54 protein-coding genes and 3 tRNA genes (2 of these 57 only partly in view) are annotated in these 56218 nt (G+C 70.1%); 24 read left to right on the forward strand and 33 right to left on the reverse strand.

Features of this window, described 5'->3' with window-relative positions; translation table 11 throughout:
• Both OH802_RS25180 and rpmB read left to right on the forward strand, forming a co-directional pair.
• On the forward strand, positions 1-835 hold the 3' portion of the coding sequence (locus OH802_RS25180; RefSeq protein WP_406023155.1) for a class I SAM-dependent methyltransferase. 194 nt of this gene lie to the left of the window's left edge; only the last 835 of its 1029 coding nucleotides appear in the window; the start codon falls outside the window, past its left edge; the stop codon is at positions 833-835.
• Positions 836-960: 125 nt separating this feature from the next.
• Positions 961-1146 (forward strand): 50S ribosomal protein L28, encoded by a 186-nt coding sequence (rpmB, locus tag OH802_RS25185; RefSeq protein ID WP_141803692.1) that lies wholly within the window; start codon positions 961-963, stop codon positions 1144-1146.
• A 58-nt stretch (positions 1147-1204) separates the two neighbouring features.
• Here the strand turns inward: rpmB and OH802_RS25190 are convergent, their stop codons facing one another.
• Entirely contained in the window at positions 1205-2161 is a 957-nt protein-coding gene (locus tag OH802_RS25190; protein ID WP_406023156.1) for a thiamine-phosphate kinase, read from the reverse strand.
• Between the two features lie 155 nt (positions 2162-2316).
• On the opposite strand from OH802_RS25190, the gene OH802_RS25195 reads away from it, so the two are divergent.
• Complete coding sequence (locus OH802_RS25195) at positions 2317-2553, forward strand: Lrp/AsnC family transcriptional regulator (RefSeq protein WP_091049571.1); 237 nt, start codon at positions 2317-2319, stop codon at positions 2551-2553.
• A 37-nt stretch (positions 2554-2590) separates the two neighbouring features.
• Entirely contained in the window at positions 2591-3547 is a 957-nt protein-coding gene (locus OH802_RS25200; protein WP_406023157.1) for a D-alanine--D-alanine ligase, read from the forward strand.
• A 104-nt stretch (positions 3548-3651) separates the two neighbouring features.
• On the opposite strand, the gene OH802_RS25205 is transcribed toward OH802_RS25200, so the two are convergent.
• The 3 genes from OH802_RS25205 to OH802_RS25215 are packed head-to-tail and all read right to left on the reverse strand — an operon-like array spanning position 3652 to position 7039.
• The gene (locus tag OH802_RS25205; RefSeq protein ID WP_406023158.1) at positions 3652-4767 is read right to left on the reverse strand and encodes a hypothetical protein; all 1116 of its coding nucleotides are present in this window, start codon (positions 4765-4767) and stop codon (positions 3652-3654) included.
• 20 nt (positions 4768-4787) lie between these two features.
• Positions 4788-6278, reverse strand: a complete 1491-nt coding sequence (locus OH802_RS25210) for a Mur ligase family protein (RefSeq protein ID WP_406023159.1) — start codon at positions 6276-6278, stop codon at positions 4788-4790.
• Positions 6279-6301: 23 nt separating this feature from the next.
• Positions 6302-7039: an alpha/beta fold hydrolase gene (locus OH802_RS25215; protein ID WP_406023160.1), complete on the reverse strand. Its 738-nt coding sequence runs from the start codon at positions 7037-7039 to the stop codon at positions 6302-6304.
• An 87-nt stretch (positions 7040-7126) separates the two neighbouring features.
• On the opposite strand from OH802_RS25215, the gene OH802_RS25220 reads away from it, so the two are divergent.
• On the forward strand, positions 7127-8194 hold the full coding sequence (locus OH802_RS25220; RefSeq protein WP_406023161.1) for a trans-sulfuration enzyme family protein: 1068 nt from the start codon (positions 7127-7129) through the stop codon (positions 8192-8194).
• On the opposite strand, the gene ggt is transcribed toward OH802_RS25220, so the two are convergent.
• Complete coding sequence (ggt, locus tag OH802_RS25225; RefSeq protein ID WP_406023162.1) at positions 8191-10017, reverse strand: gamma-glutamyltransferase; 1827 nt, start codon at positions 10015-10017, stop codon at positions 8191-8193. The genes OH802_RS25220 and ggt overlap by 4 nt on opposite strands.
• 175 nt (positions 10018-10192) lie before the next feature.
• On the opposite strand from ggt, the gene OH802_RS25230 reads away from it, so the two are divergent.
• Positions 10193-11845: a glycosyl hydrolase family 18 protein gene (locus tag OH802_RS25230; RefSeq protein WP_406023163.1), complete on the forward strand. Its 1653-nt coding sequence runs from the start codon at positions 10193-10195 to the stop codon at positions 11843-11845.
• Between the two features lie 133 nt (positions 11846-11978).
• On the opposite strand, the gene OH802_RS25235 is transcribed toward OH802_RS25230, so the two are convergent.
• Together OH802_RS25235 and OH802_RS25240 are read right to left on the reverse strand one after the other, a co-directional pair.
• Positions 11979-12983, reverse strand: coding sequence for an NAD(P)H-dependent glycerol-3-phosphate dehydrogenase (locus OH802_RS25235; RefSeq protein WP_406023164.1), 1005 nt, complete (start codon positions 12981-12983; stop codon positions 11979-11981).
• A complete protein-coding gene (locus OH802_RS25240; protein ID WP_406023165.1) occupies positions 12980-13744 on the reverse strand; it encodes a lysophospholipid acyltransferase family protein in 765 nt (254 codons plus the stop codon). The genes OH802_RS25235 and OH802_RS25240 overlap by 4 nt, the downstream gene beginning before the upstream one ends.
• Positions 13745-13805: 61 nt before the next feature.
• On the opposite strand from OH802_RS25240, the gene cofC reads away from it, so the two are divergent.
• Positions 13806-14447, forward strand: coding sequence for a 2-phospho-L-lactate guanylyltransferase (cofC, locus tag OH802_RS25245; RefSeq protein ID WP_406023166.1), 642 nt, complete (start codon positions 13806-13808; stop codon positions 14445-14447).
• Here the strand turns inward: cofC and OH802_RS25250 are convergent.
• Entirely contained in the window at positions 14444-15082 is a 639-nt protein-coding gene (locus OH802_RS25250; protein WP_406023167.1) for a hypothetical protein, read from the reverse strand. The two genes, cofC and OH802_RS25250, sit on opposite strands and share 4 nt — an antisense overlap.
• Before the next feature lie 250 nt (positions 15083-15332).
• On the opposite strand from OH802_RS25250, the gene OH802_RS25255 reads away from it, so the two are divergent.
• On the forward strand, positions 15333-16523 hold the full coding sequence (locus OH802_RS25255; RefSeq protein ID WP_406023168.1) for a hypothetical protein: 1191 nt from the start codon (positions 15333-15335) through the stop codon (positions 16521-16523).
• A 98-nt stretch (positions 16524-16621) separates the two neighbouring features.
• Here the strand turns inward: OH802_RS25255 and leuD are convergent, their stop codons facing one another.
• Positions 16622-17242, reverse strand: coding sequence for a 3-isopropylmalate dehydratase small subunit (leuD, locus tag OH802_RS25260; protein WP_406023169.1), 621 nt, complete (start codon positions 17240-17242; stop codon positions 16622-16624).
• Position 17243: 1 nt separating this feature from the next.
• Positions 17244-18656 carry a 3-isopropylmalate dehydratase large subunit gene (gene leuC, locus OH802_RS25265; protein WP_406023170.1) on the reverse strand — a complete coding sequence of 471 codons (1413 nt, stop codon included), beginning with the start codon at positions 18654-18656 and terminating at the stop codon, positions 17244-17246.
• A gap of 143 nt (positions 18657-18799) precedes the next feature.
• Between leuC and OH802_RS25270 the strand changes: the two genes are divergently transcribed.
• The gene (locus tag OH802_RS25270; RefSeq protein ID WP_008358359.1) at positions 18800-19522 is read left to right on the forward strand and encodes an IclR family transcriptional regulator; all 723 of its coding nucleotides are present in this window, start codon (positions 18800-18802) and stop codon (positions 19520-19522) included.
• Positions 19523-19621: 99 nt separating this feature from the next.
• Here OH802_RS25270 and OH802_RS25275 read toward each other — a convergent pair whose 3' ends face one another.
• Genes OH802_RS25275 through OH802_RS25285 form a run of 3 tightly spaced genes read right to left on the reverse strand, consistent with a single transcriptional unit; the run spans position 19622 to position 22028 of the window.
• Complete coding sequence (locus tag OH802_RS25275) at positions 19622-20062, reverse strand: hypothetical protein (RefSeq protein WP_406023171.1); 441 nt, start codon at positions 20060-20062, stop codon at positions 19622-19624.
• Positions 20062-20541 (reverse strand): methylated-DNA--[protein]-cysteine S-methyltransferase, encoded by a 480-nt coding sequence (locus OH802_RS25280; RefSeq protein WP_357360639.1) that lies wholly within the window; start codon positions 20539-20541, stop codon positions 20062-20064. Before OH802_RS25280 ends, OH802_RS25275 begins: the two co-directional genes overlap by 1 nt.
• Complete coding sequence (locus OH802_RS25285) at positions 20541-22028, reverse strand: Ada metal-binding domain-containing protein (RefSeq protein WP_355022085.1); 1488 nt, start codon at positions 22026-22028, stop codon at positions 20541-20543. The genes OH802_RS25280 and OH802_RS25285 overlap by 1 nt, the downstream gene beginning before the upstream one ends.
• A 175-nt stretch (positions 22029-22203) precedes the next feature.
• On the opposite strand from OH802_RS25285, the gene OH802_RS25290 reads away from it, so the two are divergent.
• The 6 genes from OH802_RS25290 to hutI all read left to right on the forward strand — a co-directional run bounded on the left by OH802_RS25290 (position 22204) and on the right by hutI (position 30375).
• Positions 22204-23358 (forward strand): LCP family protein, encoded by a 1155-nt coding sequence (locus tag OH802_RS25290; RefSeq protein WP_406023172.1) that lies wholly within the window; start codon positions 22204-22206, stop codon positions 23356-23358.
• Between the two features lie 17 nt (positions 23359-23375).
• Positions 23376-24923 (forward strand): histidine ammonia-lyase, encoded by a 1548-nt coding sequence (hutH, locus tag OH802_RS25295; RefSeq protein ID WP_406029407.1) that lies wholly within the window; start codon positions 23376-23378, stop codon positions 24921-24923.
• Positions 24924-24931: 8 nt separating this feature from the next.
• Positions 24932-26587, forward strand: coding sequence for a urocanate hydratase (gene hutU, locus OH802_RS25300; RefSeq protein ID WP_406023173.1), 1656 nt, complete (start codon positions 24932-24934; stop codon positions 26585-26587).
• Between the two features lie 130 nt (positions 26588-26717).
• On the forward strand, positions 26718-27941 hold the full coding sequence (locus OH802_RS25305) for an allantoate amidohydrolase (protein WP_406023174.1): 1224 nt from the start codon (positions 26718-26720) through the stop codon (positions 27939-27941).
• Positions 27938-29233: a formimidoylglutamate deiminase gene (locus OH802_RS25310; protein WP_406023175.1), complete on the forward strand. Its 1296-nt coding sequence runs from the start codon at positions 27938-27940 to the stop codon at positions 29231-29233. The genes OH802_RS25305 and OH802_RS25310 overlap by 4 nt, the downstream gene beginning before the upstream one ends.
• A complete protein-coding gene (hutI, locus tag OH802_RS25315) occupies positions 29230-30375 on the forward strand; it encodes an imidazolonepropionase (RefSeq protein ID WP_406023176.1) in 1146 nt (381 codons plus the stop codon). The genes OH802_RS25310 and hutI overlap by 4 nt, the downstream gene beginning before the upstream one ends.
• Position 30376: 1 nt before the next feature.
• Here hutI and OH802_RS25320 read toward each other — a convergent pair whose 3' ends face one another.
• Positions 30377-30949 (reverse strand): helix-turn-helix domain-containing protein, encoded by a 573-nt coding sequence (locus tag OH802_RS25320; protein ID WP_406023177.1) that lies wholly within the window; start codon positions 30947-30949, stop codon positions 30377-30379.
• Between the two features lie 18 nt (positions 30950-30967).
• Here OH802_RS25320 and OH802_RS25325 point away from each other — a divergent pair, with 18 nt between their 5' ends.
• Positions 30968-31507, forward strand: a complete 540-nt coding sequence (locus tag OH802_RS25325) for an arsinothricin resistance N-acetyltransferase ArsN1 family B (RefSeq protein WP_406023178.1) — start codon at positions 30968-30970, stop codon at positions 31505-31507.
• A 21-nt stretch (positions 31508-31528) separates the two neighbouring features.
• Here OH802_RS25325 and OH802_RS25330 read toward each other — a convergent pair.
• From OH802_RS25330 to OH802_RS25355, 6 genes are all read right to left on the reverse strand, one after another.
• Positions 31529-31601 (reverse strand) — tRNA-Glu (locus tag OH802_RS25330).
• A gap of 165 nt (positions 31602-31766) precedes the next feature.
• Positions 31767-31839 (reverse strand) — tRNA-Glu (locus OH802_RS25335).
• Between the two features lie 63 nt (positions 31840-31902).
• A tRNA-Gln gene (locus tag OH802_RS25340) sits at positions 31903-31974 on the reverse strand.
• A gap of 103 nt (positions 31975-32077) precedes the next feature.
• A complete protein-coding gene (locus OH802_RS25345) occupies positions 32078-33046 on the reverse strand; it encodes a CPBP family intramembrane glutamic endopeptidase (protein WP_406023179.1) in 969 nt (322 codons plus the stop codon).
• Between the two features lie 19 nt (positions 33047-33065).
• Positions 33066-34556, reverse strand: a complete 1491-nt coding sequence (gene gltX / locus OH802_RS25350) for a glutamate--tRNA ligase (protein ID WP_406029409.1) — start codon at positions 34554-34556, stop codon at positions 33066-33068.
• 50 nt (positions 34557-34606) lie between these two features.
• A complete protein-coding gene (locus OH802_RS25355; RefSeq protein ID WP_378837259.1) occupies positions 34607-35419 on the reverse strand; it encodes a fumarylacetoacetate hydrolase family protein in 813 nt (270 codons plus the stop codon).
• 61 nt (positions 35420-35480) lie between these two features.
• Here OH802_RS25355 and OH802_RS25360 point away from each other — a divergent pair, with 61 nt between their 5' ends.
• The 4 genes from OH802_RS25360 (at position 35481) to OH802_RS25375 (ending at position 39203) form a co-directional block, all read left to right on the forward strand.
• Complete coding sequence (locus OH802_RS25360; protein ID WP_406023180.1) at positions 35481-36335, forward strand: 3-methyladenine DNA glycosylase; 855 nt, start codon at positions 35481-35483, stop codon at positions 36333-36335.
• Positions 36336-36403: 68 nt separating this feature from the next.
• The gene (locus OH802_RS25365; RefSeq protein ID WP_406023181.1) at positions 36404-37492 is read left to right on the forward strand and encodes an alpha/beta fold hydrolase; all 1089 of its coding nucleotides are present in this window, start codon (positions 36404-36406) and stop codon (positions 37490-37492) included.
• A 44-nt stretch (positions 37493-37536) separates the two neighbouring features.
• Entirely contained in the window at positions 37537-38145 is a 609-nt protein-coding gene (locus OH802_RS25370; protein WP_406023182.1) for a pentapeptide repeat-containing protein, read from the forward strand.
• A 20-nt stretch (positions 38146-38165) separates the two neighbouring features.
• Positions 38166-39203, forward strand: coding sequence for a DUF2330 domain-containing protein (locus OH802_RS25375; protein WP_406023183.1), 1038 nt, complete (start codon positions 38166-38168; stop codon positions 39201-39203).
• On the opposite strand, the gene OH802_RS25380 is transcribed toward OH802_RS25375, so the two are convergent.
• The gene (locus tag OH802_RS25380) at positions 39189-39758 is read right to left on the reverse strand and encodes a TetR/AcrR family transcriptional regulator C-terminal domain-containing protein (protein WP_355232483.1); all 570 of its coding nucleotides are present in this window, start codon (positions 39756-39758) and stop codon (positions 39189-39191) included. The two genes, OH802_RS25375 and OH802_RS25380, sit on opposite strands and share 15 nt — an antisense overlap.
• Positions 39759-39869: 111 nt before the next feature.
• Here OH802_RS25380 and OH802_RS25385 point away from each other — a divergent pair, with 111 nt between their 5' ends.
• The 3 genes from OH802_RS25385 to OH802_RS25395 all read left to right on the forward strand — a co-directional run bounded on the left by OH802_RS25385 (position 39870) and on the right by OH802_RS25395 (position 41849).
• Positions 39870-40481: a biotin transporter BioY gene (locus OH802_RS25385; RefSeq protein ID WP_406023184.1), complete on the forward strand. Its 612-nt coding sequence runs from the start codon at positions 39870-39872 to the stop codon at positions 40479-40481.
• Positions 40478-41167 carry an energy-coupling factor ABC transporter ATP-binding protein gene (locus OH802_RS25390; RefSeq protein ID WP_406023185.1) on the forward strand — a complete coding sequence of 230 codons (690 nt, stop codon included), beginning with the start codon at positions 40478-40480 and terminating at the stop codon, positions 41165-41167. The genes OH802_RS25385 and OH802_RS25390 overlap by 4 nt, the downstream gene beginning before the upstream one ends.
• Before the next feature lie 79 nt (positions 41168-41246).
• Complete coding sequence (locus OH802_RS25395) at positions 41247-41849, forward strand: energy-coupling factor transporter transmembrane component T family protein (RefSeq protein ID WP_406023186.1); 603 nt, start codon at positions 41247-41249, stop codon at positions 41847-41849.
• Between the two features lie 121 nt (positions 41850-41970).
• Here OH802_RS25395 and OH802_RS25400 read toward each other — a convergent pair whose 3' ends face one another.
• The 8 genes from OH802_RS25400 to OH802_RS25435 form a co-directional block, all read right to left on the reverse strand.
• The gene (locus tag OH802_RS25400; RefSeq protein ID WP_406023187.1) at positions 41971-43377 is read right to left on the reverse strand and encodes an amidase; all 1407 of its coding nucleotides are present in this window, start codon (positions 43375-43377) and stop codon (positions 41971-41973) included.
• Positions 43378-43386: 9 nt separating this feature from the next.
• Entirely contained in the window at positions 43387-44346 is a 960-nt protein-coding gene (locus OH802_RS25405) for a GNAT family N-acetyltransferase (protein WP_406023188.1), read from the reverse strand.
• A gap of 99 nt (positions 44347-44445) precedes the next feature.
• Positions 44446-44985 (reverse strand): NADPH-dependent FMN reductase, encoded by a 540-nt coding sequence (locus OH802_RS25410; RefSeq protein WP_406023189.1) that lies wholly within the window; start codon positions 44983-44985, stop codon positions 44446-44448.
• Between the two features lie 64 nt (positions 44986-45049).
• Positions 45050-46660, reverse strand: coding sequence for a citramalate synthase (cimA, locus tag OH802_RS25415; RefSeq protein ID WP_406023190.1), 1611 nt, complete (start codon positions 46658-46660; stop codon positions 45050-45052).
• Between the two features lie 180 nt (positions 46661-46840).
• Positions 46841-48346 (reverse strand): protein kinase domain-containing protein, encoded by a 1506-nt coding sequence (locus OH802_RS25420; protein WP_406023191.1) that lies wholly within the window; start codon positions 48344-48346, stop codon positions 46841-46843.
• A gap of 167 nt (positions 48347-48513) precedes the next feature.
• Positions 48514-49593 carry a branched-chain amino acid aminotransferase gene (locus tag OH802_RS25425; protein WP_406023192.1) on the reverse strand — a complete coding sequence of 360 codons (1080 nt, stop codon included), beginning with the start codon at positions 49591-49593 and terminating at the stop codon, positions 48514-48516.
• A 119-nt stretch (positions 49594-49712) separates the two neighbouring features.
• The gene (locus tag OH802_RS25430; protein ID WP_406023193.1) at positions 49713-50798 is read right to left on the reverse strand and encodes a 3-isopropylmalate dehydrogenase; all 1086 of its coding nucleotides are present in this window, start codon (positions 50796-50798) and stop codon (positions 49713-49715) included.
• A gap of 9 nt (positions 50799-50807) precedes the next feature.
• Positions 50808-50978 (reverse strand): hypothetical protein, encoded by a 171-nt coding sequence (locus OH802_RS25435; RefSeq protein WP_355230687.1) that lies wholly within the window; start codon positions 50976-50978, stop codon positions 50808-50810.
• Positions 50979-51243: 265 nt separating this feature from the next.
• Between OH802_RS25435 and OH802_RS25440 the strand changes: the two genes are divergently transcribed.
• Positions 51244-51813 (forward strand): class I SAM-dependent methyltransferase, encoded by a 570-nt coding sequence (locus OH802_RS25440; RefSeq protein ID WP_355230689.1) that lies wholly within the window; start codon positions 51244-51246, stop codon positions 51811-51813.
• 107 nt (positions 51814-51920) lie between these two features.
• Here OH802_RS25440 and efeB read toward each other — a convergent pair whose 3' ends face one another.
• The 4 genes from efeB to OH802_RS25460 all read right to left on the reverse strand — a co-directional run.
• Positions 51921-53171, reverse strand: coding sequence for an iron uptake transporter deferrochelatase/peroxidase subunit (efeB, locus tag OH802_RS25445; protein ID WP_406023194.1), 1251 nt, complete (start codon positions 53169-53171; stop codon positions 51921-51923).
• Positions 53171-54376, reverse strand: coding sequence for an iron uptake system protein EfeO (efeO, locus tag OH802_RS25450; protein WP_406023195.1), 1206 nt, complete (start codon positions 54374-54376; stop codon positions 53171-53173). Before efeO ends, efeB begins: the two co-directional genes overlap by 1 nt.
• On the reverse strand, positions 54366-55910 hold the full coding sequence (gene efeU / locus OH802_RS25455; protein ID WP_406023196.1) for an iron uptake transporter permease EfeU: 1545 nt from the start codon (positions 55908-55910) through the stop codon (positions 54366-54368). Before efeU ends, efeO begins: the two co-directional genes overlap by 11 nt.
• A gap of 83 nt (positions 55911-55993) precedes the next feature.
• Positions 55994-56218, reverse strand: partial view of a DsbA family oxidoreductase gene (locus OH802_RS25460; RefSeq protein WP_406023197.1) — the 3' portion only. Its footprint extends 471 nt past the window's final position; 225 of the gene's 696 nt are visible here — the last part of the coding sequence; the start codon falls outside the window, past its right edge; it ends in the stop codon at positions 55994-55996.

Below are 56218 nucleotides of genomic sequence, written 5' to 3' on the forward strand. Positions count from 1 at the left end.
CGACACCATCCCCGAGATCGACTATCCGATGTGGGACGGCACCCGGATGCGTACGCTCGAGGAGGCCGCCAAGGAGGGCGCCCCGTTCGACTGGGCGCTGGCCAGCCACGTCGTCGAGCACGTCCCCGACCTGGTCGGATGGCTGGCGCAGGTCGAGGCCGTCGTCGCTCCCGACGGGGCCCTCGTCCTGGTCGTCCCCGACCGGCGCTACACCTTCGATGCCCATCGCCCGCCAACGACGATGGGTCAGATCCTGCAGGCGTACGAGGGCGGCGACACCACCCCGTCCGTACGCGCCGTCTTCGACCACCACCGGTCCGCGGTCAACCACGACCCCAAGCGGCTCCACCACCGCGGCCCCAGCGAGGCCGAGACCTGTATCCACGACCTCGGCTACACCAGGGCCCAGGTCGAGCGCGCCCGCCGGGGCGAGTACGTCGACTGCCATGTCTGGACCTACACCGACCGCTCGTTCCCCGAGATCATCGCCGAGCTGCGCCGCCTGGGGCTGACCGGCTGGTCGGTCGAGTCCATCCTGCCCGTGCCCGAGAACGACATCGAGTTCTACGTCGTCCTGCGTCGCGGCCTCTCCCCCGAGCTCCCTGCGGTGCCCGCCATCCCGGACTGGGTCGAGCACGGCCTCGAGCTGCGCGACGAGGTCGCCAAGCTCCGTGAGGTCGTCGCGGACCAGCGGCGGCGGCTCGAGTCGCAGCGCAAGCAGGTTGCCGGCCAGCGCGCCGAGATCGACGATCTGCGCGGGTCGAAGCGGTGGAAGCTGGCCACCGCACTGGCCGCGCCGCTGGACAGGTGGCGCGATCGCCGCTCGGACGACTGACGATTTCGCCGGGCACAGCCGGACGGGCTACGCTTGTTCGGTTGTCTCGGCAGGGCAGCCGTTCATCGCGCCCGCCGACACTATCCAATCGACCTCGATCATCTATTCAACCTCAGGAGTTCACGGTGGCTGCCGTCTGCGACATCTGCGACAAGAAGCCGGGCTTCGGCAACAACCGGCCGTGGTCCAAGAAGGCGACCAGGCGCCGCTTCGACCCCAACATCCAGCGCGTTCGCGCCGTCATCAACGGCACCCCGAAGCGCATGAATGTCTGCACGACCTGCATCAAGGCCGGCAAGGTCGCTCGCTGACCCGGGTTCTTCCTCGCACGAAGGCCGCTGCCCACTCGGGCAGCGGCCTTCGTCGTTCTCAGAAGTGCGTCCAGCCCGTCGAACCCTCGTAGACCTTCCCGTCGACCGTGACCGGCTCCCCACCGGGCTCGCCGATGGTGCCGATCACAGTCCACCCCTGCGGCAGCTCGACCTCAGGCGGGAACGCGGCGAGCAGGGAGTGGTCCTCTCCCCCGCCCAGCACGAACGCGAGCGCGTCGGCGCCGGTCGCCGAGGCGACCGCGTTGAGTTCGTCGGGGATGGTCAGCGCGGCGGTGTGCACGTCGATGGAGACCTCCGAGGCATCGGCGATGTGCCTGGCCTCGGACAGCAGCCCGTCGGAGACGTCGATCAGCGCCGAGGCGCCGGCCGCCGCGGCGGCGGGGCCGGCTGCGTACGGCGGTTGCGGGCGGCGGTAGGCGTCGACCAGCACCCGTGGTGACCGGAACCCCCGCTTGAGGATCGCCAGGCCGGCCGCGGCCCACCCCTGGCGGCCGCACAACGCGAGTACGTCACCGGGCTCCGCGCCCGAGCGCAGCACCGGCGCCTGGGCGACCGCGCCGATGGCGGTCACGGAGATGACGATCTGGTCGGCGCCGGTGACATCACCGCCGATGACCGAGGCCCCGACCAGCGCGCACTCCGCGGCGAACCCCTCCGCGAAGTCGACTGCCCACTCGGCGGGAAGGTCCGAGGGAAGGGCTAGCCCGAGGGTCATCGAATGCGCGACGCCACCCATCGCGGCGATGTCGGCGAGGTTCTGGCCCGCCGCCCGGTGGCCGATGTGGGACGCCTCGGCCCAGTCCCGCCGGAAGTGGCGGCCCTCGACGAGCAGGTCGGTCGAGACCACCACATGACCCTGCTTGACCCGCACCAGCGCGGCGTCGTCGCCGGGACCGACCAGCACCTGCTCCCCCTGGGCGAAGTGCTTGGTCATCTCGGTGATCAGCCCGAACTCACCGATGTCGGCGAGCGTCGTGTCCCTCGGAAAAGCCATGGCTCCATCCAACCCTCCTCGCGATGCGCGGAGATACCGGGACACGCATCACCCTGTCTTATCCCCAGGGTCGGTGTAGGTCGATCGATAGATAACGCGATAGGTTACTTGCCTGACGTTGTGCCAAGGAAGGCACGGAGAACAGGAGCAGCACCATGGTCGTACAGGCGTACATCCTCATCCAGACCGACGTCGGCAAGGCCGCAGAGGTCGCCACCGAGATCGGCAAGATCCAGGGCGTGACCCTGGCTGAGGACGTCACCGGTCCGTACGACGTGATCGTCCGCGCCGAGGCCCGCAACGTCGACGAGCTCGGCAAGCTGGTCGTGGCCCGCGTCCAGAGCCTCGAAGGCATCACCCGCACCCTGACCTGCCCGGTCGTCCACATCTGATTCACGGCTGCACCCGGCCGTCTGTTACAACGAACCCATGAGCACACCTCCTCTTTCCGGACCTGTCGCCGTCATCGCCGGCGGGCTGAGCCACGAGCGCGACGTGTCGCTGGCCTCTGGCCGCAACCTCGTGCGCGAGCTGTCGGCGCTGGGTGTGGAGGTGGCTGCGTACGACTTCGACCGGGCGCTGCTGCACAACCTCGAACGCGACAAGGCGGTCGTGGCGCTGCCGGCTCTGCACGGCCAGTTCGGTGAGGACGGCGAGATCCAGACGCTCCTGGAGCTGATCGGGATCCCGTACGTCGGCACCCTCTCCACCTCCTGCCGCGTCGCGTTCGACAAGACGGCTGCCCGCGAGCTCCTGCGCCGCGGGGGCATCCCCGTGCCGGACTCGGTCTCGCTGTCGTCCACGACGTTCCGCGACGTCGGGGCGCCGGTGCTGATGGAGCACGTCATCTCGCGGTTGGGTGAGCGGGTCGTGGTCAAGCCCTCGCGTGGCGGCTCCGCGCTCGGCGTCACCGGTGTCGACGGCCTCTCCGCCCTCCCCGCGGCCCTGGTCAAGACCTACGCCTACTGCGACGAGGCGCTCATCGAGCGCTTCTACGCCGGCATCGACGTCTCCGTGGTCGTCCACGAGACCGACGAGGGCGTCAAGCCGCTGACCCCGATCGCCATCGACTTCAGCAAGGGCCACGAGTTCGACTTCGCGGCGCGCTACACCGCGGAGTTCGTCGGCTTCGGCCGCCCCGACCTCCCCGGCGCGCTGCTCGCCGAGCTCGGCGAGACCGCCGTACGCGCCCACGAACTGCTCGGCATGCGTGACATCTCCCGCACCGACTTCATGGTCACCCCCGACGGCAGCTTCGTCGTCCTCGAGGTCGCCATCACCCCCGGCGCCACCGAGACCAGCGTCTTCCCCTTCGCCGCCAAGCACGACGGCACCTCGATGGGCGAGGTCACCCTCGCCCTTCTGAAGCGCGCCCTCTCCCGCTGACCCGCACGCCGAGTCGGCTCGTCCTGACGCAAAACCACGCCGAGTCGGCGCGTTAAGACGCGCCGACTCGGCGTGGTTCTCGGTCAGCTTGCGCCGACTCGGGCTCAGCTCAGGCCGGTGAGCTTGCCGGCGATGCCGCCGGCGGCCTTGAGAGCGACGCCCTCCTCGAAGTTCCGGGTGACCTGGGGGATGTGCTTCTCGGCCTCGGCGATGGCGCTGGTGAGGACCTCGGAGGCGGGGGTATCGGGCCACAGGTAGAGCGAGAGGGCGCCGGGGATGGAGTTGACCTCGTTGATGTAGACCTCGCCCTTGCCGTCGGAGAGGAAGTCGATGCGGAGGATGCCGGTCAGGCCGGTGAGCTCCACGACGCGTACGGCCAGGTCCTTGATCTGCTTGGTGACCGACTCCTCGACCTGCGCCGGGAACTCGCGCGGGGAGGAGGAGAGGCCGTCGGTGTGGACGTACTTGGCGGAGTAGTCGTACATCTTCGCCTCACCCGAGCGCAGCGGACGCTCGACGTCGCTCACCGCGACCTCGGGCGCGGTGCGCACCGAGGCGTTGAGGTCGAAGAGGTCGGGGCGGTACGGCTCGACGACCGCGCCCGCACGCAGGTGCGGGGAGGTGTTGAGGAGCGCCAGGCCGGTCTCGTAGTCGTCGACGACCTCGATGCCGATCGAGGAGCCGCCGAAGCGCGGCTTGACGATGTAGGGGCCCTCGAAGGACGGGGCGGCGTAGCGCGAGAGCAGCTCGCGCTGCAGCGACGGGAGGCCGGCGTTGAGCATGACCGCGCCGAAGGCGAGCTTGTCCATGCCGAGCGCGGCCGCGGCCGGGGTCGCGCCGGTCGCCTTGAGGCCGGCGAGCTCGAAGAGCCACTGGATGCCGCCGGCCTCGCCCGCGCCGCCGTGGAAGGCGGAGAGGATCGGGCCGGTCTCGAGGCGCTTGCCGCCGCCGAAGCCGCCGACGGTGTAGAACCCGTCGCCCTTCTCGGAACCGAGGCGGAACTCGACGGCCTTCGAGCCCTTCGGCTCGCCGCCGAGGAAGTCACGCGCCTCCTGCTTGGCCGGCACCAGGAACCACTTGTCGGAACGCGCCCAGTAGAGGCACGTCACCTCGACGCCGGCACCGGAGAGGACCCGCTCGGCCTGCAGGCCGGTGAGGATGCTGATGTCGTGCTCGGCGCTGGGACCGCCGAAGACGATGGTGGCCTTGGTTACGCTCATGGTGAAAGCTCCTGGGGGTCCTACGCGTAGTGGTCGGGGAGGTCGTTCTCGTACAGCACCACGTCGCCCTCCTTGGCCGCGGTCAGAGCATGATCCGCTGCCGCCTTACGGCTCTCGAACGCAGTGGTTCGCGCTGGCTCCCCCGAACGCAGCGCTTTTCGGTTGGTGCGACCGACGATGCACAGCCGCATCTTGTCGGAGGCCGTCGCAGCCTGCGCGAACTCGATGTTGCGCGCGGCCTGCTCGGTGCCCAGCTCGACCATACCGGGCGTGATGGTCCACACCGTGCCCGACTCCCCTGCCAGCCGCTTGGCCTTCGCGAGCGCCGCGGCGGCGCCGGTGGGGTTGGAGTTGAAGGTGTCGTCGACGACCCAGACGCCGCCGGGCGTCCTGTTGGCCTCGGCGCGGTGGGGCGTGCCGGGGATCGACGCCAGCCGCTGGGTGATCGTCTCGATCGGGACCTCGACCGCGAGGGCGAGGCCGACGGCGATCGCCACGTTGATCGGGTGCCCGACCTCGTCGGGCAGCTGGACGGCGTACATCTCGCCGTTGATCTGGAGACCGCCGTCGGCCACCACGACCTCGGCGGTGGTGCCCGGCACGGCGGAGCAGGCGATGACGCGCTTGCTGGCGCGGAGGTTCTCGGCGATGAGCGCGAGCTCGGGTACGTCGATGTTGAGCACCACGGTCGAGGCCTTCGGGAGGATCTCCGACTTGGCCTTCACGATCGTCTCGCGCGACTTCATCCGCTCCAGGTGGGCCTCGCCGATCGTGGTGATGGCGGCGACCTCGGGCGGGAAGATCTCGGTCAGCTCGGCGATCTCGCCGGGGCCGTAGGTGCCCATCTCGGCGACGAAGATGTCGGTGCCGGGCTGGAGGCGGTCGTTGACCGCGCGGGAGAGGCCCATCGCGTTGTTGAAGCTCGCCGGCGAGGCCAGCGTCGACCAGCGGCCCTGCATGAGGTGGGTCGCGTAGTTCTTCGTCGAGGTCTTGCCGTAGGAGCCGGTGATCGCGACGATCCGCGGGTTGACCTTCTTGATCGTGGCGGCCGCCTGGACCTGCCACTTCTTCGCCATCGCCTTCTCGATCGGCCACATGATCGCCAGCGCCGCCTCGGCCAGCGGGACCGCGAGGATCGGGAGCAGGCCGGCAGCGGCCGGGACGACGAGCGCGATCACGACGGTGACGATCGCGTGCAGCACGAAGAGCACACCGGCCAGGCGCTTGACGCGGTCGGTCCACACCAGCCGCTTGGCGCCGGTGAAGCTCATCCCCACCGGCCAGCCGATGAACAGCAGCGCGCCGACGAGCGCGCCGTAGGGCAGCACGAACGAGGCCAGGCAGACCACGACGACCGCACCGAGCAGGATCGCCTCGACCGGGCGTGCCTTGATCCAGATCCACTCGATGGCGAACAGCCGCGTCGGCTCGTAGTGCTCACGCTGAGCGACCCGCAGCCAGCGGTAGTACGAGACCAGGGTCAGCGCGGAGGTGACCAGGACGATCCACATGCTTCTTCTTCAGCCCCTCAGATTCAGTTCGTACGAAGTTCGTCGATGGCGCCTCGAAGGCTCTTGACCAGCCCCGCGTCGAGCAGGTGCGCGGAACCGGGGACGATCTCCAGGGTCGCGTTGTCCCCCAGGATCTCCATGGCCTCACCGGGCATCCAGACCGGTGCGGCGGTGTCGTTCTCACCCCAGATCAGGCGGACCGGAAGGTCCTTCGGGATGGCTGCCAGCTGGTCGCCGTAAGACTCGTTGACGACCTTGACGAAGATGTCGCGGATGATGCCCTTGGCGTTGCGGTAGTCGGTCGAACCGTACTTCTCCCGCAGCGCCTCCATCCTGGCCTCGGGAATCAGCCCCTTGGAGTGGAGCCAGCGGCCGATCCGGTAGGCGAGCTTGGGCTTGCCGCCGGTCTTCGGGCGGAACAGCGGTACGCCGGTGAGGACGATGCCGCGGACGAGCTCCGGGCGGGCCGCGGCGAGCTGGACGGCCACCCGGCCGCCGAAGCTGTGGCCGACGAGCACCGGGCGGTCGAGGCCCTCGAGGATCTGGGCCAGCCACTCGGCGTACTCCTTGCTTCCCCAGGCCTCCTCGGGGGCCGGGGTCGCGCCGAAGCCCGGCTGGTCGAGCGCGAGCGCATCCAGGCCCTCGAGCGTCGAGCCCCAGTCGCTGCGGTTGCGGGCCCAGCCGTGCAGGGCCACGACGGTGGCAGCATCCTTGCCGTGCTTCTCACCGAAGGCACGTCCATCCAGCAGGGTCGTCAACACGGCCGCAACCTTATCCGGGACCATGCGCTGACCCGTAACCGCGCGGCGCGTGAGCCCGGTTGTCGAGCGGGCAATAGGGTCGAAGTCATGGATCACAAGCCCGCCACGATCGCCGTCCACGCCGGGCGGCCGGCCCACGAGCCCGACCAGCCGCTCAACGTACCGATCACGATGGCCTCGACCTATGTGGCCGGCGGCGACAAGGAGTACGGGCGCTACACCAATGACGCGTGGGTGGCATTCGAGGAGGCGCTCGGGCAGCTCGAGGGCGGGCGGGCGCTGTCGTTCGCCTCCGGGCTCGCGGCGATCGCGACGCTGCTCGACCTGGTCAACGACTCGGTGGTCGTGGCGACCGAGCAGAGCTATCTGGGGACCATCGGCCAGCTGGCCGACCTCGAGGGGCGCGGCCGGCTGACCGCACGCCTCGCGGACTTCTCCGACACCGCCGCGGTCGTGAAGCTGCTCGAGAAGCTCGACGGCGAGGTCGCGCTGGTCTGGGTCGAGACGCCGACCAACCCGGGGATGCAGCTCGCCGACCTGCCGGCCGTCATCGCCGCCGCGCACAAGGCCGGAGCGCGGGTCGTGGTCGACAACACCTTCGCCACTCCCCTGCTCCAGCAGCCGCTCGCGCTCGGCGCGGACATCGTCATCCACTCGGCCACCAAGTTCATCGCCGGCCACTCCGACGTCGTCATGGGCGCGGTCGTCGTCTCCGACGACACGTTGTGGGACGTACTCAAGGCCCGTCGCGACCTCCTCGGCGCGATCCCCGGCCCGTTCGAAGCGTGGCTGGCGCTTCGCGGCATCCGTACGCTGCACCTGCGCGTCGAGCGCTCCTCCGCCAACGCGGCGACCCTCGCCGAGCGCCTGGCAGCGCACCCGGCGGTCGCTGAGGTCCGCTACCCCGGGTTCGGCGGCATGCTCGCGGCCGTCCTCCCCACCGCGGAGCAGGCCGACCTTCTCACCCACTCCACCTCGTTGTGGGTCCATGCGACCTCCCTCGGCGGCGTGGAGTCCACCTTCGAGCGCCGTCGCCGCTGGAAGACCGAGTCGGCGACGGTGCCCGACGGGCTGGTACGGATGTCGGTCGGGGTCGAGGACGTCGACGACCTCTGGGCCGACCTCCTCCAGGCGCTGGACCGTATCGGGAGCTAGTGGGTCGGCGACTCCGGGCTCACGACCAGCGCGGACCCGCCACCGCGTCGCCACGGCTCGGCGGTCGAGGTCAGCAGCCCGTCAGGGCCGATCTCGATCGCGGTGGCCGCGCCGAGCTCAGCGGTCGGGGCGAAGGTGTGGCCCAGCGATGTCAGCGGCCCTCCGTACGCCTCGATGAAGGCTGGCTCGGCGCCCGTGTTCGCCCCGTTGCGCTGGGAGACCCGCGGCGCCGCCATGGCCTCGGGCAGGGTCCGGTCGCGCGCGTACCGCTCGATGAGGATCTGGAGCACCGTGGTGATGATCGTCGAGCCGCCGGGCGAACCGACCGCGAGCACGGGCCGGCCGTCGGAGAGGACGATCGTGGGTGACATCGAGCTGCGCGGGCGCTTGTTGGGCTCGATCCGGTTGGGGTCGTCGGCCCGGTAGGTCGTCGAGAAGTCGGTCAGCTCGTTGTTGAGGATGAAGCCGCGGCCGGGCACGGTGATGCCGGATCCACCGGTCTGCTCGATGGTCAGCGTGTACTCGACGACGTTGCCCCAGCGGTCGACCACGGTCAGGTTGGTGGTCTCGAGGTTCTCGGTGTCCTTCGCGGTCTCGCCGGCTCCTTCCGCGCCGTCGCAGACCCCGTCGAAGTCGTACGCATCACCGGCCGCCACGGGCTTGGGCTGGGCCGCCGCGGGGTCGATCCCGCAGGCCCGCTCAGCGGCGAAGGTGTCGTCGAGGAGCTCCTCGACGGGTACGTCGACGTGGTCGGAGTCGCCGAGGTAGGCGCCCCTGTCGGCGAACGCGATCGCACTCGCCTCGAGCAGATGGTGGTAGGCCTCGGTGTTGGTCATCCCGGCCAGCTCGTAGCGCTCCAGGATGTTGAGCGCCTCACCCACCGAGGTGCCGCCCGAGGACGGCGGGGCCATCCCGTAGACGTCCAGGTCGCGGTAGGTCGAGCGGGTCGGCTCGCGGTCGGGGGCGGTGTAGGCAGCGAGATCATCGGTGGTCACCCAGCCGGCCGGAACCGGCAGGTCGGTGTCGTCGGTCTTGGGCGGCTCGGCCACCGTGGCGGCGATCTCAGCCGCCAGCGGGCCACGGTAGAAGGCCTTCACGCCCTTGCGTCCGAGCAGGTCGTAGGTCGCGGCGATGTCGGGGTTGCGGAACCGGCTGCCGACCTCGGGCGCGGATCCTCCGGGGAGAAATAGTTCGGCAGTGGAATCGATCGCTGCGAAACGTTCCGCGTTGTCGACGGTCTGCTGGCGGAAGGTCTGGTCGACGACGAAGCCCCGGCGAGCCAGCCGCGCGGCCGGCTCGAGCGACTGGCCGAGCGAGCGCGTTCCCCACTTCCTCAGCGCCTTGTCCCAGGTCAGCGGGGTGCCGGGCACTCCGACCGAGGCGCCGCTGGTGACCATGTCAGGAAAGAACGGATACTCCTTCCCGGTCTCGGGGTCGATGAACGCGTCGTGCGGCATCGCGGCCGGCGCCTTCTCCCGACCGTCGATCGTCTCGACCTCGCCGGTGCGCGCGGAGTAGTGCACGAAGAAGCCGCCCCCGCCGATCCCGGCCGAATAGGGCTCGGTCACGCCGAGCGCCGCAGCCGTCGCGACCGCGGCGTCGGCCGCGTTGCCGCCCTTGCGCAGCACCTCGAGCCCGACCCGGCTCGCGTCGGCATCGACGCTCGCCACCGCGCCTCCATAGCCGACAGCGGTGGGCACCTTCGGTGGTGGCGCCAGCCTCTCCTCCGGGGCGGCGGTCGCCCCGGCGTACGGGACCAGGGTGGCCAGCGCGAGCGCGCCTCCGGTCAGTGTGGCGACAACTGCAGAGCGGCGTCCGAGCATGGCGATCTCCCAGAGATTGGCGGCTCATCGAACGTACTACTTCGGCGCCGACCTCGAATTACGTTCTGAAATTCCTTAATTAGTAAGGGTTGCTTACAAACAAACCGACTGCCACCATCGAATGGCGATTCGGGCGCCTGGTGCCCGAGCCAGCCATCACCTCGGAGGTGTCACCATGCATGTCGCCTTGCCCTCACGAAGATCACGCCGGACAGCCGGCTTTCTCATCGGCGCACTCGCCGGAGCGCTCGCCCTCACCGGCACGCTCGTCCTCACCAGCACCCCGTCCAGCGCATCGCTGAAGACGGCCGCCGCGGAGCCGACAGCGATCAACGGCTACCGCAACGTCGGCTACTTCGTGCAGTGGGGCGTCTACGGCCGGGCCTTCAAGCTCAAGCAGCTGGAGACGTCCGGGGTCGCCGACGACCTCACCCACCTCAACTACGCCTTCGGCAACATCCACCACCAGACACTGACCTGCTTCGAGGCCAACAAGGCCCAGGGCGAGGGGCCCAACGGCTCCGACGGCGCCGGTGACGCCTACGCCGACTACGGGATGTCGTACGCAGCCGACGCCTCCGTCTCCGGCACGGCCGACACGTGGGACCAGCCCCTGGCCGGCTCCTTCAACCAGCTCAAGCAGCTCAAGGCGAAGCACCCCGACCTGAAGGTCCTGCTCTCGCTGGGCGGCTGGACCTGGTCGAAGAACTTCTCCCTCGCGGCGGCCACGCCGGAGTCGCGACGCAAGTTCGTCTCCTCCTGCATCGACCTCTACATCAAGGGCAACCTGCCGGTCATCGACGGCCGCGGTGGCGCCGGAGCGGCCGCCGGCGTCTTCGACGGTTTCGACATCGACTGGGAGTGGCCGGGCTCGCCCAACGGCAACACCGGCAACCACGTCGACCCGGTCAACGACCGCGCCAACTTCAAGGCGCTGCTGGCCGAGTTCCGCTCCCAGCTTGACGCGCTGGGATCGACCACGGGCAAGGACTACCAGCTCTCCGCGTTCCTCCCGGCCAACCCGCAGGACATCGAGGCGGGCGGCTGGAACGACCCGGCGATCTTCAACTCCCTCGACTTCGGCAACATCCAGGGCTACGACCTGTGGGGCGCCTGGGACCCGACGCTGACCGGCCACCAGGGCAACCTCTACGCCGATCCCGCCGACCCGCGCCCCGACGGCAAGCGGTTCAGCGTGGACGAGTCGGTCCGGGCCTACCTCGACGCCGGCATCTCACCGGCCCAGCTCGGGCTCGGCATGGCGGCGTACGGCCGTGGCTGGCAGGGTGCGACCTCCTCCGCCCCCTGGGGCCCGGCGACCGCCGCAGCACCGGGGACGTACGAGGCCGGCAACGAGGACTACGACAAGCTCAAGTCCCGCGGCACCGACCACTACGACGCCGCGACCGGCGCCGGGTGGCGCTACGACGGCAACCAGTGGTGGAGCTACGACAACAAGCGCACGATCGCCCAGAAGGCGGCGTACGCCATCTCGAAGGGCCTCGGCGGAGGCATGTGGTGGGAGCTCTCCGGTGACCGTCAGGGCGAGCTGATCGGCACGTTCGCCGACGCCATGCGCAACGGCACCGGTGGCCCGGTCGAGGAGCCGGACCCGACCGACCCGCCCACCGAGGAGCCCACGGACCCGCCGACCGAGGAACCGACCGACCCGCCCGCCGGGGCGGCCGCATGGTCGGCGACCACGGTGTACGTCGCCGGTGACCGTGTCACCTACGGCGGTCACCTGTGGGAGGCCAAGTGGTGGACCCAGGGCAACACCCCGGGCACCGAGGAGTGGGGTCCGTGGAAGGACCTCGGCACCGCCTGACCCGCTGACCGCTCCGCTGGTCGAGCCCGGCGAGCGCTAGCGAGCCGGTGTCGAGACCAACACGGTTGCTTACCGTGTTGGTCTCGACACGCCTCCGCCTAGCGGCTCCGGCGGCTCGACCAGCGGGCGCGTCCTACTCGGTCTCGGCCTTCGTCGGCCGCTCGAGCATCTCGTCCATGATCTCGCTGACGGTCTTGGCACCGGAGACGACGTCGTCGACGTACTGCGCCAGCGGCACGTCCACCCCGACCTTCGCCGCCAGCTCGCGCAGCGAGTGTGACGACTTGGCGCCCTCGGCGACCTGGTGGCTGGAGGCGAGGATGTCGGCGGTGGTCATGCCCTTGCCGAGCTTCTCACCGAACGTACGGTTGCGGGAGAGCGGCGAGGAGCAGGTCGCGGCCAGGTCACCGAGGCCGGCCAGACCCATGAGGGTCATCGGGTTGGCGCCGAGCTGCATCGCGAGCCGCGCGGTCTCGGCGAGACCGCGGGTGATGAGAGACGCCTGGGTGTTGTCGCCGAACCCCATCCCGGCGGCCATCCCGGTGGAGATCGCGACCACGTTCTTGTAGGCCCCGCCGATCTCGCAGCCGACCACGTCGGTCGAGGTGTAGGGACGGAACGCGGGCGAGTGGACACGCGCCTGGATCGTCTTGGCGACCTCCTCGTCGGCGCACGCCACCACACCGGCGGCGGGCTCGCGACGGATGATCTCCTTGGACAGATTGGGACCGCTGACCACCGCGATCCGCTCCGGCCCCGCACCGGTGACGTGGGCGATCACCTCGCTCATCCGCTCGAGGGTGCCGAGCTCGACACCCTTCATCAGCGAGACCAGCGGTACGTCCTGGGGCAGGAACGGCGCCCAGTCGGTGAGGTTGGCGCGCAGCGTCTGCGACGGCGCCGCGAGGACGACCAGATCGGCTCCGTGCGCCGCCTTCTCGATGTCGTGGGTGGCGCTGATGTTGTGCGGCAGCTCGGTGCCGGGGTGGTAGTCGGGGTTCTCGTGGGTGTCGTTGATCGCCGCCGCGACCTCCTCACGCCGCGCCCACATGGTCACGTCGTTGCCCGCGTCGGCGAGGATGACCGAGAACGCGGTGCCCCATGAGCCCGCTCCAAACACCGCTACCTTGCCAGTCAATTGCTGTCCTTCTTCTTCGTCTTGCGGGGGTCGCCGGTCGCGTTCACACCGGCCTTCTTCGGGTCGAAGAGCTCGCTGGGCGGCTCCTCCTCCCGGATGTCGGCCACCAGGCCGACGATCGCCTTCATGATCCGGTCGGTCGCCTCGTTCACGACCGCCGGCGTGTGCTCCTGGACCTCGAGATCCTTCAGATCCACCGGATCACCGATCTTCATCTGGATCATCTTGCGACCGATCAGGTGCGGCTTGAGAGAGTACGCCGGAAGGAGCTCCTGGGCTCCCCACTGTCCCACCGGGTAGACCGGGGCACCGGTCGCGAGCGCGATCCGCGCCGCACCGGACTTGCCACGCATCGGCCAGCCGGTCGGGTCCTTGGTGATGGACCCCTCGACGTAGACGACCACGATGCTGCCCTCGTTGACGGCCTTGACGGCCGCGTCGAACGCCGACGCACCTGCTGTCCGGTCCACGGGGATCTGCCGGGCGGCCCGCAGGAACTTGCCCAACGGACCCTTGAACAACGCGGCCTTGGCCAGATAGCTCGGCCTACGTCCGTAGTCCCACACGATGTGCGCGGCGGTGAACGGGTCGATCTCGGAGACGTGGTTGAGCGCGAACACCGCTCCCCCGCTCTCCGGGATCTTCTCGCCGCCCACCCACTGGTGCTTGGTGGTGGCGAGAAGGACGGGCTTCACGATGCCAACAGCCACGGTCCACGGCCAGCCGAGCTTGCCCTCCTGGAACTTCCGGTACTTTCCCACGCAGGGCAGGCTACCGGGCCGTCTCCGCGTGGTTGTGAGATACCTGTCAGGATCTACCTCGATGCCTGTACCTGCACCCGGTTACGTCGTACTGCTGCCCGTCAAGCCTCCGGCGCGCGGCAAGTCCCGGCTGGTCGGAATCGAGGCCCACGAGCGGGCAGATCTCGCCCGCTCGTTCGCCCTCGACACCGCCGAGTCGTGCCTGGCCGCCTCCGGCGTCGGCGCCGTGCTGGTGATCACCGACGACTCCTACTTCGCCGCCGACGTCGCCCGTCTCGGCGCCGCCGTCATCCCCGACGGGGTCAGCGGAGACCTCAACGAGACCCTCGTACAGGGAGCGCTCGAGGCCCGGCGCCGCTGGCCGGGGCTTCGCCCCGCTGCCCTGTGCGGCGACCTGCCCGCACTCCGCTCCGCCGACCTCGACGCGGCACTGAGCGCGGCGGACGGGTTCGAGGCTGCGTACGTCGAGGACGCGGCGGGTGGGGGCACCACCCTCTACACCGCGACCCACGACCGGTTCCGGCCCGCGTTCGGGCCCGGGTCCGCCGCCGCCCATCGCGACGGCGGCGCCCATCCACTGGAGGGCGACCTCCACTCGCTGCGCCACGACGTCGACACCCTCGAGGACCTCGAGACCGTACGCAGCCTGGGGCTCGGGCCGCGTACGACTCTCGCGTCGGTGCGCGTCGGAACTCTGAGCTAGGCGTCGCTGGACGGCGTCTCGGCCCCGGTGGCCGGGCTCGTCGTCGAGGTCCCGCTCGCGGGAGCCTTCTTCGCCGCAGTCTTTGTCGCGGTCGTCTTCTTCGCCGCAGTCTTCGCGGGTGCCTTCTTGGCCGTCGTCTTCTTGGCTGCGGTCTTCTTGGCAGCAGTCTTCTTCGCGGCCGTCGTCTCCGCAGGGGTTGCCGCGGCGGAGGTCTCCTTCGCCAGGGTGGCCGCAGCGGAAGTGGTCTTCTTCGCCGCGGGCGCCTTCTTCGCGGTCGTCTTCTTGGCGGTGGTCGTCTTCTTGGCGGGGGCCTCCTTCGCCGCTGGAGCCTTCGTCGCCGTCTTCTTCGCCGCCGTCGTCGTCTTCTTCGCGGGGCTCTTCTTGGCCGTGGTCTTCTTGGCGGCGGTCTTCGCCGGCGCGGGCTTCTCGGCCGGGGTGCTCTCGACCGCCTCGACGGCGGGCTCGGGCTTCACGACCGGCTCAGCGACGGGCTTTGGGGTTGGCTTGGGGGCCGGCTTGGCGGGCGGCTCCACGACCGGCTCAGTGGCCTTGGCCGGCGCCTTGCGTCCTGGCCGCGGGACCCTGACCTTGCCGGACACCACGTCGGCGACCAGCTTTCCGGCCGTCTCCCGCACCGCGCCGACTAGTTTTCCGGCCTGTTTGCCTGCATCAGATACTCGTTTTCTCACCACGCGATCGACCTTAGGCCATCTCCGGGGCTTCCGAACATACCGACGGCATGTGAAAACGGATTGTTCACCTGATCGCTCCTGATTCCGACGCCTCCACGTGGTTACCGTGGAGAGACTCGGGGCACGTCCGCAGCATCGCTTCGATATCGCAGCCTTCGGGAGACAGGACGAGGAAGGTACGACCATCACCGACGTGCACATCGACGAGGAGCAGCCCACCGTGGTGCTCGAGGAGCCGCAGACCACGGTGAGGCCCAGCCGCGCCGGGATCCTGTTCTCGGCCTGCATCATCCTCGCCCTGATCGCCTCCGTGGCCTGGCTGGCCGTCCACACGACCCGGCTCGCCGAGGGCCGCACCGGCGCCAACGTGCCGACGCCGGCGCCACCCGCTCCGACGGTACGCAACAGCGAGCCGGCCATCCCGGCGACGTACGCCGATCTGCCCGTCGGCCCCGCGACGACCCTGCCCTTCGTCGACCAGGCCGGCCGCCTCCAGCTCGGCGCGAAGCCGCAGAAGGTCTTCGGCTCGCAGATGAGCGTGGCCGGCTGGACGGTGCTGATGTACGAGCGCGCCGACAAGCCCGGTCCGGTGTGGATCGCGCGGCGGGGGTCGACCATCCAGGTCCCCGGCCTGTGGACCCAGCCGGTCCTGAGCAAGGACGGCAACCAGCTCTTCGCGCTCCAGCAGACCGGCGACGCCGTCTCCGCCCTCGTCGCGGTGGACACCACGACGGGCGAGGAGACCGACCGGCTCGTGCTCGAGGGCACGCCTGCCGCTACCGCGGTCCTCGGCACCGACCGCACCCGGGCCTACTTCCGCACCGGCATCGTGCCCGCCCCGCCGGCAGTGCCCGGAAACTACGGCGAGCTCACCGTCTCCCGGCCGCCGGTGACCGCCTGGGATCCGGGCGAGGCCACCCAGCGGATCTCGCTGCCGCTCGGCTACCAGCAGCTGATCCCGCTGCGCCGCGGCGTACTCCTCCACAACCCCAGCGAGTGGGAGGCCCGCTTCGCCGCCATCGAGGCCGACGGCAGCCTCACCCAGCCCGGTGTCCACGCGCCGTTGCCCGGGTCGGTCGCCGACTCCCCCGACGGCTCGATCGTCGCCATCGCCCGCAACCCCAGCGACCCCGGGATGATCAGCTACGGCGCCGAGCGCGGCATCGCGGTCAACATGAGCACGTCCGAGCACATCGACCTGCGCGTACCCGACTCCGTCGAGAACGTACGCGTCGCCGGCTTCGAGTCCGACCGCAGCGTCGTCCTCTACACAGCGACCGCGGCCGAGTCCTGGTACCTCCGCTGCTGGGTCGACACCGGCTCCTGCGACCGCATCACCGGCTCCCAGCGTGCCGCCGACGGTCGCCAGATCCGCCTCCCCTAGCCCGCCGAGACGTCAGTTGCGTCGGCCGAAAACGCAGTTGTGGGCGACGAGAGTGCACTCTCGTCGCCCACAACTGACGATTCGATCTACATAACTGCTCAGGCGTGCAGGGTGACCGGCTTGAAGGAGGGCCGGGTCGCCTCGTACGTGGCGATGTCGTCCTCGTGGGAGAGCGTGATGCCGATGTCGTCGAGGCCCTCGAGGAGGCGCCAGCGGGTGTAGTCGTCGATGTCGAAGGAGTCCTCGATGGCGTCGGGGCCGCTGTCCCCATTTTCCAGGGCGGCACGGACGGTGCGCGACTCCAGGTCGACGGTGATCTGGGCGCCAGGGTTGTCGTCGAGGTAGTCCCACAGCTTCTGGACGACCTTCTCGTCGACCTTCGCCGCGAGCAGGCCGGCCTTGCCGGAGTTGCCGCGGAAGATGTCGCCGAAGCGGCTCGAGATGACCACGCGGAAGCCGTAGTCCATCAGCGCCCAGACGGCGTGCTCACGCGAGGAGCCGGTGCCGAAGTCGGGGCCGGCGACGAGGACCGAGGCCCCGGCGTACGCCTCGTTGTTGAGGACGAAGGTCGGGTCGTTGCGCCAGGCGGCGAAGAGGCCGTCCTCGAAGCCGGTGCGGGTCACGCGCTTGAGGTAGACCGCGGGGATGATCTGGTCGGTGTCGACGTTGCTGCGGCGCAGCGGTACGCCGGCGCCGGTGTGGGTGGTGAACTTGTCCATGTCAGGCCTCCACGAGAGTCAGGTCGGCGGGCGAGGAGAGGGTGCCGCGTACGGCGGTGGCGGCAGCCACCTCCGGCGAGACCAGGTGGGTGCGACCGCCCTTGCCCTGGCGACCCTCGAAGTTGCGGTTGGACGTGGAGGCCGAGCGCTCGCCGGGGGCGAGGGTGTCGGGGTTCATGCCCAGGCACATCGAGCAGCCCGCGCCGCGCCACTCGGCGCCGGCGTCGAGGAAGATCTTGTGCAGACCCTCCTCCTCGGCCTGGAGGCGCACCTTGGCCGAGCCGGGGACGACCAGGAAGCGGGTGCCGTCGGCGACCTTGTGACCCTGGATGATGTCGGCGGCCGTACGCAGGTCCTCCATGCGCCCGTTGGTGCAGGAGCCGAGGAAGACGGTGTCGATGTGCACCTCGCGCATCGGGGTGCCGGCCTCGAGACCCATGTAGGTCAGGGCCTTCTCCGCCGCGATCTTCGCGTCGGCGTCCTCGAAGTCGTCGGGGCTCGGGACGGCGGCGCCCAGCGGGACGCCCTGGCCCGGGTTGGTGCCCCAGGTGACGAACGGGGTGACCTCGGCGGCGTCGAGGACGATCTCCTTGTCGAAGACGGCGTCCTCGTCGGTGACCAGCGACTTCCAGTGCGCGACGGCCTGGTCCCAGTCGGCGCCCTTCGGAGCCTCGGGCTTGTCCTTGATGTAGGCGAAGGTGGTCTCGTCGGGGGCGATCATGCCGGCCTTGGCGCCCCACTCGATCGACATGTTGCAGATCGTCATCCGGGCCTCCATGGAGAGCTCACGGATGGCCTCGCCGCGATACTCCACGATGTAGCCCTGGCCACCGCCGGTGCCGGTCTTGGCGATCAGGGTGAGGATCAGGTCCTTGGCGCTCACGCCGTCGGGCAGAGCGCCGTTGACCGTGACAGCCATGGTCTTCGGCTTGTCCTGCATCAGCGTCTGGGTCGCCAGCACGTGCTCGACCTCGGAGGTGCCGATGCCGAAGGCGATCGCACCGAACGCACCGTGCGTCGAGGTGTGCGAGTCACCGCAGACGATGGTCATGCCCGGCTGGGTGAGCCCCAGCTGCGGCCCGACCACGTGCACGATCCCCTGCTCGGCGTCACCGAGCGGGTGAAGACGTACGCCGAACTCCTCGGCGTTCTTCCGCAGCGTCTCGACCTGGGTGCGGCTGACCGGGTCGGCGATCGGCTTGTCCCAGTCGAGGGTCGGGACGTTGTGGTCCTCGGTGGCGATGGTGAGGTCCGGGCGGCGCACCTTACGGTTGGACAGACGCAGGCCCTCGAAGGCCTGCGGACTCGTCACCTCGTGGATGAGGTGAAGGTCGATGTAAAGGAGATCGGGCTCTCCCGCGGTCGACCGGACGACATGCTCGTCCCACACCTTCTCCGACAAGGTCCTGCCCATGACACGTTCTCCATCTGGCATCTTTGGTCTGTAGTGGCCGGTGGCGGTTCGAGCGTTGAATCGCAATGTCAGATCCGCCACTTCCAGTCTGCTTCTCCGAGCGTAACGTTGCATCTCAGGTTCTGAGAAGTTAGTCTTGCGATATGGACAGTTCCAGCGGTGTGGGCGTGCTCGACAAGGCCGCCCTTGTGCTCACAGCTCTCGAATCCGGCCCGGCGACCCTGGCCGGCCTGGTGGCCGGGACGGGCCTCGCCCGCCCGACCGCACACCGTCTGGCGGTCGCCCTGGAGCACCACCGTCTGGTCGCCCGTGACATGCAGGGCCGCTTCGTTCTCGGCCCGCGACTGGCCGAGCTGTCCGCCGCCGCCGGCGAGGACCGGCTGCTGGCCACCGCCGGGCCCGTCCTGGCGCGTCTGCGCGACATCACCGGTGAGTCGGCGCAGCTGTGGCGGCGCCAGGGCGACTTCCGCGTCTGCGTCGCCGCCGCCGAGCGCCCATCCGGTCTCCGCGACACCATCCCCGTCGGCTCGCAGCTGACGATGCGTGCCGGGTCGGCCGCTCAAATACTGATCGCGTGGGAGGACCCGGAGCGCCTCCACCGCGGCCTGCAGAACGCCGCCTTCTCCGCCGCCGCCCTCTCCGGCATCCGCCGCCGCGGCTGGGCTCAGTCGATCGGCGAGCGCGAGGCCGGCGTCGCCTCGGTCTCCGCTCCCGTCCGCTCCCCCGGCGGCAAGGTCATCGCCGCCGTCTCCGTCTCCGGCCCCCTCGAGCGCCTCACTCGCCAGCCCGGCAAGATGCACGCCCCTGCCGTCCTCGCCGCCGCCGACCGGCTCTCGGAGTCGCTGCGACGCGCGGCTGCCGAGTAGCGGCGCCGGATGCCCACCGAGGTAACTCGGTGAGCGCGAGCTTCCTTCGCGGAGTTCCACGAGGGAAGCGTCACCTGACCGAGGTAACTCGGTGAGCATTCAGCCGCAGATCTCCCGCACCGCGTCCCGCACGGCCCTGAAGTCCTCCGTACGCGTCTGGTCCTCCGCCGACGCGACGATCACCGCCACGCGGTAGTCGTCGAAGAGCCGGGGCTGGGCGTCCTCGAGGTCGCCGGTGACCAGCACGACGACTCCGGCCGCGGTGCTCTCGGCGAACCGCACCGACCAGGTCGGCTGCTGGAGCCCTCCGACGCGTTCGATCGTGTCCTTCGCCTCGTCGCTCGACACGTCCTGGTCACACCGCGCCCGGCCGTTGACCAACACCTCGTTCTCGGCCTCGGTGCCGCTCTCACTGGTCGCGGGCGCCGCGGGTTCTGTGGCATCCTCCGCGCACGCGGCGAGAGTTGCGAGGAGCGCGGCAGCCGCCACCGACGTACGCCACAACTGCGGTCTCGGACGCCACAACTGCAGTCTCGGCATCAGAAGAGGACGCCGCTCTCCAGGCCCAGCAGGGTCGTCTTGCGGTCCAGGCCACCGGCGTAGCCGGTCAGGGAGCCGTCGGCGCCGACGACACGGTGGCACGGGATCACGATGGGGATGGGGTTTCTGCCGTTGGCGAGCCCGACGGCGCGGGCGCCGTGGCCGGTCAGCGAGAGGCGGCCGGCGATCTGGCCGTAGGAGGCGGTCGTACCGTACTCGATCTGCTGCAGCTGCTCCCAGACACGCGTCTGGAACGCGGTGCCCGAGGGCGCCAGCGGGAGGTCGAAACTCGTCCGGTCACCCTTGAAGTACTCGGCGAGCTGCCGGGCACATTCCAGCAACAGCGGATCCGAGTCGGACCGGTCCCCGAGCACCCGGCCCTTTGCATAGTCGGCCGGCATGAAGTCGATCGCAGTGATCGCGCCGTCGTGCGCGACCAGCCGGAGCTCGCCGACGGGCGAGTCGATGAGAGTCCACATCACAGTTTCTCCAAAGCAGTCAGTGAGGTCCACAGATAGAGCAGGGCGTACGAGCGCCACGGCCGCCACGCGGCGACATCCGCCGCGGGCGCACCGAGCACTTCCAGCGCTCGTTTGATGCCGACATCGGTCGGCAGGAAGACATCGGGATGGCCGAGAGCACGCAGCGCGACGTAGTCGGCGGTCCAGGGACCGACCCCGGGCAGGCTGATCAGCTGCTCGTGCACGACGTCGCGGTCGGTGCCGCGGTCCAGCTGGAGCTCGCCGGAGGCGAGCGCCGCGGCCAGACCGGTGACCGCGCGCCCGCGCGAGCGCGGCATCGGCATGCCGGCCGGGTCGGCGGCGGCGAGGGCGTCCGCGGACGGGAACAGATGGGTGAGGCCGTCGATGTCGGTCGCGATCGGTCGGCCGTGCTCGGCGACGATCCCCGCCAGCACGGTGCGCGCGCCGGCGACGGAGACCTGCTGCCCCACGATCGTACGCAGCGCCAGCTCGCCCCCGTCGACGGTGCCCGGCACCCGGAGCCCCGGCAGGGCGAGGGCCAGCGGTCCGATCACCTCGTCCCCGACGAAGACGTCGCCGACCGCGCGTGGGTCGCAGTCGGCGTCGAGCAGCCGGCGGGCGCGCTCGACGGCGGCGGTGGTGTCGCGCAGGTCGGCGAGCTTGAAGGTCGCGTGGACGAAACCGGTCTCGCCCTCGGGGATGTCGGCGAGCTCGAGACGCAGCGTGCCGGGCCCGTTGGGCAGGTCGAGCGTGCGGGCGAACCATCGCCGCCCGCCGTCGACCCCGGCGACCTCGACGCCCGGCACCAGGTGGTCGCGCAGGAAGGCGTGCAGCGCCCGGCCGGCGAACGGGGTGCGGACGGCGAGCCGCAGCGCGATCGTCCCGTCGGCCCGGCGCCGCGATCCGCGGCGCCCGCGGAGCTCGGTCGGCGAGGCCGCATAGACCTCGCGAACGGTGTCGTTGAACTGACGTACGCTCGAGAAGCCGGCCGCGAAGGCGATGTCCGCGAAGCCGAGCTCGGTGGTCTCGACCAGGGTCCGGGCGGTCTGCGCTCGGCGCGCCCTGGCCAGTGCCAACGGACCGGCGCCGAGCTCGGTGGTCAGCAGCCGGGTCAGGTGGCGTGGCGAGTAGCCGACCCGGCGAGCCAGCCCCTCGACGCCTTCCCGGTCGACGACGCCGTCGGCGATCAGCCGCATCGCGCGCCCGGCCAGGGTCGCCGCCACATCCCACTCCGGGCTGCCCGGGGTGGCATCGGGGCGGCAGCGCTTGCAGGCCCGGTAGCCGGCCGCCTGGGCCGCCGCAGCGGTCCGATGGAAGGAGACGTTGACCAGCGCCGGAGTCCGGGCCGGGCACGAGGGCCGGCAGTAGATCCCGGTCGAGGCCACCGCCGTGTAGAAGATGCCGTCGAAGCGCCGGTCGCGCGAACGAACAGCGCGGTAGCACGATTCGAAGTCGAGTCCGTTCACGCTCGTCGTCCCATCCATGTCCACCATGTTGCCGCGTTCGGAACGAAATTACGCGCGGTTTTCGGACAGTGCCTTCCTCATGGTTTCACAATGCCGTTACCTGAAGCAGCAACCTCTCGGCTCACTGGCGCGTACAACCTGTGTGGGCTGCACACGCAGACGGTCCGCTCAGGCGGACGGGCGAGGGAGGGTGATGAGGACCGAAACGAGGTCGGGGACACGTACGGTCGTGCTCACCGTGGTGGTCACGATGCTGTTCCTGGCGGTCGGCACCGGGATCGGCACCTGGGCGTTCTACGACCACCTCAACCGCAACCTCGGCTCCGGTGGCGACATCACTCACCTCGTCGACGAGCCGGAGAACAAGGACGAGGGCCCCAAGCAGCCGCTCAACATCTTGATCCTCGGCACCGACGGACGTGACTGCGAGGGCTGCTCGATCGACGGCGAGGGTGGCTCCGGCGGCTCCGACAGCACGATCCTGCTGCACGTCTCCGCCGACCGGACCTCGGCCTACGGCATCTCGATCCCCCGCGACGCGCTCGTCAACCGGCCGGAGTGCACCGCCCCGGACGGCACCACGATCCCCAAGGCGAGCGGCGTGATGTGGAACGAGGCCTACTCCCTCGGCGGCCCGATCTGCACCGCCCGCCAGACCGAGCTGCTCACCGGGATCCCGATCGACCACTACCTCGCGCTCGACTTCGCCGGGTTCCGCGGGATGGTCGACGCCGTCGGCGGGGTCAGGATCTGCATCCCGGAGGCGATCGACGATGAGGAGCACAACATCTTCCTGCCCGCCGGCACCCACAACCTGCGCGGCAAGCAGGCCCTCGACTACGTACGCAACCGCTCCTCGACCCCCAACGCCGACCTGGGCCGGATGCGACGTCAGCAGTACTTCCTCACCGCCCTCGCCACCAAGGTCCTCTCCGCCGGCACCCTGACCCGCCCGCGTCGCCTGGCCGCGTTCGCCACCGAGCTCTCCAAGAGCATCACCACCGACATCGGCTCCGTCGCCGGATTGGCGGACCTGGCCGGCGAGATGCGCGACCTGGATCCGTCGAGCATCGAGTTCGAGACCGTACCCAACCGGGCCTACCCCGCCGGCGACCCCAACTGGGGCCGTCTCGAGATCCTCCCGGCGGCCGACGAGCTGTGGGCGCGGATGCTCGAGGACCGTTCGCTCCACGACGCGACGACTTCCGCCGCCCCTTCGCCCACGACCTCTGCGACCCCGGGAAATCCCGAGGTCAGCGCCTCACCGGACGAGGTTCCGGCCGACTCGGTGAGCCCCGAGGACCAGGAGAAGGACGCCGCCGACAACGGCCTGTGCTCACCCGCCTGAATGTGATGTGATCCACTCTGGTCATGACCTACACCACGGTTCCCGTCGGGGTCGGTGCCCTCACCTTCGATCAGGTAGTCGCCGTCGCCCGTCACAACACCCCCATCACCCTCACCGACGAGTCGCTGACCGCGATGGCCACGAGCCGCGAGCTCATCGAGTCGCTGGCTCACGACACCCGGCCCCACTACGGCATCTCGACCGGTTTCGGCGCCCTGGCCAACACCTCGATCCCGCCCGAGCACCGCGCGCAACTGCAGGCCTCGCTGGTCCGCTCGCACGCGGCCTCGTCGGGCGCCGAGATCGAGAAGGAGGTCGTACGCGGCCTCATGCTGCTGCGCCTCTCGACCCTCGCCACCGGGCGGACCGGTGTGCGCCCCGAGGTCGCCCAGACCTACGCCGCGCTCCTGAACGCCCAGATCACGCCGGTGATCGGTGAGTACGGCTCGCTCGGCTGCTCCGGCGACCTGGCCCCGCTGGCGCACTGCGCGCTCGCGGCGATGGGCGAAGGAGACGTACGCAACGCCGACGGCGACCTCGTCTCCGGCGCCGACGCGCTGGCGGCCGCCGGGATCACCCCGGTGCGGCTGCGCGAGAAGGAGGGACTGGCGCTGATCAACGGCACCGACGGGATGCTGGCGATGCTCGTCCTGGCCCTCGCCGACCTCGATGATCTGGTCGCCACCGCCGATATCGCCGGCGCGCTCAGCATCGAGGGCCTCCAGGGCACCGACAGCGTCTTCGCCGAGGACCTCCAGGCCCTGCGCCCGCACGCCGGCCAGGCGACCTCGGCAGCCAACATCCGTGCCGTCCTCGCGGGCAGCGGCATCGTCGCCGACCACCGCGGCACCGGGTTCACCCGGGTGCAGGACGCCTACTCGCTGCGCTGCGCGCCCCAGGTCCACGGCGCGGTGCGCGACACCATGGCCCACGCCGCCCGGGTGGCCGAGACCGAGCTCGCCAGCGCCGTCGACAACCCGGTGGTCACGCTCGACGGCCGGGTCGAGTCCAACGGCAACTTCCACGGGGCGCCGATCGGCTACGTACTCGACTTCCTGGCCATCGCCACCGCCGACCTCGCCTCGATCTCCGAGCGCCGCACCGACCGCTTCCTCGACAAGTCGCGCAACCACGGGCTGCCGCCGTTCCTCGCTCACGACCCCGGCGTCGACTCCGGGCACATGATCGCGCAGTACACACAGGCCGGCATCGTCTCCGACCTCAAGCGGCTCGCCGTTCCGGCGTCGGTCGACTCCATCCCCACCTCCGCGATGCAGGAGGACCACGTCTCCATGGGCTGGAACGCCGCCCGCAAGCTCCGCCGAGCGATCACCGGGGCGCAGCAGGTCGTCGCCATCGAGATCCTCACCGCCGCCCGAGCGATCGACATGCGCGCCCCCGAGCGTCCCGGGCCGGTGGGCGCCGCGCTGGTCGAGGAGATCCGCAAGCTGGTCCCCGCCCCAGGCCCGGACCGGTTCCTGTCCCCGGACATCAAGTCGGTCGTCGGCCTCGTCGCCGACGGCACCCTTCTTTCGCGTGCGCGCTCGCTCGCTTCAGTGATGTGATGAGCGACATGAGCGAACCACGCACTGTCCGCGCACCGCACGGCCCCGAGATCACCGCCAAGAACTGGCAGACCGAGGCCGCCAAGCGCATGCTGATGAACAACCTCGACCCGGACGTGGCCGAACGCCCCGACGACCTGGTCGTCTACGGCGGCACCGGCCGCGCCGCGCGGTCCTGGGAGGCGTACGACGCCATCGTCCGCACCCTCGACGAGCTCGAGGCCGACGAGACGCTGCTGGTGCAGTCCGGCAAGCCGGTCGGCGTCTTCCGCACCCACGAGTGGGCACCCCGGGTCCTGATCGCCAACTCCAACCTCGTCGGCGACTGGGCGACCTGGCCGGAGTTCCGGCGGCTGGAGTCGCTCGGCCTGACCATGTACGGCCAGATGACTGCCGGTTCCTGGATCTACATCGGCACCCAGGGCATCCTGCAGGGCACCTACGAGTGCTTCGCCGCCATCGCGCGCAAGCGCTTCGGTGGGTCGTTGGCCGGGACGCTCACGCTGACCGGCGGCGCCGGTGGCATGGGTGGCGCCCAGCCGCTCGCGGTCACGCTCAACGAGGGCGTCGTGATCGTCGTCGACGTCGACGCGGCCCGCCTCCAGCGCCGTGTCGACCACGGCTACATGGACACCGTCGCGTCGTCGCTCGATGACGCCCTGGCCCAGGCCGAGGAGGCCAAGAAGTCGCGTACGCCGCGCTCCATCGGCCTCGTCGGCAACTGTGCCGCGGTCTTCCCGGAGATCCTGGCGCGCGAGGTCGAGATCGACATCGTCACCGACCAGACCTCGGCGCACGACCCGCTCTCCTACCTCCCGCTGGAATACACGGTCGAGGAGTGGGCCGCGCGGGCCGCGGAGGATCCCGACGACTTCACGGAGAAGGCGCAGGCCTCGATGGCCAAGCACGTCGAGGCGATGGTCGGTTTCATGGCTCGTGATGCCGAGGTGTTCGACTACGGCAACTCGCTGCGCGAGGGAGCCCGTCTGGGCGGGTTCGCGAACGCGTTCGCCTTCCCCGGCTTCGTCCCCGCCTACATCCGACCACTCTTCGAGGAGGGTCTGGGCCCGTTCCGCTGGGCGGCGCTCTCGGGTGACCCCGAGGACATCGCCAAGACCGACCGGGCGATCGTCGAGCTCTTCCCCGAGAACGAGGGCCTCAAGCGCTGGATCACCCAGGCGGGCGAGAAGGTGCACTTCGAGGGCCTGCCGGCGCGGATCTGCTGGCTGGGCTACAAGGAGCGTCACCTCGCCGGGCTGAAGTTCAACGAGATGGTCGCCTCCGGGGAGCTCTCGGCGCCGGTCGTGATCGGTCGCGACCACCTCGACTCCGGCTCCGTGGCCTCGCCCTACCGCGAGACCGAGGCGATGAAGGACGGGTCCGACGCGATCGCCGACTGGCCGCTGCTCAACGCGCTGCTCAACACCGCCTCCGGCGCGAGCTGGGTGAGCATCCACCACGGCGGCGGCGTCGGCATCGGCCGCTCCATCCACGCCGGCCAGGTCTGCGTCGCCGACGGCACTCCGCTCGCCGCGGAGAAGATCGAGCGGGTCCTGACCAATGACCCGGGCACGGGCGTCATGCGCCACGTCGACGCCGGCTACGAGCACGCGCGTGATGTCGCTCGTGAGCGGGGACTCAACGTCCCGATGCTCGACGCCTGACCAATGTTCGCCTCGCCGAGTCGGCGCATCCTGAGCACAACCCCCGCCGAGTCGGCTCGTCATGACGAGCCGACTCGGCAGCAGGGATCGTCAGGATGAGCCGACTCGGCAACAGAAGTAGAGGAAGACCGTGAGCTTGGATGTCGTAGAGCTGCTCCGTGAGATCGCCGAAATCGGCCGCGACCCCGTTCGCGGCGGCTACTCCCGACACGTCTACGAGCCGGCAGAGCTGCAGCTGCGCGAGTGGTTCCGGCGTACGTCCGCAGACCTCGGCCTCGAGGTCGAGACCGACCGCAACGGCAACATCTGGGCCTATTGGGGCCGCGGGGGCGGGGCAATCGCTATCGGCTCCCACCTCGACTCGGTGCCGGGCGGGGGCGCCTACGACGGCCCGCTCGGGGTCGCCTCCTCCCTGGCCGCGGTCTCGGCGCTGATGGAGGAGGGCTTCGCGCCTGCTCGGCCGGTGACGATCGCCGCGTTCGGCGAGGAGGAGGGCTCGCGGTTCGGCATCGCGTGCCTGGGCTCGAAGCTGATGACCGGCGCACTTCCCGGCGCGACGGTGGCCGCGCTCACCGACGAAGCCGGGGTGACGTACGCCGAGGCCTGCCGTGCCGACGGCATCGACCCGGCCGGGCTGGGCCGCGACGAGGAGCGGCTGGCGAGCCTGGCGGCGTTCGTCGAGCTCCACGTGGAGCAGGGCATCGGGCTCGCGGACCTGGACGCGCCGGTCGCGGTGGCCTCCTCGATCCTGGCCCACGGCCGCTGGAAGCTGGTCTTCTCCGGTGAGGGCAACCACGCCGGGGCGACCCGGATGCGGGACCGTCGCGACCCGGTCGCCGCGATGGCTGCCGCGGTCCTGGCCGCCCAGCGCATCGCGTCGGCCCACGACGGGGCCGACTCCGCCCGGGCCACGATCGGCCGCCTCACTCCTATCCCGGGCGGCACCAACGTCATCGCCTCCCGGGTGGATGCCTGGCTCGACGTACGCGGCGACACCGACCCGCAGACCCGAGCCCTTCTCGAGGAGATCCTGACGGCGTCCCACGCGGCCGCCGAGGAGCACGGTTGCACACTCGAGGTGACCGAAGAGTCCTACGTCTCGACCGTCCATTTCGACTCTGACCTGCAACAACGCCTGGTCGGTGCACTGGGCGGGGTTCCGGTGCTCGCCACCGGCGCCGGCCACGACGCCGGCATCCTCGCCGCCGAGATCCCCACCGCGATGCTCTTCACCCGCAACCCCACCGGCGTCTCCCACTCTCCCTACGAGACCGCCACCGACGAGGACTGCCGCGCCGGCGCGAGGGCGCTGACCGAGGTCGTCCGGCTGCTGGCGAGCGAGCCCCGCGGATGACCCGGATCCATGCCGAGCGGGCGCTGGTCGAGGGCCGCGAGCTCACCGACGTCGTGATCGAGGTCGCGGAAGGCCGGATCACCGCGATCACCTCGGGCGAGAGCCCGGAGTCCGCCGACCTCCGCCTCGACACCGTGCTCGCCGGCTCCGGTAACGCCCACTCCCACGCGTTCCACCGCGCGCTGCGCGGCCGTACGCACGACCAGGGTGGAGACTTCTGGCGCTGGCGCGAGCAGATGTACGCCGTCGCCGACCGCCTCACCCCCGGCTCCTACCAGCGCCTGGCCGAGGCCGTCTTCGCCGAGATGCTGGTGACCGGCTGGACCACCGTCGCGGAGTTCCACTACGTCCACCACCGCCCCGACGGGACGCCCTACGAGGACCCCAACGCGTTCGGCGCCGCGCTCACCAGTGCCGCGAGCAGCGTCGGCATCAGGTTGACCCTCCTCGACACCCTCTACCTGACCAGCGCCCCGGGCAGGCCGCTCCTCCCCGAGCAGAGCCGTTTCGGAGACGGCACCGCCGAGGCCTGGCTCGAGCGTTGGCAGCGGCTCCATCAGACGCACGCCGTCGGCGCGGCCATCCACTCGGTACGCGCCGTCTCCCCCGACGACATCGCGCTGGTCGCCGAGCGGTTGCCCGCCGAGGTGCCCCTCCACGTTCACGTCTCCGAGCAGCCAGCGGAGAACGAGCAGTCGCTCGCGACGTATGGACGGACGCCCACGCAGGTCCTCGCCGACGCCGGCGCCCTCTCCCCGCGCACCTGGCTGGTCCACGCCACACACCTGACCGACGCCGACATCACCCTGATCGCCGGCTCCGGTGCCGGGGTGGTGATGTGCCCGACCACCGAGGCCGACCTCGGCGACGGCATCGGACCCGCCCGCGAGCTCGCCGACGCAGGCGTGCGCATCGCGCTCGGATCCGACCAGAACGCCGTCATCGACCCCTGGCTCGAGGTGCGCGGCCTGGAGGCCGGCGAACGACTCCGCAGCCGGCAGCGCGGACGCTTCTCCCCCACCGACCTCGAGACCGCCCGCGCCGGCTCCGGCTACGCCGCCGCCGGCCTCCCGGGCGGCCTCCGGATCGGAGCCTGCGCCGACCTGGTGGAGATCGCCCCCGATTCGGTACGCACCGCCGGAGCCGCCCTCGACCAGCTCGCCCTGGTGGCGACCGCCGCCGACGTACGTCGCGTCGTGGTCGGCGGGCGCGTGGTGGCCGAGGACGGTCGTCTGGCGGACGGTCGCGACCCGGCCGCCATGTTCACAGAAGCGTTGAAGGAGCTCGGATGAGCGAGTTGTTGACCAACATCGGCGAGCTGACCACGCACACCGAGGAGCACGGCACCCTCCGCGACGCCGCCGTGGTGATCGACGATGGCCGGATCGCGTGGATCGGTCCCGCCGATCGCGCCCCGGCAGCCGACACGCGGGACGACCTCGACGGTCGCGCGGTGCTCCCGGGCTGGGTCGACTCGCACACCCACCTGGTCTCGATGGGCGACCGCGCCGAGGAGTTCATCGACCGGATGGCCGGCCGGCCCTACGAGGCCGGCGGGATCATGCGTACCGTCGAAGCCACTCGCGCCGCCACCGACGACGACCTCCGCGCCCGGGCGCGCTGGCTGCGCGCGGAGGCATACCGCGGCGGCACCACGACGATCGAGGCCAAGACCGGCTACGGCCTCGACGTCGAGACCGAGCAGCGCCTGGCCCGGATCAGCGCCGAGCACGCCGAGGTGGTCACCTACCTCGGCGCTCACGTCGTCCCCGCGGGCGTGGACCGTCGCGCCTACATCGACCTCGTGACCGGCCCGATGCTCGCCGCCGTCGCGCCCTACGCGACCTACATCGACGTCTTCTGCGAGCAGGGCGCCTTCGACGTCGAGGAGTCCCGCGAGATCCTCGAGGCGGGCCGCGCTGCGGGGCTCGGCGTCAAGCTCCATGGCAACCAGCTCGGCGAGTCCGGCGGCGTACGGCTAGCCGTCGAGATGGGCGCGAGGAGCGTCGACCACTGCAACCACCTGAGCCCGACGGACGTCGATGCGCTCGCCGGGTCGGACACCGTGGCCACGCTCCTTCCTGCCTGCGACCTCTCCACCCGCGAGCCCTTCCCCCCGGCGCGCGAGCTGGTCGACGCCGGCGTCACGATCGCGATCGCCTCCAACTGCAACCCCGGTTCGTCCTTCACGACCTCGATGGGGTTCTGCGTCGCCACCGCCGTCCTCCAGCAGCGCCTGACCTTCGAGGAGGCACTCTGGGCGGCGACGGTCGGTGGCGCCACCGCGCTCGGCCTCGACAACTCGGCGGGACGGATCAGCGAAGGCGGCCGCGCCGATCTGCAGGCGCTCGACGCCCCCTCCGCCAGGCATCTGGCCTACCGCCCCGGGGTTCCCCTCACCCACAAGGTCTGGAGCAGCGGCAACCCGGTCTGACTCACCCGCGCCGCTTGCCGATCGCGACCAGGTAGCGGCACGGTTCGTCGGTCGGGTTGACGAAGACGCAGTCGGCGGGCGGCCCCAGCTGCAGGCAGTCACCCGCGTCGAGCTCGTGGACGAGGTCCCCCTCGACGAACCGCAGGTGCCCCGAGAGCACCCAGATCTGCTGCTCCTTGAAGTGGTACGCCGAGGCCGGCGAGGCCACCGACGCACCGGCCGGGAACTCAACCTCGACCAGCTCCAGGATCCCGCGCGCGGGCGGCGAGACGGCGCGGCGTACGTAGCCGGTCTCAGGGTCCGTCCACTCGGTCTGCTCCGAGCGCCGGGCCACGCGCACGGCATCCCCTTCGGCCCGCGCGATCAGCTCGGACAGGGTCAGCGCCAGCGCCCCGGAGAGCCGGGTGAGCAGGACCGCGGTCGGCTGTGCCTCGCCCCGCTCGATCTTCGAGATCATCGCCCGGGAGACCCCGGACGCCTCCGCGAGCCCCGCGACGGTCATCCCGAGCGACTCCCGCGCCGACCTGATGTTGGACGCCAGAGCCTCACCGAACTTGTCACTATCGTCATCCACGTGACTACTATAGGAGACATGCCTCCTGCCTGGACCATCCGCCGCGCGACGCCCGCGGATGCCGCCGCCTGCGCGGCGATCTACGAGCCGTACGTCCGCGACACCGTCATCTCCTTCGAGACCGAGCCACCGACGGCCGAGGAGATGGCGCGTCGCATCGAGTCGTCCCTGGCCGAGCATGCCTGGCTCGTCCTGGAGACCGAGGGCGAGGCCGGGCCGGAGGTGCTCGGCTATGCGTACGCCACCCAGCACCGCACCCGCGCCGCCTACCGCTGGGCCTGCGACGTGTCCATCTACCTCGACCGCGACCGGCGCGGCAACGGCGCCGGCAAGGCCCTGTACGCAGCCCTCTTCCCATACTTGAAGGAGCGCGGCTTCCACCGCGCGCTCGCCGGGATCGCCATCCCGAACGAGGCCAGCCTCGGGATCCATCGTTCCTTCGGTTTCACGGAGGTGGGGACGTACAGAAAGATCGGCTGGAAGTTCGACGCCTGGCACGACGTCACCTGGATGCAGCTCGACTTGGACCCGGAGAACCAAGAAGCCCCGAGTCAGTGACTCGGGGCTTCCCGTGCGTTGTACCCCCGACCGGATTTGAACCGGCGTTACCGCCGTGAGAGGGCGACGTCCTAGGCCGCTAGACGACGGGGGCTTGCACCTCCTGCGATGACCTTTCGGCCTCGCGGGCAGGAGAAACATTACCGGATGACCTCGCGATCCCCCACATCGGGAGCCCCTCCAGCAACAGCCACAACCACACCCACAGCAGAAATGGCGAAGAGCCCCGAGTCAGTGACTCGGGGCTCTTCCTGCGTTGTACCCCCGACCGGATTTGAACCGGCGTTACCGCCGTGAGAGGGCGACGTCCTAGGCCGCTAGACGACGGGGGCTTGCAGCGGGTGAAACCTTAGCGAACCGCTTCGGTCACTCCCAAATCCTCCAGAGAGGATCCGCTGGGCTACTAGGACTCGAACCTAGAATAACTGGACCAGAACCAGTCGTGTTGCCAATTACACCATAGCCCATCGTCTTGGTTGACTTAGCCTGAGAGGCCGCCAACAAGAGCGATCCGGCCCTCGGGATTTCTCCCTCGAACCGAGAGGAAACATTACCGGCGAGGGCCCCAGGCTACGAAATCGGCACGCCCGCCGGGCCCGATCCCGGGCTCTTCGTCGTCGTCGAGAGGCCGGCTGACCGCGCAGCCCACACGGTGAGCGCCAGGAAGACGCCCGACTGGACCAGGGTGACCGGGATCCGCCACCACGAACCCTCGCTGGTGTTGAGCACCGTCGAGATGTCGCCGAAGGCCACGGCCATGCCGAGGCTGACGAAGTTGTTGAGGACATGCATCGCGATGCCGGCCTCGATGCCGCCGGTGGCGATCACGCAGATGCCGGCGACGATGCCGAAGGCGAACCGGTCCAGGAACAGCGGCAGGTCCTGGGACCCGTGGGCGAAGGCGAAGAGCAGCGCGGTGATCGTCACCGAGACCGTCCGGGCGCCCAGCATCCCGCCGAAGAGCGATCCGAAGGTCTGGAAGATGTAGCCGCGGAAGAGGTATTCCTCCCCCGCCGCCTGCAGCGGGGTGAGGAGCACGATCACGAGCACGAAGTCGCGCATCGTGCTCGTCCAGGGGTTGAGGGTGCTGGCACCGAGGTCCTCTCCCGGGATCGGCAGCCGGGAGGCGATGACGACGGTGACCACCATCGTGATCGCCGCGATCCCGAGGCACTGCAGCAGCCATCGCCAGCGGATCCGTCGTTCCACCGAGGCCAGCCACCCCGGTCGCAGCCCGTGCAGCGCCCAGCACAGCAGCATGGCCGCCGGGATCGCTCCGGCCAGAGACAGCAGCAGGAACGCCAGCGACTCCGGCGTGACGTTCTCCACATCGGCCACACGGACCATCCCGTTGGAGACGTCGTCGCCGGCGAGCACGAAGAAGACCTCGAACGCGGCCAGCACCACCGCCGGCGAGACGAAGAAGACACACAGTCCGATCAGGATGAGTCCGATCAGGGGTCGCCCCCAGCCACTGCGCCCGCTTCGCTGTACCTGGTAGTACGCCAGTCCAGAGGGCGGCTCCACGACCGTGCTCATCCTGCCCGTCCCGCCACGCTCAGCTCCTCCCGAGAACCGCCTTCAGGCGCCCCAGCGTACGCTCCCGACCGAGCAGCTCCATGGATTCGAACAGTGGCGGGCTGATCCGCTTGCCCGTCACCGCGACGCGCACCGGGCCGTAGGCCTTGCGCGGCTTGAGCCCGAGACCGTCGATCAGGGCCGCGGTCAGCGCGTCCTGGATCTCGGCGGTCGACCACGCGTGGAGCCCCATGAGAGCCTCGTACGAAGCCCGGACGACACCCAGGCCCTCCTCGTCGAGCAGCTTGGCGGCGTCCTCCTTGTCGAGCGCGAAGTCGGCCTCAGGGACGAAGAGGAACCGCAGCATGTCGGAGGCCTCGCCGAGCTTGTTGATCCGCTCGGCGACCAGCGGCATCGCGGCCTCGAGCATCTGCGCGTCGGCATCGTTGACCGGGTCGCTGATGATCCCGTCGGCCTTGAGGTAGGGAATCACCCGGTGGGTGATGTCCTCGACCGGCAGCAGCCGCATGTGGGAGGCGTTGATCGCCTCCGCCTTCTTGACGTCGAAGCGGGCCGGGTTCTTGACCACGTCGTGGATCTCGAAGGCCTCGACCATCTCCTCCATGGTGAAGATGTCGCGGTCGGCCGCGATCGCCCAGCCGAGCAGCGCCACGTAGTTGAGCAGCCCCTCGGGCAGGAACCCCTCCTCGCGGTACTTCAGCGCGTGCGCCTCCGGGTCGCGCTTGGAGAGCTTCTTGTTGCCCTGGCCCATGACGTACGGCAGGTGGCCGAACTCGGGAGCCCGCTCGGCCAGGCCGACCTCGACGAACGCGTCGAAGAGCGCGATCTGCCGAGGGGTCGAGGACAGCAGGTCCTCGCCGCGGAAGACGTGGGTGATGTTCATGGTGGCGTCGTCGACCGGCGCGGTGAGCGTGTAGAGCGGGTCGCCGTTGGCACGCGCGAGCGCGTAGTCGGGGACGTGCTTGGTCTCGAAGGTCACCTCGCCGCGGACGAGGTCGTTGAAGGTGATCGAGCCGTCGGGCATGCGGAACCGCGGGACCGAGGAACGGCCCTCGGCCTCGTACGCCTTGATCTGGTCCTCGCTCAGGTCACGGCAGTGGTTGTCGTAGCCCTGGGCCGGGGCCTCGCCCTTGATCCCCTCCGCCTTCGCGGCCTTGTAGGCGGCCAGGCGCTGCTCGTAGCGGGCGGTGGTCTCCTCGCCGGTGCAGTAGCACTCGTAGACGTGGGAGGAGGCGCGCAGCCGGCCGAGCGCGTCGGCGTAGATCTCCGAGCGCTCCGACTGGCGGTAGGGGCCGTAGGGGCCGCCGACCTCGACGCCCTCGTCCCAGTCGAGGCCGAGCCAGCGCATCAGGTCGATGAGCCCGTCGTAGGACTCCTGGGTGTTGCGCGCCTTGTCGGTGTCCTCGATGCGGAAGACGAAGGTGCCGCCGTGGTGGCGGGCGAAGGCCCAGTTGAACAGGGCGGTACGGACCAGGCCGACGTGGGGCGAGCCGGTCGGCGAGGGTGCCATCCGGACGCGGTAGTCCTTCGGCTCGAGTGTGTTGTTCAACCCGTTGTCAGTCAACGCTGTGCCACCTTGTTGGTCAGAGCTCCGAGCCCCTCGACGAAGATCTCGATCTCGTCGCCGGGCTCCATGGGGCCGACACCCTCGGGGGTGCCGGTGAGGATCACATCGCCCGGCAGCAGCGTCATGACGCTGCTGATGTGGGCGATCAGCTTCGGGATGTCGTGGACGAGGTCCTTCGTGGACCCGTCCTGGACGACGTCACCGTTGAGGAAGGTCTGGATGCGTACGCCGGCAGCGAGCTGCTCCGGCTCGACGTCGGTCTCGATCCAGGGGCCGAGCGGGCAGAAGGTGTCGTAGCCCTTCGCCTGGGAGAAGTGCTTGAGCCGCCGCTGGATGTCGCGCGCGGTGACGTCGTTGGCGACCGTCATCCCGTAGATGACGTCCTTCACCTTCTCCACCGGGACGTCGCGGCAGATCCGGCCGATCACGATCGCGAGCTCGCCCTCGAAGTGGAGGTCCTCTACGTTGCTCGGTCGCTGGATCGCGTCACCGGGGCCGCAGACCGCGGTGTTGGGCTTGATGAAGAAGAGCGGCTCCTCCGGCACCTCGTTGCCGAGCTCAGCGGCGTGCTTGGCGTAGTTACGGGCGACCGCGACCACCTTGCTGCGCGGGATGACCGGCGCGAGCAGCTTGACGTCTTCGAACTTGTGGACCTGGTCGGTGATGTTGACACCCGAGAACAGCGGGTCGCCCTGGAGCGCGACGACGGTCGCGTCCTCGCTGAGCTGGCCGTAGCCGTCGAGGTCCCCCATGACGACGCCGAACTGGGGCTCGCCACCCTTGGTCGTGAATCTGGCGATGCGCACGTGCTGAGCCTATCCGGACCCGTCGCCACGATTCACTTCACTATGCAACGCCTTCGTAGGCTTGTACGTCGTGGAGGTGCTGTCGCGTTCGGAGTGGACCGCTCGCGCGGCCGCTCACCGCTCGCGCCTGACGCCCTATGTCGAGCCGCATCTCGCCCGCCGCGGCGCCCGGGTCAAGCACCCGGTCAACGACTTCCTCTTCACCTACTACTCCTACCGGCCCGCCCAACTGCTGCGCTGGCACCCTGGGTTCGGGGTGAGGCTGTCGGACGCTGCGGAGTACTCCTCGTTGCGCGGTTATGCCGGCGGCACCGTCTCTCCCGACTTCCTCGCCGACAAGCGCCTGCTGGTCGAGACCCTGCTGAAGCTCCTGCGTGCCACCGCCTCCCGCGAGGCCAACTTCGGCTGCTTCGGCCTCCACGAGTGGGCGATGGTCTACCAGTTGACCCCGGAGCAGGTACGCCACGCCGACTGGCCCCTGCGGCTCGGAACCACCGGCACCGACCGCGTGGTCGAGTCCCACCGCATCGCCTGCAGCCACTTCGACGCGTACCGCTTCTTCACCCCGCCCGCGGCGCCGCTCAACACCCTCACGCCGCGATCCGACGACCGGGCGGCCTTCGAGCAGCCGGGCTGTCTGCACGGCAACATGGACCTCTACAAGCACGCCTTCCGGCTCTCGCCGCTGGTCTCCTCCGACCTCATCGCCGACTGCTTCGAGCTCGCCTGGGACATCCGCACGATGGACATGAAGGCCGCTCCGTACGACCTCGCCGAGCTCGACCTCGACCCGATCCGCATCGAGACGGCCGCCGGGAAGCAGGAGTACGCCGCTGCCCAGCGCGCCTTCGCCGATCGGGCCGCCCCGCTCCGCGAGCGCCTGATCGCCGAGTGCGAGCGGCTCATCGAGGCGTAACGGACGTCACACACGGTGCGAGCGTGCTCCCGCCGTGACCTCGAAGGACGGGTTACGTTAAGCCCACAATGGCCATCCTCCCCCACCCCCGACAAGCTGCCGCCTCGATCGCCACCACGGTCGGCGCCGCCGCGGGGAACGTCGCGCACTCGCTGCTCTACGGCGGGCTCGCCGACCTTCGGCCGATGCCGCGTACGTTGATCGACGACGGCAACCGACGCGAGCTCTACCACTACCGACCCGTCGCAGGGACGACGCCGGAGGGTGACCCGGTACTGCTGGTGACGCCGCTGGCAGCACCGGCGATCTGCTACGACCTGCGGCGCGGCTGTTCGGTCGTCGAGCACCTGGTGGGGACGAACCGGCCGACCTATCTGGTCGAGTACGGCGAGGTGAACTTCGCCGACCGCAGCCTCGGCATCGAGCACTGGATCGCGCACGTCGTACCGGAGGCGATCCGGTCGGTCTCCGAGCACGCGGGTGGGCGGCCGGTGCACGTGGTCGGCTGGTCGCTGGGCGGGATCTTCACGATGCTCGCCGCCGCGGACGCCCCCGACCTCCCGATCGCCTCGCTGGCGGTGCTCGGCTCGCCCTGCGACGTACGTCAGGTGCCGTTGATCGCGCCGCTGCGGCCGCTGCTCAACCTGCCGCCGGGCAACCTGGTCACCACTGCCTACCAGGCCTTCGGAGGCGCTCCGAAGCCGCTGGTCAGGTGGGCTTTTCAGATCTCCTCGGTCGACAAGATGTTCACCAAGCCGGTCGCGAAGCTGTCCAACCTGGCCGACCGCGAGTTCCTCGCCCAGCTCGAGGCGGTCGACCGGTTCACCGACAACATCATCGCCTACCCGGGGCGTACGTTCGGGCAGCTCTACCACCACTTCTTCCGCACCAACGCGCTGTTCAGCGGGCAGATCGACCTCAGTGACGAGCACTCCGTCTACCTGCGCGACGTCAAGCAGCCCACGCTCGTCGTCGCCGGCGCCAACGACGGCATCGGTCCCGTCGCCTCGGTCCGTCCGCTGGTCGACCTGCTCACCGGCGCCGAGGAGCTCCGCTTCGAGATCGTCCCCGGCGGCCATCTCGGCCTGCTCACCGGCCGCGCCGCCCGGGACAACACCTGGCCCCTCCTCGACGAGTGGTTCACCCAGCACGACTGAGCCGGACCGTCTGAGTGTCGGTGGCGGGTGGCAGGGTGTGCGCCATGCCGAACCCACCCGCCGAGGCGACCGAAGAGCACTTCCGCAACGAGGACTGGTACGCAGCCGACCTCACCGGGGCGAGGTTCGTCGACTGCGTCTTCACCGATGTCGACCTGACCGAGGCGACGACCTCGGCGGCGCTCTTCGAGAACTGCACGTTCCACGGCGGCCGGTTCAACGCCTCGACCCACGTCGGCTCGGCGTTCGTCGGCTGTGACTTCCGGCGTACGAACTTCTTCGACTCGACGTTCGAAGGCTGCAAGCTCAGCGGGAGCGAGTTCTCGAACTGCACCCTGCGGCCACTGAAGGTCACCGGCGGGATCTGGCGCGGTGTCTCGCTGCGCGGCGCGAACCTCGCTCGGCTCGATCTGTCCGCGCTGGACCTGCGCGACGCCGACCTGTCGCTGGCCGACCTCACCGACGCGGTCCTGCGAGACACCCGGCTGGACGGAGCCACGCTCCAGGAAACAAAGCTGCACGGGGCCGATCTCCGCGGCGCTGGACTCGACCACGTCGACCTCACCGTTGCATCGCTGCGCGGCACCCGGCTCGACCTCGCCGGCGCCGTGATGCTGGCCGAGCAGCACGGCGCGGAGGTCGAGACGGCGTGACCACCGATAGGTTGTCCGCCATGTCTCGTGGAGCGATTCGCATCGCGTTGGTCGCTGTCATCGCCGGCCTGCTGCTGGTCCCCGGTTCCGCGCGTGCGTGCGCTTGTGGGGCGGCGTACGTCCCGGAGGGGCACACCGTCGAGGCCGGGGAGGAGATCGCGTTCCTGAGCTGGGCCGAGGAGGGCGAGCGAGAGCGGCTCGAGATGCTGCTCGGGATCACCACGGAGACGCCCGACCTCGCGGTCCTGGTGCCGACGCCGACCGTCCCGGACGTCACCCAGGGAGACCCGGAGCGGTTCGACGAGTTGGCACGGCTCACCACCCCGCCGCCGGAGAAGAGCTGGTCGCTCTTCGACGAGGATGGAGCCGGGGCGCCGCCCGGAGCCGCTCCCGACGTCATCTCACGGACGGTGCTCGAGGATGTCGTCGCGACCGTCATCGAGGGCGGGGACGCGAGCGGGGTGGCGGCCTGGCTGCGTACGAACGGGTATGCGGCCAGGCCGGAGCTCGAACCGGTCATCGCCGACTATCTCGAGGACGGCTGGCGGTTCACGGCGGTCAAGATGCGCGGCGACAAACCGTTCGACGGGTACGCCGACCCGATCGTGCTCACCTTCGACACCCCGACCCTTGTTTACCCGATGCGGCTCAGCTCGGTCGCCGACGATCTCGGCGAGGTCACGGTCTTCACCCTCGACCGTGCGTTCCGGTCGCCGCTCGCCTCCTGGACGACCTCGGAGGAGCCCGAGGCCGCGGTGGAGCTGGTCGAGGACGGGGTCCACGACGACGTGCTCGACAACCTGGTCGAGCGGGGCCAGAACCGGCTGACCAAGTGGACGTTCTCGATCGAGGACCCGGCGGCGCTCACCAGCGACCTCGAGCTCACCCGGGAGCCGGAGATCGCGGAGACCTTCGCGCCGGCCGCGACCGAGTCCGCACGAGACGCCGAGCGGAACCTCTCACCATGGGTTGCCGTGCTCAGCGGAGCGCTCGGCCTCGTCGTCGGGGCTGGGGCGGTCCTGCTGCTGCGCAGGCGCCGGACCTCAGCGGTCGGCTGAGGCCTCCCGGACGGCCTTGGCCATCGAGATGCCGGCGGCGATCAGGCCCAGGCCGGTGACGAAGTCGTCGGTGTCGCGTACGTCGTCCTCGATGGCGCCCGCGGCGGCGGCCTGGAGGTGGGTCTGCTCGTCGACGGCGTGGCCGTAGACGAAGTGGAGCAGGGTGCGGGCGGCGACGGGGGCGAGATCGCCGAGGCCGCCGTCGTTCAGCGCCGCGACGAGGTCGTCGTGGGGCTGGGTCGCGCCCAACCCGAAGGCCCAGACGGTGGCGACGACCTCGGCGCCGTCGCGGTAGGCCAGCAGCGAGTCGCGCAGGTCGGTGCAGATGCCGGTGACACGTACGTCCCAGGCTCCCGACGGCTCGTGCCGGCCGCGGAGCAGGATCTCGTCCGCCACCGCGGCCAGCAGGGACTGCTTGTTGGCGAAGTGGTGGTAGAGCGCGCTGGGGCGTACGCCGAGCTCGGTGCCGAGCCGGCGCATCGTCAGGTCGGCGAGACCGTAGTCGTCGAGGACCTGCAGCGCGCGGGCGACGACGTCCTCACGGCGGTATCGCATGTTGCTCCCAGGGGCCGGGTGGTGGGACGAAGTGGACGAAGACGTACGTCGACCTTAACCTGAACACCGTTCACCTGACCAAGGTTCAGGTCTGAGTACGCAGGAGCGAGTATGACCGAGTCCCCCACCAGCACGGAGTCGACCCCGGAGGCCGACGAGTCGAAGCCGGCCCGCTTCACGACCACCGACATCGCCCTGATCGCCGCGTTCACCGGGCTGATCTGCGCCTCCACGCTTGTCGGCGACATCCCGACCGGAACCGCCGTGCCGATCACGCTGCAGACCTTCGCGGTCGCGCTCTCGGGCGCACTGCTCGGTCCCGTGCGCGGGTTCCTGGCCGTCGCCCTCTACCTGCTGCTCGGCGGCATCGGGCTGCCGGTCTACGCCGACCACACCTCGGGCTTCGCGAAGTTCGCCGGGATCTCGGGCGGCTACCTGATCTCGTTCCCGCTGATGGCGGCGCTGGTCGGCTTCCTGGTGAAGTACGTCGCCGGGACCGCCCGCACCCGGGCCGTCGTGGTGTTCCTGTGCTCGATCGCCGGCTCGATCCTGATCGTCCACCCCCTCGGCATCGCGGGGATGATGATCTACTCCGGCGAGCCGCTGAGCACCGTGTGGAAGTGGGACCTGCCGTTCTGGTTCGGCGACCTGGTCAAGACCGGGCTCGTGGCGATCGTCGCGGCCGAGGTGCACCGAGCCTTCCCGAACCTCCTGCGCCGATGATCGAGCTCGATGCCGCCACGGTCGCTCTCCCCGAGGACGAGGGCGGCCGGGTGCTGCTCTCCCCCACCTCGCTGACGCTCACCGAGCGTCGGATCGCGATCATCGGCGGCAACGGCTCCGGGAAGTCGACGCTGGCCCGGCTGCTGAACGGCCTGGTGTCCACGACCTCGGGGCACGTCCTGGTCGACGGCCTCGACGTCGCCCGCAAGGGCAAGGAGGTACGCCGCCGGGTCGGCTTCTGCTTCACCGACCCGGCCGCTCAGCTGGTCATGCCGACCTGCGTCGAGGACGTCGAGCTGTCGCTGCGGCGGCTGGTGCGCTCCTCCTCGGAGCGGCGGGCTCGGGCTCTCGAGGTTCTGGCGCGGTTCGGGCTGGCGGGCCTGGCCACGCAGTCGGTGCACACGTTGTCGGGCGGGCAGCGGCAGCTGCTCGCGCTGGCCGGGGTGCTCGCCGCGGAGCCGTCGATCGTCGTCGCCGACGAGCCCACCACCCTGCTCGACCTCGCCAACACCCGGCTGGTCGCCGACGCGCTCTTCGGGCTCTCGCAGCAGCTCGTCCTGGTCACCCACGACCTCGACCTCGCCGCGCGGTGCGACCGCGCGCTGGTCGTCGCCGACGGGGCGGTGACCTTCGACGGACCGGCCCCCGAGGCCGTCGCCCACTACACCCAGTCGGTCAGCGCGTGAGCGAGCGCATGCGAGCGAACCAGCAAACCATCACGCGCCCACGTCCGTACGATGGCGCTTGCGCTACGGGGGTGGGCGCGTGAGCTACCTTCTCGGCGCCTATCTGCCCGGCGACAGCCTCCTGCATCGGGCTCCCGCCGGTGCGAAGCTGCTCGGGCTACTGGTGTTCAGCACCCTGCTCGTGGTGCTCCACGGCCTTGTCGCCACCGGGGTGCTCTTCGGGATCGCGGTGGTGGTCACGCTCATCGCCCGGCTGCCGATGCGGCAGGTGGGGCGGGCGGCCCGCGGCGTACTCCTGATCGCGCTCGTCCTCTCCGCGCTCCAGGGCTACGCCCACGGATGGCCGCGGGCGGTCGAGGCCGGCGTCGACCTGCTCTCCCTCGCGCTCGGTGGCCTCATCCTCACCGCCACCACCGAGGTCAACGCGATGCTCGACCTGTTCACCCGGCTCATCACGCCGTTGAAGCCGATCGGCGTCGACCCGGACGGGGTCGCGCTCGTGATCGGCCTGGCCATCACCAGCATCCCGGCGAGCATCGCCCTGCTCCTCGAGACCCGCGACGCGGCTCGCGCTCGCGGGATCCGGCACCCCAGGGCGTACCTCTCCCCCTTCGTCATCCGCGTCGTCGCTCGCGCCCATGAGACCGGCGACGCCCTCAAGGCCCGCGGCCTCGGCGACTGACCCCCGCCGAAGCGTCACCCCGGTCGGCCGAGAAGTCACCGCCGTCGGCCGAGTTGGCATGCGAGTGCCATCTCGGCCGACCCAAGCGACGCCTCGGCCGACGCGGGTGACGCCTCGGCGATCACCAGCCGGGCGGGAGACGGTGGTCCCAGAGGGCGGCGTCTTCGATCTGAGCGGAGAGGGAGAGCAGGAGGGGCTCCTCGGCGGGGCGAGCGGCGAGCATGACGCCTACCGGGAGACCGGACGGGGTCCAGTGGAGGGGCAGCGAGATGGCGGGCATGCCGGTGACGTTCCAGGCGGAGGTCCACGGGGTGAACTCCTTCTGCGCCTGGAAGTCGGCGGCGGGATCGGCGTCGTCACGGATCGCGCCGACCAGGGGCGGCGGGGTGGCCAGGGTCGGGGTGAGGACGGCGTCGTAGGGCGCCAGCGCCTCCAGCGCCATGGCGGCGTACCGGCGCAGCTCGGCGATCGCCAGCCCGAACTCCGGGCCGCTGAACGCCTCTCCCCGCTCGGTGAGCCAGCGGGTCAAAGGCCGGATCTGGGATCGCTGGTCGGGGGCGAGGTTCACGACCGCCATCGCGGTCCCGACCGCCCAGACCGTCTCGAAGACCGCGACCGCCTCGACCGGCAGCGGCCGCGGGATGTCGACGATCTCGTGGCCCAGCGACTCCAGCAGCGACGAGGCGTTCTCCCAGGCGGCGACGCACTCGGCATCGACCGCGGTCGGGGCGATTAGCGGCTCGATGAACCGGGCGATGCGTAGCCGTCCCGGCGGCCGCTCGCACGCGTCCAGGAACGGCAACGGCTCCTCGGGAGCCCAGAAGGGATCACCCGTACGTCGCCCCGCGAGCACGTCGAGGAAGGCCGCCGCGTCCCGCACCGACCGGGCGATCGGACCGGCGGTGGCGAGTCCGGCGGCGTCGCCGTACATCGGCGACGGGGAGATCCGCCCGCGGGTCGGCTTCAGACCGACCAGCCCGCAGCACGAGGCCGGGATCCGGATCGAGCCACCGCCGTCGGAGCCCTGCGCGACCGGCACCAGCCCGGCGGCGACCGCCGCGGCAGCACCTCCGGAGGAGCCGCCGGCGATCCGCGTACGGTCCCAGGGGGTGACGGCGGGCGGTGCCACGTCCGGCTCGGTGTAGCAGGGCGAGCCGAACTCGGGGGTGTTGGTCTTCCCGAGCGAGATCATCCCGGCCGCCTCGATGGACAGGGTGACGTTGTCGGAGACGTCAGGGACGAACGAGGCGAAGGCAGCCGACCCGAAGGTCGTACGCACCCCGCGGGTGAGGTTGAGGTCCTTGATCGCGGTGGGTACGCCCCACAACGGTGAGGCACCGACCGGCTTGACCACGAGCTCACGAGCGCAGGTCGAGATCCGCTCCTCGGCCACGGTGACGAAGGCGCCGACATCGTCGAGCCTGGCGATCCTGTCGAGGTAGTGCTCGGCGAGCTCTCCCGGGGAGACCTCGCATCGATGGAGCAGCTCTCCCTGTTCCAGGGCGGTCAGATCATGAAGCTCGGCCACCCCTGCAGACTAGTGGCCAGAGCGCCACTCGTCCTCGAGCATCGCGTAGTGCACCAGTGTCGTCCACGCACCCTTGAACCACTCGGCATCGCGCTCGACCGCTTCCTTCCGCATCCCGAGCCGCTCGATCACCCGCGCCGAGGCGGTGTTGCGCTCGTCGACCCTGGCCGTCACCCGGTGCAGGCCGAGCCCGTCGAATGCCAGCCCCAGCAGCGCCCGTGCGGTCTCGGTGGCGAAGCCGCGGCCACTGAACTCGGGGTTGAAGGCATAGCCGATCTCGCCGGACCGCTGCTCCTTGCTGTGCCAGAAGAGCACGACGTCGCCGATCAGGCGGCCCTCGTGCTCGACGGCGAGACAGAGCACCTCACCCTCCCGGCGCAGGACGGAGAGACGCCTCTCGGGTGCGTACGCCTTTCGCAGCTGCTCGCGGTCACGCGGAAGCGGCGGGATGTAGCGGCACACCTCCTCGAGCGAGAGATAGGCGTGCAGGTCGTCGAGGTCGCGCTCGACGTCGATCGGGCGCAGCGCCAACCGCTCGGTGGTGACCGGGTAGTCCGGCGCCAGCGCGGGCTCGGCGAGCTCCTGGAAGACACTCAGGTGCAGACCCGCCGGCCCGTCGAGACGGGCGTTGAGGGACTCCCACGGGGTGCGGGTAGGTGGCGCGACGAGGGTGGCACCGCCATCGACGAGCCGGGAAGCGACGGCGGCGGAGTCCTCGACCTCGAACGCCACCCGGACGTGGCCGGCCGCCGGCTGCCCGACCTCGACCTCGTCGATGTAGGCGTGCTGGGCGGAGTTGGCGAGCTCGAGCGTGGCCAGGCCGGCGTCGAGGATCGTCACATGAGCCTCACCGGGGCCGGAGAAGGCGGCCTGCTCCGGCAGGCCGAGGGTGTCGCGGTAGAAGGCCACCGCCTGCTCGTAGTCCTTCGCCTCGACCACCAGTCGGAGCTGCTTCACGGGTCCACTCATGCCCGCAACGTACGGCCGAATCGCCCTTCGCGCACGCGATAATGACAGCAGGGCAGGCCACCCCCGCGGACCTGCCCTGCTGCACTACCCGGATCGGGGTCAGACGGCGGCGGGCTGGAAGCCCGCGAGCTTCTCGACGGCCTCGCGGAAGCGGGCCTGGGCCTCGGCGTCGGTGAAGACGTCGATCTCGTGGACCGGCTGGGAGACGATGGCGTCCTCGACGACGATGGCGCCGCCGATGCTGGCCGAGCGGGCGGCGTCGGCGTGGGACCACTTGGCACCGTAGGGGGTCGGGGCGACGCCGACGACCGAGAGGATCTTGCCCTTGAGCACGCCGGCGGCGTAGGGGCGCGAGAGCCAGTCGATGGCGTTGTTGATGACGGCGGGCATCGTGCCGTTGTACTCCGGGGTCACGATGAGGACGCGGTCGGCCTCGTCGATCACCTTGCGGAGCTGGGTCACGGCCTCGCCCGGGTCGGCCTCGAGGTCCTCGTTGAAGAACGGCACGTCCGCCAGCCCGTCGACGATCTCCAGGACGACACCATCAGGCGCCTCGGCGACCAGCTTCTCGGCGAGCTTGCGGTTGATGGAGTCGGCGCGCAGGCTGCCAACGAGTACGGCGATACGGGTGTCGGTCACGGGTTCTCCTCGTAGGACGCGGAAAGTTCAATGTTGAAGTGTTGAACGCCCGCGTCCCGGGGATTCATTCCGTGACAGCGGCCTCCGGGGGTGTGGTCTCGCCCACATGCCGGCGCAGCCCGAAGGTGAGCCCGTCGACCAGGGCCTCCCAGGACGCCTCGATCACGTTGGATCCGACCCCGACCGTCGTCCACGACGTCGAGCCGTCGGAGGTCTCGATCAGCACCCGCGTCCTCGCGTCGGTGCCGTGGCCCTGGTCGAAGAGCCGCACCTTGAAGTCGATCAGGTCGAAGTCGGCGACCACCGGGAAGGCACGCGTGATCGCGGCCCGCAGCGCCTGGTCGAGCGCGTTGACCGGGCCGTTGCCCTCGCCGGTCTCGACGTGACGTACGCCGTCGGCGTGGATCTTCACGATCGCCTCGGTGGTCGAGCTGGTCTCCGGGCCGCCACCGCGAGCCTCGGAGATGACCCGCCAGGACTCGACGTCGAAGAAGGACGGCCGGGCGCCATCGACCTCCTCGATCAGGAGCAGCTCGAAGGAGGCGTCGGCGGCCTCGAAGGTGTAGCCACGCTGCTCGGCCTCCTTGACCCGCTCGGTCACCCGGGTCACCAGGTCGCGGTCGTCGGACAGGTCGTAGCCGAGCTCGCGCCCCTTCAGCTCGATCGAGGCCCGCCCGGCCATGTCCGAGACCAGCAGCCGCATGTCGTTGCCGACGCCAGCCGGGTCCATGTGCTGGTAGAGGTTGGGGTCCACCTTGATCGCGGAGGCGTGCAGCCCGGCCTTGTGGGTGAACGCGGAGGCACCGACGTAGGGCTGCCGGCCCGCGGGCGGCACGTTGGTCACCTCGGCCACGGCGTGGGCGACGCGGGTCGCCTCGCCGAGCAGGCCCGTCGGCAGCACCTCGCGGCCCAGCTTCAGCTGCAGGTTGGCGACCACGGAGACGAGGTCGGCGTTGCCCGTACGCTCCCCATAGCCGTTGATGCAGCCCTGGACGTGCATCGCGCCGGCGTCCACGGCGGCCAGCGAGTTGGCGACCGCGCACCCGGTGTCGTTGTGACAGTGGATCCCGACAGCCCCCTGGGTGGCGCCGCGGACGTCGTGGACGACGTCGGCCACCCAGCCCGGCAGCATCCCGCCGTTGGTGTCGCACAGCGCGACCACGTCGGCACCCGCCTCGTAGGCGGTCTTCAGGACCTCCAGCGCGTAGTCGCGGTTGGCCCGGTAGCCGTCGAAGAAGTGCTCGGCGTCGAGGAAGACCTGCTGGCCCTCTTCGCGCAGGTGGGAGACCGTGTCGCGGATCATCGCGAGGTTCTCCTCGAGCGTGGTGCGCAGCGCGAGCTCGACGTGGCGGTCGTGGGACTTGGCGACGAGGGTGACGACCGACGCCCCGGAGTCGCGGAGCGCGGCGACCTGGGGGTCGTCAGCAGCCCTCACGCCGGCCCGGCGGGTCGACCCGAACGCCGCCAGCCGCGCGTGCTTGAGGTCGAGCTCGGAGACGGCCCGCTTGAAGAACTCGGTGTCCTTCGGGTTCGCACCGGGCCAGCCGCCCTCGATGAACCCGACGCCCAGACCGTCGAGGTGCCGGGCGATCGCGAGCTTGTCGGCGACGCTGAGGTTCAGGCCCTCCTGCTGCGCACCGTCGCGCAGGGTGGTGTCGTAGACGTGGAATTCCATGGCTCTGTGTCCTCGGGTCCTCGGGCTGGGCTGGGCTGGGCTGGGCTGGGCAACAAAAAACCCTCTCGGGAACGAGAGGGTGGCGCGTCGGGCAAGGCTCGACGCGCTAGCGAATGATGATGACGTACGTCGTCATAGCCCTGATACTGCCACGAAATCTCATCCCGGGGGACGGGCGTCTCACCAGCCGAGGAGCTCGACCCACCACGGCTCGTCGCCACCGGAGAACTGCGAGCCCTCGTCGGCGAGGGTCTGGATCGGGAAGAGCGCCAGGGTGATCACGACGGCGAGCCCGAGGATCCACGGCACCCATCGCGCCGAGATCCGGTGGACCGCCTTGGTCACCGGGTCCCGCAGCCGGTCGCGGCCGGAGCCGGTCCACAGCGCGCCGACGAACGCCAGGCCGGCGAATCCCAGCGCCGCCTCGAGGGAGAGCTGCAGGGCGAAGCCGATCAGCACCGCCGCCACCACGAACCCGAAGCCCCACACCCCGACGACGAACGTCTTCGGGAGCGAACGGACCAGTCGCCAGGGAGCGCCGATCAGCAGCCGGGGCGCGTCATGCCACTTGCGACCGCGATACCACCGCCATCGGCGCAGGTCGCCAGCCGCCAGCGTGCCGGCGCGGATCAGCCACGCCGCGCCGAGCACGGTCCAGAAGCCGATGCTCGGGAACGCGGCGATCAGGCCGACGGCGAAGGCGAGCAGGCCGAGCCAGACGGCCCCGCGGCGCAGCTTCTCCAGACCGCTGTCCTGGCGCGGCTTGCGCTGGCTGGGAGGGATGAACGGCGCAGCCGGGGTGGTGGCCTTCTCGCGCTCTGCCCGGTCGCTCAGCGAGAGCTGCTCGACCGGCCTGTGCACGAACGGCCGGCGCGGCGTACGCAGCCACTCGCGCACCTCGTCCAGCGTCGGCCGGTCCGCGGGGTCGGGTGAGAGCGCCTGGCCGAGCAGCCCGCGCAGCGGCTCCGGCACCCCATCGAGGTCGTGCTCACCGCGCCGGGCGCGGTCCATCAGCTTCATCGAGTTGCCCTCGCCGAAGGGCGGGCGGCCGGTCGCTGCGTACGCCACCACAGAGGCCCACGAGTGCACGTCCGACGCCGGAGTCGCCGGGTCGCCGACGGCGATCTCGGGCGGCAGGTAGCCGGGGGTGCCGATCAGCAGGCCGGTCACGGTGATCTTCGGGTCGTCGGCCACGCGGGCGAGCCCGAAGTCGATCAGGATCGGCGTACGCCCTTCCATGATGATGTTGGCGGGCTTGATGTCGCGGTGGAGGACGCCGACGGCATGGCAGTCGGCGATGCCCTCGGCCAGGTCGCTGGCCAGCTGCTCGACCTCCTCGCGCGAGAGCACGCCCTCGTTGACGATCTTGTCGTGCAGCGTCGGCCCCGGGACGTAGCGGGTCGCCAGCCACGGCACCTCACCCCACGGGTCGGCGCCGACCACGCCGGCCACCCACCTGCTCCGCACCCGCTGCAGCGAGGAGACCTCGCGCGCGAGCCGATGGCGGCCCTCCTCGTCCCCCACGAACTGGGTACGCAGCACCTTCAGCGCCACCCGCTCACCGCTCGTGCGGTGGCTGGCCAGATGGACCCGTCCCATCCCGCCCTGCCCCAGCAGAGAGAGCAGGTCGTAGTCACCAACGGTGTCCCGTTGGGTCGCCGGCAGACGGCGAGGGGCTGTCGTCACGAGACAAACCTTATCCGCCGCGGCCGACACCCCGCCGACGCGTCAGGTACGTCGGCCGAGACGTCTCTCCCGTCGGCCGACATGGCACCGATCTGCCATATGGATTCGCGGGAGTGACGCCTCGACCTGCGTACGTGACCTCTCGGCCGACGCGGCCGACGTCTCGGCTAGACGATCTTGCGCATCCAGCCGAAGGTGTCCTCGGCCCGACCGAACTGGATGTCGACGAGCTGCTTGCGGATGGTCTTCCAGACCTCGCCGTCGCCGGCGGAGGCGATCGAGCCGCCGTTGTAGACGAGCTCACCGACGGGCGTGACGACGGCGGCGGTGCCGCAGGCGAAGACCTCGGTGATCTCGCCGGACTCGACGCCGGCCTTCCACTCGTCGATGGCGAACTTGCGCTCATCGACGGTGTAGCCGAGCTTGCCCGCGAGCTCGATGATGGAGGCGCGGGTGATGCCCTCCAGGATGGTGCCGGTCTCGGGGGTGACGATCCGGCCGTCGGCGTGGACGAAGTAGAGGTTCATGCCGCCGAGCTCCTCGACGTACTTGCCCTCCTGCGCGTCCAGGAACACCACCTGGTCGCAGCCGTTGGCCGAGGCCTCGGCCTGGGCGACCAGGGAGGAGGCGTAGTTGCCGCCGGTCTTGGCCGCGCCCATGCCGCCGCGGCCGGCACGGGTGTAGTCCTCGGTGAGCCAGATCCGCACCGGCTTCACGCCGCCCTTGAAGTAGGAGCCGGCGGGCGAGGCGATGACCATGTAGGTCACGTGCTGGGCCGGGCGCACGCCGAGGAACGACTCCGAGGCGAACATGAAGGGCCGCAGGTAGAGGCTCTTCTCATCGCTCTCCGAGGCCTCGGGCACCCAGCGCTGGTCGACCTTGACCAGGTCGAAGACGGTCTGCACGAAGTCCTCGATCTCGAGGACGGGCAGCGCGAGCCGCTCGCTTGAGCGGGCCATCCGGGCGGCGTTGGCCTCGGGCCGGAACGACCAGATCGAGCCATCGGCGTGCCGGTAGGCCTTCATCCCCTCGAAGATCTCCTGGGCGTAGTGCAGCACGGCTGCCGACGGGTCCAGGCTGAGCGGTGCGTACGCCTCGATGCGACCGTTGTGCCAGCCCTGTTCGGGCGTCCACTCGACGGTGAGCATGTGATCGGTGAAATGGTTGCCGAAGCCTGGGTTCGCCAGGACCTCCGCGAGCTGCTTGTCGGTGGCCGGTTGGGTCGACAATGTGGTGCTGATCTCCATGACCATGAGATTAGTCCTGTTCTTCGGGTGCTGTGCTAATGCGGGCGGGGTAAGTGATGGGGGCAGACGAAGGGCCGGGCGCAGATTCTCCTGCGCCCGGCCCTTCGTGGGTTGAGCGTCTAGCTGGCTACGCGGGCGGCGATCGCGTCGCCGACCTCGGAGGTCGTACGTCCTGCCGAAGCGGAGCCAGAGGCGTTCGATGCAGCGGAACCGCGCTCGGAGAGGTCGGCGAGCACGGCGGCGTCGATGGTGGCGGCAGCCTCGGGGTGACCGAGGTGCTCGAGCAGAAGGGCCCCGGACAGGATGGCCGCGGTGGGGTCCGCCTTCTGCTGGCCGGCGATGTCGGGGGCGGAGCCGTGGACCGGCTCGAACATCGAGGGGAACTCCCGGGAGGAGTTGATGTTGCCGGAGGCGGCCAGGCCGATGCCGCCGGTGATCGCAGCGGCGAGGTCGGTGATGATGTCGCCGAAGATGTTGTCGGTGACGATCACGTCGAAGCGGGCCGGGTCGGTGGCGAGGAAGATCATCACCGCGTCGATGTGGAGGTAGTCCACGGTGACGTCGGGGAACTCCTCGGCGACCTGCTGAGTGATCCGCCACCACAGCGAGCCGGCGTTGACGAGCACGTTGGTCTTGTGGACCAGGGTCAGCTTCTTGCGCGGGCGCGCCTGGGCACGGGCGAAGGCGTCGCGTACGACCCGCTCCACGCCGTAGGCGGTGTTGATCGAGGTCTCGGTGGCGACCTCGTGCGGGGTTCCGACCCGCATCGCGCCACCGTTGCCGACGTAGAGCCCCTCGGTGCCCTCGCGCACCACGACGAAGTCGATCTCGCCCTTGTCGAGCACGGCCGGCGACAGCGGGGAGGTCGCCCCCGGGAAGAGTCGCGACGGGCGCAGGTTGACGTAGTGGTCGAGCTCGAAACGGAGCTTGAGCAGCAGCCCGCGCTCCAGGATTCCGGGAGGCAGGTTCGGGTCGTTCGGCTTGCCGCCGATCGCGCCGAGCAGGATCGCGTCCTGCTCCTTGATCTCGGCGAGAACGGACTCGGGGAGCACCTCACCGGTGGCGAGATAGCGCTCGGCGCCGAGGTCGTAGCGGGTCTGCTCGAACTTCACCGGAGAGGCGATCTCGAGCACCTTCAGCGCCTCGGCGGTCACCTCCGGTCCGATGCCGTCGCCGGGGATCACTGCGAGGTTGGTCGTAGACATACGGCGAGACTAGTTGTCGTCGGGCAGCTGGCCGCCGTTGTCCCGCAGGTCGAGCGCCTGCTGCACCGCAGCGATGGTGTTCTCGACGCTGTGCGGGTTGTCGGGGTCGTGGCTCGCCGGGCCCCACTCGCGGCCCCACTTGTTGTGATCGGCGGGGCTCTCCGGATACATCGCGTACATGACTTCTTCCTTCACACTTCGGGAAACAGAGGGTGTGGGAGAGAAGCCGGGGTCTTTAGAAGACGGAAGCCACCGCGACGAGGTGGCTTCTCCTGCGGTCGTTACCGCCGGGCCCCGTCGCGGCACTCGAGTACGAGAAAAATGCTCCGCATGGTGATCCGACGTTAACCCGGCAGACGCCTCGAGAGAGCAGATCTGGACGAATGGTCCGCCATTCGAGACACCCGTGCGCGCGCTCACACGCGATATCGGGAAGACTGGCCCTGTGAGTGCACCCCCAGAGCTTCCCGACATCGTGACCCGCGCCTTCGATGTCTCCCGCCGCGCGGGCTATGTGTCGTTCTGTCGCAACGAGACCGGGCGGCTGCTGGCGACTCTGGCGGCCACCCGGAGCGGCACGATGGCGGAGTTCGGCACCGGGTGCGGCGTCGGCACCGCCTGGCTGCGAAGCGGCGTACGCGGCGAGGCGGCCCACATCGTCTCCGCCGAGCTCGACGAGCACCTCGCCAAGGAGGCCGCCGAGATCTTCGCCGACGACGCGCAGGTCGAGGTCATCGCCGCCGACTGGGGCATCCTGCGCGACCGAGGCCCGTTCGCGCTGCTCTTCCTCGACGCCGAGACCCCCGGCGGGGTCTCCCCCGACCAGCTCTCCGACCTCGTCGAGGAGGGCGGCATCGTCGTCATCGACGACCTCATCCCCACCGACCTGTGGCCGCCGATCGTCTACGGCCGCGTCGACAGCCTGCGCGAGTCCTGGCTCACCGACGAGCGCTTCACCACCGTCGAGGTCATGGTCGCCGCCGACACCAGCGTCCTGCTCGCCACCAAGCGCTGACCGGCTGCGCGTTCCTTCATCAAGGTATGCAGGTCAAGGCGCACATCCCATGCGGAGTTCCACACGGGATGTGCGCCTTCGGCTGCATCCCTTGACGGAGGACACCCTCAGCCGAAGAGCTCCTCGGCCAGGTAGTGACCCGTCTTCGGCGCGCGCGGGACGGCGAAGATCGCCGACCCGACGTGGGCGATGTACTCGTTGAGCAGGTCGACGCGTCCGAGCTTGCGCTGCAGGTCGACGAAGATCGCGGGGTCCTTCTGGAAGGCGATGAAGAAGAGGCCGGCGTCGAGCTGGCCCAGCGAGTTGAGCCCATCGGTGAAGTTGTAGCCGCGGCGCAGCATCTTCGCTCCCCCGTTGTTCTCCGAGGCCGCCAGGGCGACGTGGGAGGTCGGGTCGATGACGGGCTCCCCGTCGCGTACGGCCTTGAAGTCCGGGGTGTCGAACTCCTTCTTCCCGCTCAGCGGCGCACCCTCGGCCTTGTCCCGGCCGATGGTGAGGTGCTGGGTGTCGATGGTCGTGCCGTCCCAGACCTCGATGTCCATGTTGATCTTGCGGGTGACCAGGTAGCTGCCGCCCTGCATCCATGCGGGCTCGTCAGGATCGGTGACCCAGACGAACTCGTCGAGCTCGTCGTCGGTCTTGATGTTGCGGGTGCCGTCCTTGAGCCCCATCAGGTTGCGCGGCGTCTTCTGCCCCTTGCCGGCCGAGGCGCGACCGAAGCCGAGGACGGTCCAGCGGGTGGTGACCAGGCCTCGCCCGATCCGGACCAGGTCGCGGATCGCGTGGTAGGCCACCTGCGGATCGTCGGCGCAGGCCTGCAGCGCCAGGTCGCCGCCGCACAGCTCGGGCTTGAGCTCGTCGGAGGGCAGCCGCGGGATCTCGGCGAGCAGCTTCGGGCCACGTCCGGCCAACCCGAAGCGGTCGTCGAAGAGCCCGGGCCCGAGACCGAGGGTGACGGTCAGCGAGGCCGGCGAGAGGTCGTACGCCTCCCCCGTGTCCTGCGGCACCCCGTTGCTCCGCGAGGGCTCGACGGACCCGACCGGGTTGCCCTTCATCATCGTCGCCATGGCCGCCGACCAGCGCGCGAAGAGCACCTTCAGCTGTTCGGCCGTGGTGCCTTCGACGACGTCGAGGGACATGAAGACCAGGTGCCGCTGCGGCGGCGTGGCGATGCCGACCTGGTGGTCGCCGGTGTAGAAGTCGTACGCCTTGGAGAGGTCGAGCCCGTCGGAGGCCGCCGCCTCGGCGGGTGAGACGGCGCGGCCGCCGAGGAAGCCGGCCGCCGCTCCGGCCGCGGCGCCGCCCCCGGCGCCGGCGATGAGCCGGCGCCGGGAGAGGCCCTTGCCTTCGGTGGCCATCAGGCCGTCGCTGCCTTCTCGGCCAGGCGCCCGAGCACGTCCTGGAGCGACTGCACGGTCGCGGAGAGCTTCTTGCCGTCGGAGGCCTTCAGCTCCGCGGTGTAGGCCTGGTAGCCGCCCAGGGCCTCGGGATCCTTGTAGCCCTCGAGGTCGTCGGTGACCGCGGTGAACCGCGCGTCGATGGTCTTGACCAGCTCGGCGTCGATCTTCTCCAGACCCGGACGGAGGGCGGCGTAGGCCTGCTGGGCGCCCTCGACGTTGTTGGCGAAGTCGACGAGATCGATGTGGCTGTAGGCCTCCTCCTCGCCGGTGATCTTGCCCGACTGGACCTCCTCGAGCAGCGCGGCGGCCCCGTTGGCGAGGTCCTCGGGCTTGAACTCCAGGCTCTTGCCCACCTCGGCGAGCTTGGTGACGTTGGTGACCAGGTCGGCGGCGTACTTCTTGGTCTGCTCGGTGATCTTCTTCGCCTCGAACAGGTCGCGCTCGACGGCGTGGAAGCCGCTCCAGCCGACCGCCTCGTCGAGGTTGGAGGCGCGCATGTCGATCAGGTAGTCGAGGTTGCCCTTGTTGTCGGTCGGGTCGAAGCCCTCCATCACGAAGCCCTCGACGTCGGACTCGATCTTCTCGTAGAACGGGCGGGCGTCGGCGTAGGCCTGCTGCGCGGCGGCGACGTCACCGGATTCGACGGCCTTCTGCAGCTCCTGGACCCCGACGACCATGGCGTCGATCTGGGTGCGTACGTAGGTGGTGTAGTCCTCGGCGCCGGTGGCGAGCAGCTCGGCGGCGTCGCCCGTCGGCTCGGCCGCGGCCTCACCGGTGACCTCGAAGGGAACTCGCTCCTCGGAGGCGCCGGGGCAGTAGATCTCGTAGTCGCCACCACCGAGGGTGAGCGTGAAGGAGGCTCCAGGAAGGCCCGGGGCGAGGTTCTCCTTCTCACCGAGGATCTTCTGACCGTCCATCAGCTCGACCTCGGTGACTCCGGCCGCCGACTCGTTGGTGACCGTGAAGGTCACCGGTCCGGCCGCGGCTGTGTCGGTGTCGAGCTCGCAGACGTCACCGTCGGAGCCGCTGACCAGCTTCACCTCGACCTGGCTGGCGCCCTTCTTCTTCGGGGCGGCCGAGTCGTCGGTGTCGCTGCCACAGGCGGCCAGCCCGGTCAGGCACAGCGCGGTGAGTGCTGCAACAGAGATCGCCTTACGCGACATGGGTGGTTCCTTCCACTGTTGACTCCTGGCTGCCTTCGCGGCCGGGGTCGTTGACGGCGCGCGGTTCGGTGGCGCGGCCGGGACTGCGCCGGGACTGCCACAGCAGCAGCCCGGCGAGGACGATGAGGGCGATCGGCACCCAGTGCTTCCACAGCAGCCGGTCGTGGGCGGCATGGTCCGCGCCGGCGATCGTCGCGGACAGGTCCTTCGCGTAGGTCTCCTCGACCTGCAGCGCGGCGCCGTCGACGGTGAACGTGCGCGGCGAGGTCAGGCCGCCGCCTTCGATCGTGAGCAGGAGCTTGCCGGTGGTGCGTACGTCGACCAGCCCCTCGTCACGGCTCAGCACCGTGTGGCGGGTGGTGTCGGTCCACCGAGCCTCGTAGGGGCCCGGGGCGGTGGTGAGGTTGAGCCCGACCGGGACCCTGTTGCCGGTGTAGGTCAGCAGGTCCTGCGCGGTGAGGGTGGCCGGCAGATCGCCGGAGCCCTCCCCGTGCCAGGCGGTGTCGGCGTTACCGGTGTGATCGGTGGGGTCGGCGAGCTCGATCTTCTCCTCGCCCGCGGTCAGCGTCGCGCCGTCGCCGGCGACGGCCAGCACCGCCGTACGTCCGTCGGCCAGCGGCGCTTGGCGGGGCACCTCGACGCTCGGCAGCGGCACGAGGACGAAGAGCGCGGCAGCGCCGGCCACGGCGACGGCCGCGCCGCCGATCCGCAGCCGTCGCGCGAGCGCTGTGCCCGGGCGCAGGCGGGTGGGCAGGAGCAGCATCGCGAGCATCGGCACCAGGTAGGCGAGCCAGCCGAGCACCTCGATCACCCGCGGATCGGCGGGGACACCGAGGATGCCGGTGATCACCGCCGAGCGGACCGAGCCGTTCGGGATGAGCCAGGACAGGTCGACGGTGGGACCCTGACCGACGGTCACCCAGCCCGCCTCGTGTCCGGTGCGCAGCGCGAACATCACCAGGCCGGCCGCGACGAAGACCAGGAACACGCCGGTGACCTGGAAGAACATCTTCAGGTTGAGCCGCAGCCCGCCGGCGTAGATCCCCCAGCCGAGCCCGACGGCGATGGCCAGGCCGAGCAGCGCGCCGAGGATCGCGGCGGGCGCGCTGGTGGCGTTCTGGATCGTGGCGAGCAGGAAGACCGAGGTCTCGAAGCCCTCGCGCAGCACCGCCAGGAAGCCCATCAGCGCCATCGCGGTCATCGTGCCCGCGCCCAGCGCCGCGGCGGCCGCCTGCTCGAGGTCTCCCTTCAGCGTGCGGGCGTGGGCGTGCATCCAGCGGATCATCCCGGTCACGAAGACGATGGCGATCACGCCGATCACGCACTCGAGCATCTCCTGCTGCCGCTGCGGCAGCGCCTGCTCGAGGAGCCGCAGGGCGACGCCGACGGCGATGCTCAGTCCGATGCCGGCGCCGACGCCCACCCACAGTCCGCGCAGCGGCGCGCCGTTGCGGCGCAGGAAGGTGGCGATGATCGACACGATCAGCGCAGCCTCGAGCCCCTCGCGCAGGCCGATGACGAATGTTGGCAGCATTCCCGCAGCGTAGCCTTAGGTAAGGCTCACCTTGTAGGCCGGGGACCAGAACTTTGCCCTGGCGCGCGTCTCGGGCCGGCGGCTCAGATCGCGCAGCCGTCGGGACCGCAGGCGTCGCCGTCGCCGACGATGGTCAGCGCCGGCTTGGTCTCGGCGTGCACCTTCTCAAGGAGCTGGCTGAACAGGTCGGTCGGCTGGGCACCGGAGACGCCGTACTTCCCCTCCACGACGTAGAACGGCACCCCGGTCGCGCCGTAGGCGCGGGCCTGGTCGATGTCGGCCTGCACGTCGCCGGCGAACTCGTCGCC

Source organism: Nocardioides sp. NBC_00850, from assembly GCF_045207335.1.
GTDB lineage: Bacteria > Actinomycetota > Actinomycetes > Propionibacteriales > Nocardioidaceae > Nocardioides.

Coding starts and splice junctions, on each gene's coding strand:
- cimA (WP_406023190.1), bottom strand. CDS start 46,660: ATGGAATTCCACGTCTACGACACCACCCTGCGCGACGGTGCGCAGCAG.
- OH802_RS25210 (WP_406023159.1), bottom strand. CDS start 6,278: ATGTGGATCGTCCTGGTCACCTCCGCGCTGACCCTGGTCTCGTACTAC.
- hutI (WP_406023176.1), top strand. CDS start 29,230: ATGAGCGAGTTGTTGACCAACATCGGCGAGCTGACCACGCACACCGAG.
- cofC (WP_406023166.1), top strand. CDS start 13,806: ATGCCTGTACCTGCACCCGGTTACGTCGTACTGCTGCCCGTCAAGCCT.
- OH802_RS25425 (WP_406023192.1), bottom strand. CDS start 49,593: ATGGAGATCAGCACCACATTGTCGACCCAACCGGCCACCGACAAGCAG.
- OH802_RS25390 (WP_406023185.1), top strand. CDS start 40,478: ATGATCGAGCTCGATGCCGCCACGGTCGCTCTCCCCGAGGACGAGGGC.
- OH802_RS25285 (WP_355022085.1), bottom strand. CDS start 22,028: ATGGATGGGACGACGAGCGTGAACGGACTCGACTTCGAATCGTGCTAC.
- leuD (WP_406023169.1), bottom strand. CDS start 17,242: ATGGACAAGTTCACCACCCACACCGGCGCCGGCGTACCGCTGCGCCGC.
- OH802_RS25365 (WP_406023181.1), top strand. CDS start 36,404: ATGGCCATCCTCCCCCACCCCCGACAAGCTGCCGCCTCGATCGCCACC.
- leuC (WP_406023170.1), bottom strand. CDS start 18,656: ATGGGCAGGACCTTGTCGGAGAAGGTGTGGGACGAGCATGTCGTCCGG.
- gltX (WP_406029409.1), bottom strand. CDS start 34,556: ATGGCACCCTCGCCGACCGGCTCGCCCCACGTCGGCCTGGTCCGTACC.
- OH802_RS25230 (WP_406023163.1), top strand. CDS start 10,193: ATGCATGTCGCCTTGCCCTCACGAAGATCACGCCGGACAGCCGGCTTT.
- OH802_RS25370 (WP_406023182.1), top strand. CDS start 37,537: ATGCCGAACCCACCCGCCGAGGCGACCGAAGAGCACTTCCGCAACGAG.
- OH802_RS25200 (WP_406023157.1), top strand. CDS start 2,591: ATGAGCACACCTCCTCTTTCCGGACCTGTCGCCGTCATCGCCGGCGGG.
- OH802_RS25380 (WP_355232483.1), bottom strand. CDS start 39,758: ATGCGATACCGCCGTGAGGACGTCGTCGCCCGCGCGCTGCAGGTCCTC.
- OH802_RS25325 (WP_406023178.1), top strand. CDS start 30,968: ATGCCTCCTGCCTGGACCATCCGCCGCGCGACGCCCGCGGATGCCGCC.
- OH802_RS25385 (WP_406023184.1), top strand. CDS start 39,870: ATGACCGAGTCCCCCACCAGCACGGAGTCGACCCCGGAGGCCGACGAG.
- OH802_RS25435 (WP_355230687.1), bottom strand. CDS start 50,978: ATGTACGCGATGTATCCGGAGAGCCCCGCCGATCACAACAAGTGGGGC.
- OH802_RS25310 (WP_406023175.1), top strand. CDS start 27,938: ATGACCCGGATCCATGCCGAGCGGGCGCTGGTCGAGGGCCGCGAGCTC.
- hutU (WP_406023173.1), top strand. CDS start 24,932: ATGAGCGAACCACGCACTGTCCGCGCACCGCACGGCCCCGAGATCACC.
- OH802_RS25275 (WP_406023171.1), bottom strand. CDS start 20,062: ATGCCGAGACTGCAGTTGTGGCGTCCGAGACCGCAGTTGTGGCGTACG.
- OH802_RS25290 (WP_406023172.1), top strand. CDS start 22,204: ATGAGGACCGAAACGAGGTCGGGGACACGTACGGTCGTGCTCACCGTG.
- OH802_RS25220 (WP_406023161.1), top strand. CDS start 7,127: ATGGATCACAAGCCCGCCACGATCGCCGTCCACGCCGGGCGGCCGGCC.
- OH802_RS25345 (WP_406023179.1), bottom strand. CDS start 33,046: ATGAGCACGGTCGTGGAGCCGCCCTCTGGACTGGCGTACTACCAGGTA.
- OH802_RS25280 (WP_357360639.1), bottom strand. CDS start 20,541: ATGTGGACTCTCATCGACTCGCCCGTCGGCGAGCTCCGGCTGGTCGCG.
- ggt (WP_406023162.1), bottom strand. CDS start 10,017: ATGCTCGGACGCCGCTCTGCAGTTGTCGCCACACTGACCGGAGGCGCG.
- OH802_RS25190 (WP_406023156.1), bottom strand. CDS start 2,161: ATGGCTTTTCCGAGGGACACGACGCTCGCCGACATCGGTGAGTTCGGG.
- efeO (WP_406023195.1), bottom strand. CDS start 54,376: ATGTCGCGTAAGGCGATCTCTGTTGCAGCACTCACCGCGCTGTGCCTG.
- OH802_RS25375 (WP_406023183.1), top strand. CDS start 38,166: ATGTCTCGTGGAGCGATTCGCATCGCGTTGGTCGCTGTCATCGCCGGC.
- efeU (WP_406023196.1), bottom strand. CDS start 55,910: ATGCTGCCAACATTCGTCATCGGCCTGCGCGAGGGGCTCGAGGCTGCG.
- efeB (WP_406023194.1), bottom strand. CDS start 53,171: ATGGCCACCGAAGGCAAGGGCCTCTCCCGGCGCCGGCTCATCGCCGGC.
- OH802_RS25270 (WP_008358359.1), top strand. CDS start 18,800: ATGGACAGTTCCAGCGGTGTGGGCGTGCTCGACAAGGCCGCCCTTGTG.
- OH802_RS25205 (WP_406023158.1), bottom strand. CDS start 4,767: ATGAGCGTAACCAAGGCCACCATCGTCTTCGGCGGTCCCAGCGCCGAG.
- OH802_RS25405 (WP_406023188.1), bottom strand. CDS start 44,346: ATGAGTGGACCCGTGAAGCAGCTCCGACTGGTGGTCGAGGCGAAGGAC.
- OH802_RS25195 (WP_091049571.1), top strand. CDS start 2,317: ATGGTCGTACAGGCGTACATCCTCATCCAGACCGACGTCGGCAAGGCC.
- OH802_RS25430 (WP_406023193.1), bottom strand. CDS start 50,798: ATGTCTACGACCAACCTCGCAGTGATCCCCGGCGACGGCATCGGACCG.